General features: G+C 72.1%; 51 protein-coding genes (2 of these 51 running past the window's edge). 29 read left to right on the plus strand and 22 right to left on the minus strand.

Features of this window, described 5'->3' with window-relative positions; translation table 11 throughout:
• A protein-coding gene (locus AB0M82_RS27995) for a 3-deoxy-7-phosphoheptulonate synthase (RefSeq protein ID WP_364727765.1) crosses the window boundary here: on the minus strand, positions 1 to 608 show its 5' portion. Its footprint begins 475 nt before the window's first position; only the first 608 of its 1,083 coding nucleotides appear in the window; it begins with the start codon at positions 606 to 608; its stop codon lies beyond the left edge, outside the window.
• 279 nt (positions 609 to 887) lie between these two features.
• On the opposite strand from AB0M82_RS27995, the gene AB0M82_RS28000 reads away from it, so the two are divergent.
• Positions 888 to 1,913, plus strand: a complete 1,026-nt coding sequence (locus AB0M82_RS28000) for a 6-phosphofructokinase (RefSeq protein ID WP_364727767.1) — start codon at positions 888 to 890, stop codon at positions 1,911 to 1,913.
• A gap of 68 nt (positions 1,914 to 1,981) precedes the next feature.
• On the opposite strand, the gene AB0M82_RS28005 is transcribed toward AB0M82_RS28000, so the two are convergent.
• The 4 genes from AB0M82_RS28005 to AB0M82_RS28020 all read right to left on the minus strand — a co-directional run bounded on the left by AB0M82_RS28005 (position 1,982) and on the right by AB0M82_RS28020 (position 5,630).
• Positions 1,982 to 2,866 (minus strand): CU044_5270 family protein, encoded by an 885-nt coding sequence (locus AB0M82_RS28005; protein WP_364727769.1) that lies wholly within the window; start codon positions 2,864 to 2,866, stop codon positions 1,982 to 1,984.
• Positions 2,859 to 3,443, minus strand: coding sequence for an RNA polymerase sigma factor (locus AB0M82_RS28010; RefSeq protein ID WP_364727771.1), 585 nt, complete (start codon positions 3,441 to 3,443; stop codon positions 2,859 to 2,861). Before AB0M82_RS28010 ends, AB0M82_RS28005 begins: the two co-directional genes overlap by 8 nt.
• 68 nt (positions 3,444 to 3,511) lie before the next feature.
• Positions 3,512 to 4,948, minus strand: a complete 1,437-nt coding sequence (locus AB0M82_RS28015; protein ID WP_364727774.1) for an aromatic amino acid ammonia-lyase — start codon at positions 4,946 to 4,948, stop codon at positions 3,512 to 3,514.
• A gap of 34 nt (positions 4,949 to 4,982) precedes the next feature.
• Positions 4,983 to 5,630, minus strand: a complete 648-nt coding sequence (locus AB0M82_RS28020; RefSeq protein ID WP_364727777.1) for a group II truncated hemoglobin — start codon at positions 5,628 to 5,630, stop codon at positions 4,983 to 4,985.
• A 68-nt stretch (positions 5,631 to 5,698) separates the two neighbouring features.
• On the opposite strand from AB0M82_RS28020, the gene AB0M82_RS28025 reads away from it, so the two are divergent.
• Positions 5,699 to 6,043, plus strand: coding sequence for a helix-turn-helix domain-containing protein (locus tag AB0M82_RS28025; protein ID WP_364727779.1), 345 nt, complete (start codon positions 5,699 to 5,701; stop codon positions 6,041 to 6,043).
• A gap of 22 nt (positions 6,044 to 6,065) precedes the next feature.
• Here AB0M82_RS28025 and AB0M82_RS28030 read toward each other — a convergent pair whose 3' ends face one another.
• Positions 6,066 to 6,374 (minus strand): metalloregulator ArsR/SmtB family transcription factor, encoded by a 309-nt coding sequence (locus tag AB0M82_RS28030; protein ID WP_364727891.1) that lies wholly within the window; start codon positions 6,372 to 6,374, stop codon positions 6,066 to 6,068.
• A gap of 110 nt (positions 6,375 to 6,484) precedes the next feature.
• Between AB0M82_RS28030 and AB0M82_RS28035 the strand changes: the two genes are divergently transcribed.
• From AB0M82_RS28035 to AB0M82_RS28065, 7 genes are all read left to right on the plus strand, one after another.
• Positions 6,485 to 7,150: a DUF2461 domain-containing protein gene (locus AB0M82_RS28035; RefSeq protein WP_364727781.1), complete on the plus strand. Its 666-nt coding sequence runs from the start codon at positions 6,485 to 6,487 to the stop codon at positions 7,148 to 7,150.
• Positions 7,151 to 7,301: 151 nt separating this feature from the next.
• Entirely contained in the window at positions 7,302 to 8,726 is a 1,425-nt protein-coding gene (pyk, locus tag AB0M82_RS28040; protein WP_364727784.1) for a pyruvate kinase, read from the plus strand.
• Between the two features lie 36 nt (positions 8,727 to 8,762).
• On the plus strand, positions 8,763 to 9,659 hold the full coding sequence (locus tag AB0M82_RS28045) for an acyl-CoA thioesterase II (protein WP_364727787.1): 897 nt from the start codon (positions 8,763 to 8,765) through the stop codon (positions 9,657 to 9,659).
• A gap of 349 nt (positions 9,660 to 10,008) precedes the next feature.
• On the plus strand, positions 10,009 to 10,911 hold the full coding sequence (locus AB0M82_RS28050) for a helix-turn-helix transcriptional regulator (protein WP_364727789.1): 903 nt from the start codon (positions 10,009 to 10,011) through the stop codon (positions 10,909 to 10,911).
• A 15-nt stretch (positions 10,912 to 10,926) separates the two neighbouring features.
• The gene (locus AB0M82_RS28055; protein WP_364727792.1) at positions 10,927 to 11,130 is read left to right on the plus strand and encodes a DUF397 domain-containing protein; all 204 of its coding nucleotides are present in this window, start codon (positions 10,927 to 10,929) and stop codon (positions 11,128 to 11,130) included.
• Between the two features lie 159 nt (positions 11,131 to 11,289).
• On the plus strand, positions 11,290 to 11,499 hold the full coding sequence (locus AB0M82_RS28060) for a hypothetical protein (RefSeq protein WP_364727795.1): 210 nt from the start codon (positions 11,290 to 11,292) through the stop codon (positions 11,497 to 11,499).
• 60 nt (positions 11,500 to 11,559) lie between these two features.
• On the plus strand, positions 11,560 to 14,583 hold the full coding sequence (locus AB0M82_RS28065) for an AAA family ATPase (protein ID WP_364727797.1): 3,024 nt from the start codon (positions 11,560 to 11,562) through the stop codon (positions 14,581 to 14,583).
• 105 nt (positions 14,584 to 14,688) lie between these two features.
• Here the strand turns inward: AB0M82_RS28065 and AB0M82_RS28070 are convergent, their stop codons facing one another.
• The 3 genes from AB0M82_RS28070 to AB0M82_RS28080 all read right to left on the minus strand — a co-directional run bounded on the left by AB0M82_RS28070 (position 14,689) and on the right by AB0M82_RS28080 (position 18,065).
• Positions 14,689 to 16,299 carry a succinic semialdehyde dehydrogenase gene (locus AB0M82_RS28070; protein WP_364727800.1) on the minus strand — a complete coding sequence of 537 codons (1,611 nt, stop codon included), beginning with the start codon at positions 16,297 to 16,299 and terminating at the stop codon, positions 14,689 to 14,691.
• A gap of 109 nt (positions 16,300 to 16,408) precedes the next feature.
• The gene (locus AB0M82_RS28075; RefSeq protein ID WP_364727802.1) at positions 16,409 to 17,353 is read right to left on the minus strand and encodes a hypothetical protein; all 945 of its coding nucleotides are present in this window, start codon (positions 17,351 to 17,353) and stop codon (positions 16,409 to 16,411) included.
• 94 nt (positions 17,354 to 17,447) lie between these two features.
• A complete protein-coding gene (locus AB0M82_RS28080) occupies positions 17,448 to 18,065 on the minus strand; it encodes a TetR/AcrR family transcriptional regulator (RefSeq protein WP_364727805.1) in 618 nt (205 codons plus the stop codon).
• 93 nt (positions 18,066 to 18,158) lie between these two features.
• Here AB0M82_RS28080 and AB0M82_RS28085 point away from each other — a divergent pair, with 93 nt between their 5' ends.
• On the plus strand, positions 18,159 to 19,310 hold the full coding sequence (locus AB0M82_RS28085; RefSeq protein WP_364727807.1) for an acyl-CoA dehydrogenase family protein: 1,152 nt from the start codon (positions 18,159 to 18,161) through the stop codon (positions 19,308 to 19,310).
• Positions 19,311 to 19,321: 11 nt separating this feature from the next.
• Positions 19,322 to 20,458: a CaiB/BaiF CoA-transferase family protein gene (locus tag AB0M82_RS28090; protein ID WP_364727809.1), complete on the plus strand. Its 1,137-nt coding sequence runs from the start codon at positions 19,322 to 19,324 to the stop codon at positions 20,456 to 20,458.
• On the opposite strand, the gene AB0M82_RS28095 is transcribed toward AB0M82_RS28090, so the two are convergent.
• On the minus strand, positions 20,455 to 20,985 hold the full coding sequence (locus tag AB0M82_RS28095) for a GNAT family protein (protein ID WP_364727812.1): 531 nt from the start codon (positions 20,983 to 20,985) through the stop codon (positions 20,455 to 20,457). The genes AB0M82_RS28090 and AB0M82_RS28095 overlap by 4 nt on opposite strands.
• Before the next feature lie 187 nt (positions 20,986 to 21,172).
• Entirely contained in the window at positions 21,173 to 21,946 is a 774-nt protein-coding gene (locus AB0M82_RS28100) for a crotonase/enoyl-CoA hydratase family protein (protein ID WP_364727815.1), read from the minus strand.
• A 114-nt stretch (positions 21,947 to 22,060) separates the two neighbouring features.
• On the opposite strand from AB0M82_RS28100, the gene AB0M82_RS28105 reads away from it, so the two are divergent.
• From AB0M82_RS28105 to AB0M82_RS28125, 5 genes are all read left to right on the plus strand, one after another.
• Positions 22,061 to 22,216, plus strand: coding sequence for a hypothetical protein (locus AB0M82_RS28105; protein WP_364727899.1), 156 nt, complete (start codon positions 22,061 to 22,063; stop codon positions 22,214 to 22,216).
• 351 nt (positions 22,217 to 22,567) lie between these two features.
• Positions 22,568 to 23,053, plus strand: coding sequence for a helix-turn-helix transcriptional regulator (locus tag AB0M82_RS28110; RefSeq protein WP_364727818.1), 486 nt, complete (start codon positions 22,568 to 22,570; stop codon positions 23,051 to 23,053).
• 198 nt (positions 23,054 to 23,251) lie between these two features.
• On the plus strand, positions 23,252 to 24,169 hold the full coding sequence (locus tag AB0M82_RS28115; protein WP_364727821.1) for a lytic murein transglycosylase: 918 nt from the start codon (positions 23,252 to 23,254) through the stop codon (positions 24,167 to 24,169).
• 279 nt (positions 24,170 to 24,448) lie between these two features.
• A complete protein-coding gene (locus AB0M82_RS28120; RefSeq protein WP_364727893.1) occupies positions 24,449 to 24,802 on the plus strand; it encodes a hypothetical protein in 354 nt (117 codons plus the stop codon).
• Between the two features lie 10 nt (positions 24,803 to 24,812).
• On the plus strand, positions 24,813 to 25,157 hold the full coding sequence (locus AB0M82_RS28125) for a DUF3817 domain-containing protein (protein ID WP_364727823.1): 345 nt from the start codon (positions 24,813 to 24,815) through the stop codon (positions 25,155 to 25,157).
• On the opposite strand, the gene AB0M82_RS28130 is transcribed toward AB0M82_RS28125, so the two are convergent.
• Complete coding sequence (locus tag AB0M82_RS28130) at positions 25,135 to 26,589, minus strand: MFS transporter (protein ID WP_364727826.1); 1,455 nt, start codon at positions 26,587 to 26,589, stop codon at positions 25,135 to 25,137. The genes AB0M82_RS28125 and AB0M82_RS28130 overlap by 23 nt on opposite strands.
• A 134-nt stretch (positions 26,590 to 26,723) precedes the next feature.
• Here AB0M82_RS28130 and AB0M82_RS28135 point away from each other — a divergent pair, with 134 nt between their 5' ends.
• Positions 26,724 to 27,296, plus strand: a complete 573-nt coding sequence (locus tag AB0M82_RS28135) for a TetR/AcrR family transcriptional regulator (protein WP_364727828.1) — start codon at positions 26,724 to 26,726, stop codon at positions 27,294 to 27,296.
• 9 nt (positions 27,297 to 27,305) lie between these two features.
• Here the strand turns inward: AB0M82_RS28135 and AB0M82_RS28140 are convergent, their stop codons facing one another.
• Both AB0M82_RS28140 and AB0M82_RS28145 read right to left on the minus strand, forming a co-directional pair.
• Positions 27,306 to 28,898, minus strand: coding sequence for a cation acetate symporter (locus AB0M82_RS28140; RefSeq protein WP_364727831.1), 1,593 nt, complete (start codon positions 28,896 to 28,898; stop codon positions 27,306 to 27,308).
• Positions 28,895 to 29,332: a DUF485 domain-containing protein gene (locus AB0M82_RS28145; RefSeq protein ID WP_364727833.1), complete on the minus strand. Its 438-nt coding sequence runs from the start codon at positions 29,330 to 29,332 to the stop codon at positions 28,895 to 28,897. Before AB0M82_RS28145 ends, AB0M82_RS28140 begins: the two co-directional genes overlap by 4 nt.
• A 1,020-nt stretch (positions 29,333 to 30,352) precedes the next feature.
• Here AB0M82_RS28145 and AB0M82_RS28150 point away from each other — a divergent pair.
• From AB0M82_RS28150 to AB0M82_RS28165, 4 genes are read left to right on the plus strand one after another with little or no spacing between them, the layout of a single operon-like run.
• A complete protein-coding gene (locus AB0M82_RS28150; protein WP_364727835.1) occupies positions 30,353 to 34,201 on the plus strand; it encodes a nitrate- and nitrite sensing domain-containing protein in 3,849 nt (1,282 codons plus the stop codon).
• Entirely contained in the window at positions 34,198 to 34,650 is a 453-nt protein-coding gene (locus tag AB0M82_RS28155; RefSeq protein ID WP_364727837.1) for a roadblock/LC7 domain-containing protein, read from the plus strand. Before AB0M82_RS28150 ends, AB0M82_RS28155 begins: the two co-directional genes overlap by 4 nt.
• A 7-nt stretch (positions 34,651 to 34,657) precedes the next feature.
• Positions 34,658 to 35,380: a DUF742 domain-containing protein gene (locus AB0M82_RS28160; RefSeq protein WP_364727840.1), complete on the plus strand. Its 723-nt coding sequence runs from the start codon at positions 34,658 to 34,660 to the stop codon at positions 35,378 to 35,380.
• A 28-nt stretch (positions 35,381 to 35,408) separates the two neighbouring features.
• Positions 35,409 to 35,972, plus strand: a complete 564-nt coding sequence (locus AB0M82_RS28165) for an ATP/GTP-binding protein (RefSeq protein WP_364564949.1) — start codon at positions 35,409 to 35,411, stop codon at positions 35,970 to 35,972.
• 70 nt (positions 35,973 to 36,042) lie between these two features.
• Here AB0M82_RS28165 and AB0M82_RS28170 read toward each other — a convergent pair whose 3' ends face one another.
• The 4 genes from AB0M82_RS28170 to AB0M82_RS28185 all read right to left on the minus strand — a co-directional run bounded on the left by AB0M82_RS28170 (position 36,043) and on the right by AB0M82_RS28185 (position 38,101).
• Positions 36,043 to 36,603: a dihydrofolate reductase family protein gene (locus AB0M82_RS28170; RefSeq protein ID WP_364727842.1), complete on the minus strand. Its 561-nt coding sequence runs from the start codon at positions 36,601 to 36,603 to the stop codon at positions 36,043 to 36,045.
• A gap of 82 nt (positions 36,604 to 36,685) precedes the next feature.
• Positions 36,686 to 37,345 (minus strand): DUF899 domain-containing protein, encoded by a 660-nt coding sequence (locus AB0M82_RS28175; protein ID WP_364727844.1) that lies wholly within the window; start codon positions 37,343 to 37,345, stop codon positions 36,686 to 36,688.
• Entirely contained in the window at positions 37,342 to 37,782 is a 441-nt protein-coding gene (locus AB0M82_RS28180) for an SRPBCC domain-containing protein (RefSeq protein ID WP_364727846.1), read from the minus strand. Before AB0M82_RS28180 ends, AB0M82_RS28175 begins: the two co-directional genes overlap by 4 nt.
• Positions 37,775 to 38,101 (minus strand): metalloregulator ArsR/SmtB family transcription factor, encoded by a 327-nt coding sequence (locus tag AB0M82_RS28185; RefSeq protein WP_364727848.1) that lies wholly within the window; start codon positions 38,099 to 38,101, stop codon positions 37,775 to 37,777. The genes AB0M82_RS28180 and AB0M82_RS28185 overlap by 8 nt, the downstream gene beginning before the upstream one ends.
• 138 nt (positions 38,102 to 38,239) lie before the next feature.
• Here AB0M82_RS28185 and icmF point away from each other — a divergent pair, with 138 nt between their 5' ends.
• Positions 38,240 to 41,473, plus strand: a complete 3,234-nt coding sequence (gene icmF / locus AB0M82_RS28190; RefSeq protein ID WP_364727850.1) for a fused isobutyryl-CoA mutase/GTPase IcmF — start codon at positions 38,240 to 38,242, stop codon at positions 41,471 to 41,473.
• Here icmF and AB0M82_RS28195 read toward each other — a convergent pair.
• The gene (locus tag AB0M82_RS28195; RefSeq protein ID WP_364727853.1) at positions 41,470 to 42,153 is read right to left on the minus strand and encodes a class I SAM-dependent methyltransferase; all 684 of its coding nucleotides are present in this window, start codon (positions 42,151 to 42,153) and stop codon (positions 41,470 to 41,472) included. The genes icmF and AB0M82_RS28195 overlap by 4 nt on opposite strands.
• A gap of 76 nt (positions 42,154 to 42,229) precedes the next feature.
• On the opposite strand from AB0M82_RS28195, the gene AB0M82_RS28200 reads away from it, so the two are divergent.
• On the plus strand, positions 42,230 to 43,060 hold the full coding sequence (locus AB0M82_RS28200; protein WP_364727856.1) for an LLM class F420-dependent oxidoreductase: 831 nt from the start codon (positions 42,230 to 42,232) through the stop codon (positions 43,058 to 43,060).
• Positions 43,061 to 43,067: 7 nt separating this feature from the next.
• Here the strand turns inward: AB0M82_RS28200 and kstR are convergent, their stop codons facing one another.
• Positions 43,068 to 43,700, minus strand: coding sequence for a cholesterol catabolism transcriptional regulator KstR (gene kstR / locus AB0M82_RS28205; protein ID WP_364727859.1), 633 nt, complete (start codon positions 43,698 to 43,700; stop codon positions 43,068 to 43,070).
• 172 nt (positions 43,701 to 43,872) lie between these two features.
• Here kstR and AB0M82_RS28210 point away from each other — a divergent pair, with 172 nt between their 5' ends.
• The 3 genes from AB0M82_RS28210 to AB0M82_RS28220 all read left to right on the plus strand — a co-directional run bounded on the left by AB0M82_RS28210 (position 43,873) and on the right by AB0M82_RS28220 (position 50,008).
• Positions 43,873 to 45,945, plus strand: coding sequence for an acyl-CoA dehydrogenase (locus AB0M82_RS28210; protein WP_364727862.1), 2,073 nt, complete (start codon positions 43,873 to 43,875; stop codon positions 45,943 to 45,945).
• 164 nt (positions 45,946 to 46,109) lie between these two features.
• Complete coding sequence (locus AB0M82_RS28215; protein WP_364727865.1) at positions 46,110 to 48,848, plus strand: DEAD/DEAH box helicase; 2,739 nt, start codon at positions 46,110 to 46,112, stop codon at positions 48,846 to 48,848.
• Complete coding sequence (locus tag AB0M82_RS28220) at positions 48,848 to 50,008, plus strand: SWIM zinc finger family protein (protein ID WP_364727868.1); 1,161 nt, start codon at positions 48,848 to 48,850, stop codon at positions 50,006 to 50,008. The genes AB0M82_RS28215 and AB0M82_RS28220 overlap by 1 nt, the downstream gene beginning before the upstream one ends.
• A gap of 17 nt (positions 50,009 to 50,025) precedes the next feature.
• Here AB0M82_RS28220 and AB0M82_RS28225 read toward each other — a convergent pair whose 3' ends face one another.
• Positions 50,026 to 51,261, minus strand: coding sequence for an alpha/beta hydrolase (locus AB0M82_RS28225; RefSeq protein ID WP_364727871.1), 1,236 nt, complete (start codon positions 51,259 to 51,261; stop codon positions 50,026 to 50,028).
• A 63-nt stretch (positions 51,262 to 51,324) separates the two neighbouring features.
• On the opposite strand from AB0M82_RS28225, the gene AB0M82_RS28230 reads away from it, so the two are divergent.
• A complete protein-coding gene (locus AB0M82_RS28230) occupies positions 51,325 to 52,716 on the plus strand; it encodes a wax ester/triacylglycerol synthase family O-acyltransferase (protein ID WP_364727873.1) in 1,392 nt (463 codons plus the stop codon).
• On the opposite strand, the gene AB0M82_RS28235 is transcribed toward AB0M82_RS28230, so the two are convergent.
• Positions 52,713 to 53,576 carry an alpha/beta fold hydrolase gene (locus AB0M82_RS28235; RefSeq protein ID WP_364727876.1) on the minus strand — a complete coding sequence of 288 codons (864 nt, stop codon included), beginning with the start codon at positions 53,574 to 53,576 and terminating at the stop codon, positions 52,713 to 52,715. The two genes, AB0M82_RS28230 and AB0M82_RS28235, sit on opposite strands and share 4 nt — an antisense overlap.
• Positions 53,577 to 53,662: 86 nt before the next feature.
• On the opposite strand from AB0M82_RS28235, the gene AB0M82_RS28240 reads away from it, so the two are divergent.
• A complete protein-coding gene (locus AB0M82_RS28240) occupies positions 53,663 to 54,781 on the plus strand; it encodes an acyl-CoA dehydrogenase family protein (RefSeq protein WP_364727878.1) in 1,119 nt (372 codons plus the stop codon).
• Between the two features lie 4 nt (positions 54,782 to 54,785).
• Positions 54,786 to 55,696, plus strand: the 5' portion of a protein-coding gene (locus AB0M82_RS28245; RefSeq protein ID WP_364727881.1) for an acyl-CoA dehydrogenase family protein. 244 nt of this gene lie beyond the right edge of the window; only the first 911 of its 1,155 coding nucleotides appear in the window; the start codon lies at positions 54,786 to 54,788; its stop codon lies beyond the right edge, outside the window.

A 55,696-nucleotide genomic window follows, 5' to 3' on the forward strand; every position in this document is an offset into this window, starting at 1 on the left:
ACCTGGACGTCGCCCTCGGTGGAGTTCTTGATCCCCACCGGCATCGACAGCGCGCTGCACAGCTGGCGGTGCACCTGGCTGGCCGCGGTCCGGGCGCCGATCGATCCCCACGTGACGATGTCGGCGATGAACTGCGGCGTGATCGGGTCGAGGAACTCGCAACCCACCGGCAGGCCGAGCGCGGAGACGTCGAGCAGCAGCTTCCGCGCCAGCCGCAGGCCCTTGTTGACGGCGAAGGTGCCGTCGAGGTCGGGGTCGTTGATCAGGCCCTTCCAGCCCAGCGTGGTGCGCGGCTTCTCGAAGTACACGCGCATCACGACGTGCAGCTCGCCGCGCAGTTCCTCGGCCTTCGCCGCCAGCCGGCGGGCGTAGTCGAGGGCGGCTTCGGGGTCGTGCACCGAGCACGGGCCGACCACGACGAGCAGCCGGTCGTCGCGGCCTTCGAGGATGTCGACGGTTTCGGCGCGGCCCTGCCGCACGACTTTGGCGACGGCGGCGTCGACCGGATGATCCTCGCGCAGCAGCGCGGGCGAAATGAGCGGACTGATCGACGTGGTGCGCGCGGCGTCGAGGTCACCGATGGTGGCGGGGCCGGCGGAGAGCGTCATGGCGGGGGTGGTCCTTCCTGGTGGACACCGACCCGCGGGAACTCGCCGAGCCGGTTGGAAATCCGGCTCGGGGTGGTGTCAGCGCAGGTTCACGCCGCCGTGCCCACCCGGGGCCGGCTTCGTAAACCAGTAATAGCGCTGCACGGCGCCAAGGTAGCACACGCCGGCCGCCCGCCGATTCGCAGGTGGTACGGGCTGCACCGATCCAGACGATTGGCGCTACGCTGGCCCTTGGCAAATGTGACTGTCATCTCCAGAAAACACAGACGGAGGCTTCTCATGCGTGTCGGTGTGCTGACCGGCGGCGGCGACTGCCCGGGGCTCAACGCGGTGATCCGCGCGGTGGTGCGTAAGGGCATCGAGGTGCACGGCTGGGACTTCGTGGGCTTCCGCAACGGCTGGAACGGCCCGCTCACCGGCGACAGCCGCCCGCTCGGCCTGAACGACGTCGAGGACATCCTCACCCGCGGCGGCACGATCCTGCGGTCCTCGCGCACCAACCCGTACAAGGTCGAGGGTGGCGTCGACAAGATCAAGAGCGTGCTGGCCGACCAGGGCGTCGACGCGCTGATCGCGATCGGCGGCGAGGACACCCTGGGCGTCGCGAAGCGGCTCACCGACGACGGCGTCGGCGTCGTCGGTGTACCCAAGACCATCGACAACGACCTCGGCGCCACCGACTACACCTTCGGCTTCGACACCGCGGTCTCCATCGCGACCGAGGCGATCGACCGGCTGCACACCACCGCCGAGTCGCACCACCGCGCGCTGGTCGTCGAGGTCATGGGCCGCCACGCCGGCTGGATCGCGCTGCACTCCGGCCTCGCCGGTGGCGCGAGCGTGATCCTGGTGCCGGAGCGGCACTTCAGCGTCGACCAGGTCGTGTCGTGGGTCGAGCGCCGGTTCGAGAAGGAGTTCGCGCCGATCATCGTCGTCGCCGAGGGCGCCCTGCCCGAGGGCGGCGAAGAGCGGCTGCTCACCGGCGAGAAGGACGCCTTCGGGCACGTCCGCCTCGGCGGCATCGGCACCTGGCTCGCCGACGAGATCGCGTCCCGCACCGGCAAGGAGTCCCGCGCGGTGGTCCTGGGCCACGTCCAGCGCGGCGGCACCCCGACGGCGTACGACCGCGTCCTGGCCACCCGCTTCGGCCTCCACGCGGTCGACGCGGTGGCCGACGGCGACTTCGGCGTCATGGTCGCCCTCAAGGGCACGGACATCGTCCGCGTGAAGCTGTCCGAAGCGACGGCCGAGCTGAAGACGGTGCCGGTCGAGCGCTACCAGGAAGCCGAAGTCTTCTTCGGCTGAGCCAAGATCCGTGAATGGCACATTGAGGGACTTCAAGTCCCTCAATGTGCCATTCACGGCTTTCCGGGTCAGGGCCGCTGCCGCACGGCGTCGACGATCCCCTGGCTCACGACCAAGCCGGTCGTTCCGTTGCCGAGGTAGGCGAAGGTCACCGGATCGAACAGGAACTCGTCCTGGTTGCCGATCCCGTGCTCGGTGGTGCTGTTCCAGGTGATCCCGAGCACCGGCCGGCCGGTGGCGTCCTTCGCGTCCGGCCGGGCGACCAGCCCGGGCACCTTCGCCACGGCCTCGTAGAGCGCGGCTCGCGCCGCCGGGCGCAGGTAACCCCCGGCCAGATCGACGACCTCGTTGCCGAGGTCGTGCCGGGTGTCCCCTTCGCCGTAGGTGCTCCGGTGCAGGTAGGCGAGCATGGCGTCGGCGTCGGCCGGCAGGTCGGGGTGGGCCGCCGGGCGGGGCGTGCACCGGCTCGTCGCCGTCCTCCCGCGGCCTTCCCTCTGCACGCGCTTCCCGTCGCGGCAGCCCGCGACCTCGGTTTCGTGGCCGAAGAGGAACTCCAGCCCGTCGTGGGTGCCGTCCGCCGACGCCCACGTCTCGTTCTCCCGGCCGTCCGCGAGGCGCGTCCGGGTGTAGACGAACTGGTCCGGCCGCGGTTCGACGTCCGGCAGGGCGCGGGCCCGCGCGGCGGCGGTGTGCAGGATCCACACCGGATCGGTCGACGGCCGGGGTTCCGGGCCCGGCGAGACCGCGGTGTCGGCCGGAGCGAGGACGACGACGGCGGCGGCCGCCGCGGCGAGCCCGGCCGCGGTGAGGCCGCCCCACATGGCGGGCCGGCGGCGAGCCGGCCGCCGCGCGGTCGTGGCGGCGACCAGTTCGGCCCGCTTCCGGGCCAGGTCGTCGCGGGCGGGGAGCCCGGCCGGTCCGGCGAATTCGCGCAGCAGCTGCATCTCATCCATGGTTCGAGACCTCCTCGGCGAGGGCGTGGCCCAGCTTCGCGCGGACTTTCTTGCGGGCCCGGTTCAAGCGCGACCGGACGGTGCCGACGGGGATGCCCAGCGCCGACGCGACCTCTTCGTAGGCGAGGCCTTCCCACGCGATCAGCAGGAGCACGTCGCGATCTCCCCGGGCGAGTCCGGCCAGCGCGGTGGCGAGCCGGTCGTTCATCGCCTGGGCGGTCACCTGCTCGGCGACGCGCTCCGCGTGACAATCCTGGTCGGCGGGCGGCCCGAGAGCGGCCCGCAGCCGGTACTCGCGCGCCTCCTCGCGCCGTCGCTGCCCGGCGAGGTTGGTGGCGATGCCGTAGAGCCACGGCCGCGCGCTGGGGAACGCCGGGTCGTAGCGATCGCGTCCGCCGAACGCGATCAGGAACGTCTCGCCCATCAGGTCGTCGGCGATCTGGCCGCCGAGCCGCCGGGCGAGGTAGCGATGGATGTGCGGCGCGTGGCGGTCGAAGACCGCGGCGAACCGCTCGGGTTGCCGGAGCGACGCGGTGATGATCTCCGCGTCGTCCCCGCCTGGACCTGGTGAACTCATGAACCGCCTGCCCGTCGTGAGGCCATCTGCTCCTTTGATTGGCGAACCGGGCGATTCGGGTTCACGGGTCAGATGCGGGCCAGCCGGTCCAGGACGCCGACCGCGGCGGCGATGTCGCCGGTGAGGGGACGGTCGTCGACGCTTTCGTCCAGCACCGCCGACGCCGCTTCGAAGGCGTCGCGGACCGGGAGGTCCACCAGGTCCGCCTTCCGCATCCGCAGCGCGCGGACCGCCGCCACCAGCTCGCACCCCAGCACCTGCTGGTAGGCCGCGCACGCCGCCGTCGCCGCGCGGGCCGCCTGCGTCGAGAAGCTCGCGTGGTCTTCGATGCCGCGTGACACCACCGCCGTGCCGAGCGTCGCCGGGAGCGCGGCCTGCCGCAGCTCCGTCAGCGCGTCGTGCGCGACGTACTCCAGGATCATCACCCCGGAGCTGCCCGCCGGGCCCGCCGCGAGGAACGGCCGCAGCCCGGTGAACTCCGGCTCCACGAGGTCGCCCAGCCGCGCCACCGACAGCTCCGCCACCTGGTGCACGGTCGCCCGTGCCTGGTCCAGCGCCGTCGACACGTACGCGGTGTGGAAGTGCGCGTGGTGGTACGCGTCGTTGTGCACGGTCGAGATCATCGGGTTCTCCGTGCTCGCGTTGATCTCCACGGCCAGCACGTCCCGCAGGTAGTGGATCGCGTCCAGCGCCGGGCCCTGGACCTGCGGGAACGCGCGCAACCCGAACGGGTCCTGGATCCGCCGTCCCGGCTTCGGCGTCTGGTGCATGCCCAGCAGCCGCCGCATCTCGGCCGCGCACGCGACCTGGCCCGCGTGCGGGCGCGCTTCGTGCACCGGAGTCGCGTACGCCTCGGGGTTGCCCTCGAGCGCGACGTACGTCAGCGCCGCGACGGCGTGGCTCGCCCGGGTCAGCGTGTCGAGCCGCATCGCCGCGAGGGTCGCTTCGGCGAGCGTCGCGGCATTGCTGCTCATGAAGGCCAGCGCGTCGCCCGCGCGCACTTCCACCGCCGGCACGTGGCCGGTTTCCCACGGCCGCTCGCCGGTGAGCGCCAACGCGGTTTCGGCCAGCGGCGCGAGGTCGCCGGTGCCGATCGCGCCGAGGCGGTGCACCAGCGGCACCGCGCCGGTGCGGACCGCGTCGGCCAGCGCGCCGATCAGCTCGGGACCGATCCCCGACCGGCCGGTCAGGAGCTGGTTGAGCCGGATCAGCATCATCGCCCGCACCTGGCCGGCCGGCATCGGGTCGCCGCTGCCGCCGGCGTGGCTGCGCAGGAGCCGCCGCCCGTGCTCCTTCGAGCTCTCGACGGGGTCGTCCTTGTTGGCCCCGACGCCCGTCGTCCGGCCGTAGACCACCCGTCGCGTGCTCAGTTCTTCGGCGAGCTTCCACGCGTGCTCGGCCGCGCGCGACGCGGCGATCGAGACGTCGATATCCAGCGGTCCCTCGGTGCGGGCCGCGGTCACGACGTCCGCGCACCTGAGGGTTCGACCGTCGACCCGGATCAAGGGCGGCCTCCTTTCGGCTGCCCTCACTATGCGGCTAGGGCGCCGGCGGCTGCCAGGGAGGCATCGGCCAGTCCCAGCGCGGGACGGGTTCGTGCGGGTTCGGCCGGGCGCCCGGCGCCGAGAACACGACGGCCAGCCGGCTGCCCCACTCGACGTAGCCGGCGAAGGCGGCCCGGAACTCCGGGTCGCCGGGCAGGCCGGCCTCGTCGGCGGCGTCGAGCAGCAGGCTCACCCACCGGCGCCGCTGCCGCTCGGTGATGCCGCGGCCGAGGTGGCGGCCGATCATGTGGGCGTGCCCGCCGTGGCTCGCGGAATAGTCGGCCGGCCCGCCGAAGACCTCGCCGAGCCAGACCGCGACGTGCTCGGCGTGGTGCGGGTCCATGCCGCGGAACACGGGCTCGAGCAGCGGGTCGTCGAGGACGTGCCGGTAGAAGATCGTCAGCAGGTTCACCAGCGCGTCGCGGCCGCCGGCCCAGTCGTACAGCGTGGGCGTGGTGGTTTCGTAGCGCTCGGGTTCGCCGTCGGGCGTGAAGCCCTCGACGCCGGCGAAGGGGGCCGGGGCTTTCAGCAGGTACCGGCCGGGGTCGCCCGCGGCGCGCTCGAGCGCGTGCCCGGCGGCGGCCTTCTCGAAGTCCGCTCTCGCGGTTTCTGGCACCGTGTACCGGAGGTATTCGACGATCACCCGGTTCAGGCAACCAGCGGCGGCCCGCCGGGGCAACCACGTACTTTCCGGTGCGTAGGGAGAGCGGGATGAAGCGGTACCACTGCGCGGTCGAGCTGGCCGTCGACCTGATCGGCGGCAAGTGGAAGCCGGTGATCCTGGCCCACCTCAAGGAGGGCGCCCACCGCTACGGCGAGCTGCGGCGCCGGATGCCGGGGGTGAGCGAGAAGATGCTGACCCAGCAGCTGCGCGAGCTGGCGGCGGACGGCGTCGTCCGCCGCGAGGAGTTCGACGGCCGGGTACCGCACGTGGAGTACCACCTGACGGCGGCGGGGGAGGAGCTCCGCCCGGCGCTGACGGCGCTGTACGAGTGGGGCGAGCGCCGCGCGGCCGCCGCGGGCATCACCTTCGAAGCGCCGGCGCCGCCGCGGTGACCGGAGCGCGGCGGCGGGCCCCTCAGGCCGGGTCGGTGGCGTCCAGGCGGCGTTCCAGCGCGTCGAGGCGGTCCGACCAGAACCGGCGGTAGGGGGCGAGCCAGGCGTCGATCTCGACCAGGGGCTCCGGGCGCAGGGCGTAGCAGCGCCGCTGGGCCGCGACGCGCACCGTCACCAGCCCCGCTTCGCGCAGCACCCGGAGGTGCTTGGACACCGCGGGCTGGCTGAGCTCCAGCTCGTCGACGAGCTCGCCGACGGAGCGTTCGCCGTCCCGGAGCAGGTCGAGGATGGTGCGGCGGCGCGGTTCGGCGAGGACGTCGAAGGTCTGCATCACCCTTGAAATGTGCTCCGCTGGGCATATTCCTGTCAAGGAATGTGCCCGCGAACGGCGAGTGGGGCACCGCCGGTGCCCCGCCGGTGCCCCGGATTATCGTCCTTGCCGTGAAGTTCAGCGGATTCGGCGAGTACGCCGTCGACTTCTTCGACGGCCTCGTGGAGGACAACTCCAAGCCCTACTGGGACGACCACCTCGACGTCTACAAGAGCGACGTCCGGGCGCCGATGGAGGCGCTGCTGGCCGAGCTGCTCCCCGAATTCGGCGACGGCTTCGGCGAGGGCAAGGTGTTCCGCCCCTACCGCGACGTCCGGTTCGCCAAGGACAAGACGCCGTACAAGACGCACTGCGGCGCGGTCATCGAGCAGGGCCGCGGCGGCGGCGCCTACTACGTCGAGGTCGGCCCGGACGGCCTGCGCGTCGGCGGCGGCTGCTTCCACCTGGCGTCCGACCAGATCGCCCGGTTCCGGCAGGCCGTCGACACCGAGGTGCACGGCGAGGCGCTGGGCAAGATCCTCGCGAAGCTCGAGCGCGCCGGCTGGGAACTCAAGGGCGACCGGCTGAAGTCGAAGCCGCGCGGCTTCGCCGACGACCACCCGCGCCTCGAGCTGCTGCGCTACCGCTCGGTGTACGCGGTGCGCGGCTGGGAGCCGGACGACGTCCTGCACGAGCGGGGCGCCCTCGACCGGGTGCGGAAGGCGTGGCGGCAGCTGCGCGAGTTCAACGAGTGGGCCCGCGACCGCGTCGGCCCGAGTGACCGGCCGCGTCGTTAGCGTGACGGCGACATCCGGGGCTTCGCCCCGGTCGGGGGCTCCGCCACCCGGACCCCCCGAGGGAACCTGATCGAAGAGGTTCTGAACACTTTTCTTGAACATTCGGGATCGGTACAGACGAACGCGCGGAGAGGGACTACGCTGTGCGAACGTGAGCCGACGCGCGAAGATTGTTTGTACCCTGGGCCCCGCCACTGCCACGCCGGAGAAGATGCGGGCTCTCGTCGACGCCGGAATGGACGTCGCGAGAATGAACTTCAGCCACGGGAGCCACGGCGACCACAAGCAGGTCTACGACCTGATCCGGGCCGCGGCCGCCGAGAGTGGACGTGCGGTCGGCATCCTCGCCGACCTGCAGGGCCCGAAGATCCGCCTGGGCACCTTCGCCGGCGGGCCGGTCGAGTGGCACAACGGCGACATCGTCCGCATCACGGTCGAGGACGTCGCCGGCACCCACGACCGGGTCTCGACCACGTACAAGGGCCTGGCGAAGGACGCCAAGCCCGGCGACCGGCTGCTCGTCGACGACGGCAAGGTCGGCCTGGTCGTGCAGAAGGTCGAAGGCCAGGACGTGGTCTGCGAGGTGACCGAGGGCGGCCCGGTCAGCAACAACAAGGGCGTTTCCCTGCCCGGCATGGACGTCTCGGTGCCCGCGATGTCCGAGAAGGACATCGAAGACCTCGAGTTCGCGCTCGAGCTGGGCGTCGACTTCATCGCCCTGTCGTTCGTGCGCTCGCCGGCCGACATCGACCTGGTCCACCAGGTGATGGACCGGGTCGGCAAGGGCAGGCTGCCGGTCGTCGCCAAGATCGAGAAGCCCGAGGCCGTCTACAACCTCGAGGCCATCGTGCTGGCCTTCGACGCGGTCATGGTCGCCCGCGGCGACCTCGGCGTCGAGCTGCCGCTGGAGCAGGTCCCGCTGGTCCAGAAGCGCGCCATCCAGATCTGCCGCGAGAACGCGAAGCCGGTCATCGTCGCGACGCAGATGCTCGAGTCGATGATCAACAACTCCCGGCCGACCCGCGCCGAGGCCTCCGACGTCGCCAACGCGGTGCTCGACGGCGCCGACGCGCTGATGCTGTCCGGCGAGACCTCGGTCGGCCGGTACGCGATCGAGGTCGTCGAGACGATGGGCCGGATCATCGAGGCGGTCGAGACCGACTCGCCGGTCGTCCCGCCGCTGTCGCACGTCCCGCGCACCAAGCGCGGGGTGATCTCCTACGCCGCCCGCGACATCGGCGAGCGGCTCAACGCGAAGGCCCTGGTCGCCTTCACGCAGTCCGGTGACACCGTGCGCCGCCTGGCCCGGCTGCACACCCGGCTGCCGCTGCTGGCGTTCACCCCCGAGGAGAACGTCCGCAGCCAGCTCTCGATGACCTGGGGCACCACGACCCGGATCGTGCCGAAGGTCGACTCGACCGACCAGATGATCCAGCAGGTCGACCACGCGATGCTCGAGATGGGCAAGTACCAGAAGGGCGATCTCGTCGTCATCGTGGCCGGCTCGCCGCCGGGGACCGTCGGGTCGACCAACCTGATCCGCGTTCACCGGCTCGGTGAAGACGACCACGCTTGAGAGACCGACCGCTTGGTATGGGCATAAGGTCCGGGCATGACTGAATTGGCCAGGACGGCCGCCACCGAACTGGAGATCCCGGGTGGCGGCCAGCCCGTGCTGGACCGACTGATCGCGCTGCTCGACCTGGAGAAGATCGAAGAGAACATCTTCCGCGGCGTCTCGCCCGCCCACTCGCCGGTGCGGGTGTTCGGCGGCCAGGTCGCCGGCCAGGCGCTGGTCGCGGCCGGGCGTACGGTCCCCGAGGAACGCCGGGTCCACTCGCTGCACGCGTACTTCATCCGCGGCGGCGACCCCAGCGTGCCGATCATCTACGAGGTCGACCGGATCCGGGACGGCCGTTCGTTCACCACCCGGCGGGTCGTCGCGATCCAGCACGGCAAGGCGATCTTCTCGCTCTCGGCGTCGTTCCAGACGGACGAACCGGGCATCGAGCACGCCGAAGCGATGCCTGAGGGCGTCCCGGCGCCGGAGACGCTGCCCACGCTCATGGAACGCGCCGACGGCTACGCGATCGGCGCGCACGGCCGGCCGCGGCCGATCGACCTGCGGTACGTCAACGAGCCGCCGTGGATCACCCGCGAAACCGGCGAGCGGCCCGCGCGCAACCAGGTGTGGATGCGCGCCGACGGGAAGCTCCCCGACCAGCAGCTGCTGCACGTCTGCGTGTTGACCTACGCCTCGGACATGACCCTGCTGGACTCGGTGCTCGCGCGCCACGGCGTCTACTGGGACACCGACAAGGTGCTCGGCGCGAGCCTCGACCACGCGCTGTGGTTCCACCGGCCGTTCCGCGCGGACGAGTGGTTCCTCTACGACAGCGCCTCGCCGACCGCGTCCGGCGCCCGCGGCCTGGCCACGGGCCGGTTCTTCGCCGCGGACGGCACGCTCATCGCGACGGTCGTCCAAGAAGGACTCCTGCGCGTCCTCTGACCCGCATCGCGCGCCCGCCGGAAAAATCACCCTCGCGGGCGATGAATAGGCAGAATATCCCTGACCGGAATAGGGCATCCGGGCCGTGAAGAGGCCCGGGACCGATCGGGGGACAGCCCCGGACCTCGTCGTCGAATGACCGGACAGCACACCACGCGATCATCGTCTACCCTGCTCAGAAGCCGGTCGTGGCGCCCGGCGGGTGTGACGATACAAGAGCATTTTGCAAATTGCAGGCCGGCGCCGGAAATCGACGCCTCGTTAATGCCCCACCAGCTCCGCGCCCGGCTGGTTGGATGCTGGAAGCACGCGAACGGCCACGACGCCGTCGACATCCGGAGGTGACGCGATGGCAAGGGGACAGAGCCCCACGGTTCGCCGCCGGAGGCTTTCCGGAGAGCTGCGCCGGCTTCGCGAAGCCGCGGACCTCACCATCGACGAGGTGGGCGAGAAGCTCGAGTGCTCCGCCTCGAAGATCAGCCGCATCGAGACCGGCCACGTCGGGGTCACCCCGCGCGACGCCCGGGACATGCTGGCCCTCTACGGGATCACCGGCGACGAGCAGGAGGCGCTCGTCCAGCTGGCCAGGGAGGCCCGCAAGCGCGGCTGGTGGCACGCCTACAACGAGGTCTTCACCGGCACGTTCGTCGGGCTCGAGGCCGACGCCAGCTCGCTGCGCGCGTTCCAGGCGCTGCTGGTGCCCGGGCTGCTGCAGACCGAGCGGTACGCCCGCGCGGTGATCCGCGCCCTGCGGCCGGACGCCGAGGACGCCGAGATCCGCCGCCGCGTCGCCGCCCGGATGGCCCGGCAGGAGCTCCTGTCCGACACACCGCCACCGGAGTACTGGGCGGTGATGGACGAAGCCGTGCTGCGCCGCGTGGTCGACAGCCCCGAGGTGATGGCCGAGCAGCTCTACCGCATGATCACGGTCGCCGAGAAGCCGAACGTGACCGTCCAGGTCGTGCCGTTCGGCGCCGGCGCGCACCCCGGCATGGAGGGCCCCTTCCTGATCATGGGCTTCCCCGAGCAGGCCGACCCGGACGTCGTCTACGTCGACGACAGCACGTCCAGCGGCCTCTACCTGGAGGAACCCACAGACGTCCGGCGCTACGGGTTGATGTTCGACCATCTGCGCGCGGCCGCACTGAAACCGGACGACTCGGTGAGCCTGATCGCCGAGGCGGCCGGACGGTTCGCCGAGCAGGCGGCCGTACCGGCTCCAGTGCACCATCGGGAACCGAGAACACAGTAAGGAGTGGTGGGGACCATGGAAGACGGACTGTCCGGGGCGCGGTGGCGCAAGAGCAGCCACAGCGGTGGCGGGAACGACTGCGTGGAGGTCGCGTTCGTCGACGGCGGGGCCGCGCTGCGCGACTCGAAGGACCCCGAAGGTGGTGCGTTCCGCCTGCCCGCAGCGGGTTGGCGGGGGCTGCTGGCCGCGGTGCGGACCGGCGGCCCAGCACCCGACTGAGGCGGTTTCGAAGACCCCTTACCCCCGCCGAGCTGGGCTCGGCCGGGAGTAAGGGGTCTTTTCGCGGTCAGGGCCACGTGATCACCCGATGCCTGAGGCACTCCCTCAGGACGAACCTGAGTCTCACCAAACCGGAAGATTCAGGGACAGGGGAACACGATGCACAGCGATCTGCTGCTCGACGCGGTCCGGGCCGAAGCGGCTTACCGGGCCGAGGAACTGCACAAGGCCGGGCGCAGCGCCTGGGCCGGCCGCGCCCGCCGCGCGGCCCGGCACATCCGGGCCTCACGGACCGGCGTCGACGTCCCGGCGCAGGAGCGCCGCGAGGCCGTGCGGGAAACCGCCGGTGTCGGCGAAACCGCCCGGTAGGGCGGGGTGATGGTGGTCATGGCGATAAGCAGTCGGAAACTGTCGGTGGGGTAGGCGAGAATGCTCCTCGTGCCCCGACTCGGCTCCGGAATCCCGCTCGTCGCCCGTACCCACGAGATGCGACGGCTCCGCGCCGCCTTCGCCCGGGCAGAACGGGGCGAGGCCGGCGCGGTGCTGCTTTCGGGGGACGCCGGGGTCGGCAAGACCCGGCTGCTGACCGCGCTCGGCGAGCACGTCGAAAGGTGCGGTGCGCTCGTGCTCACCGGCCGCTGCATCGACGTCCGCGAGGGCGGCCTTCCTTATCTTCCGTTCGCCGAGGCGCTCGCCCCGCTGGGCAGCGCGACGGACCCGGCGGTCGCCGCCGCGGTGCGGGCGCGGCCCGCTCTCGGGCGGCTGCTGCCGCAGGGGCAGGGCTTCGAGGAGCCCCGGACGGCCGAACACCCGCCGATGACCTCGAACGACCGGGAAACCATGGTGCGTCCCCGGCCGGAGCAGGATCTCGGTCAGCTGCAGTTGTTCGACGCGGTACTGGGGGTGCTGACCGAGATCGCCGAGTCGCGGCCCGTGGTGCTCCTGCTGGAGGACCTCCACTGGGCCGACGCCTCGACCCGCAACCTGCTGTCCTTCCTGCTCAGCAGGCTGCGGGCGCAGCGGCTCCTGGTCGTGGGCAGCTACCGGGAGGAGGACGTGCACCGGCGCCACCCGCTGCGCGCCCTGCTCTCGGAGCTGGTCCGGCTGGCCACCGTCGAGCGCGTCGACCTGCTCCCCTTCGGCACCGCCGACGCCCGCAGGTTCGTCGAAGCGCTGGCCGACGAGCCGCTCGCGGCGGACGTCGTGGCGGACATCGTCGCCCGCTCCGAGGGCAACCCGTTCTTCGCCGAGGAACTGCTCGCCACCAAGACCGAGTGCAACGACCTGCCCGCCGGGCTGGCCGAGGTGCTGCTGTCCCGGCTCGAGCGGCTCTCGCCGGACGCCCGCCGGGCGGTCCGGGTGATCTCCGTCGCCAACGAGCCGGTGATGCACGCCGCGCTGGCCGAGATCTCCGGGCTGGGGGAGCTGGAGCTCGACGAGGCCCTGCGCGAAGCCGTCCAGCACCACGTCCTGGTGGTGCTTTCGGACGGCTCGTACACGTTCCGGCACGCGTTGCTGCAGGAAGCGGTGTACGGCGACCTGCTGCCGGGGGAGCGGTCGCGCACGCACGCCGCGTACGCCTCGCGGATCCAGGCGCGGCCGCAGGGCCGCGGCCACGACGCGAAGCTGGCCTACCACTCGATGCAGAGCAGCGACCTGGTCACTGCGCTGCCGGCGCTGCTGCGCGCGATGGACGAGGCCGAGAAGCTCGGTGCGCCCGGGTCGGCGTTGCAGCACGTCGAGCAGGCCATGTCCATCTGGGACGCCGTCCCGGCGGCGGACCGGCCCGAAGGTTTCGACGAACTGCGGCTGCTGCACGAGGCGTCGTACTTCGCCGGCACGTCCGGCGAACCCGAGCGGGCGGCCGCGTTCGCCCGCTCGGCCACCCAGGCGCTCTCCCCGGACATCCCGAACGACCGTGCGGCGAAGGTGTGGCGGCGGCTGGCCGAAGCGCTGCTGGCCCTCGAAGGCACCCTCGACGAAGCGGTCGCGGCCATCGACCGGGCCTGGGACCTGGTCAAGGACACCGAACCCAGCTCGCCGCGCGCGTGGGTGCTGGCCAGCCGGGCCGGCTTCCTCCGGCTGCTCGACCAACCCGAAGCGGCGCTGGACAGCGCGCTCACCGCGGTCGCCGACGCGCAGGCGGTCGGCGCGGCGGGCGCGGAGGCGTCGGCGCTGGTCACCCTGGGCACGCTGGCCGATTCGCGCGGCGACGCGGCCGAGGCGCGCGAGTGGCTGCGCAAGGCCGAGCGGAAGGCACGGGACTCCGGGGCGCTCAACACCGAGATCCGCGCGACCTACTTCCTCGCGTTGAGCTACCACGACCAGGCCGAGTTCACCGAAGCGCTGGAGCACTCTTCGCGCGGCGTCGCGCGGGCGGAAGAAGCCGGGCTGAGCTGGAGCACCTTCGGGCTCGAGCTGCGGGCGGGGCAGCTGGTCCTGCGGTACGTCGCGGGCGACTGGCCGGACGAGAGCGCCGGCCGGGCCGGGCGCGGGGTGTCCAGTGCGGTCGCCGCGCGGATCCAGGCCATCTGGGCGCAGTTCGTCGTGGCCCGTGGCCGGTTCGACGAGGCAGCGAAGCTGATCGCCGGGCTGCGGCAGCACTGGACCGCGGACATGCAGATCCCGCTGTCGGCTGGCGGCGCCGGGATCGAACTGGCGTATTGGCGCGGCGACCACGCCGAGGCGATGCGCCGGGCCGAGGACGCCATCGGCTGGCTGGAGCGGATCGAACCCGGCCTGCTCGCCGGCATCCGGATGGCCGCGCTCGGCGTGTCGGCCGCGGCCGCGCTGGCCGCCGACGCCCGGGGCCGCGGCGACCAGGCCGCGGCCGGCGTCGCGGTGGCGGCGGGCGAGCGGATGCTGGCGCACGGCCGGATGTGCTCGGTCGTCGGGCAGCCGCGATCGGGAGAGCTGGGGCCGGAAGGCCGGGCGTGGCTGCTCCGCCTGGAAGCGGCGGCGTCCTGCCTGTCCGGCCGGGGCGACGCCGGGAAGTGGGCGGCCGCGGCGGAGGCGTTCGGCTACGGCGCCGTGTACGAGCAGGCGATCTGCCGCTGGCACCAAGCCGAAGCCTTGCTGGCCGTGGACGGCGACGCGGGCTCGGCCCTCGAAGCGGCCCACGCGGTGGCGGTCCGGCTCGGCGCGGTCCCGCTGCGCGATGCTGTCCGCGACCTGGCGCACCGCGCCCGGGTCGAGCTGGCGGGCGTGGAACCGGCGGCCCCGGCTCGTGCGGTCGTCGACCCGCTGACCGACCGTGAGCGCGACGTCCTCGAGCGCGTCGCCCTCGGCCGCACGAACCGCCAGGTCGGCGAGGAGCTGTACATCAGCGAGAAGACGGTCAGCGTCCACCTCTCCCGCGTGATGGCGAAACTCGGCGCGAGCCGCCGCGCGGAAGCGGTAGCGATCGCCTACGACCGCGGCCTCCTCACGACCCCCACGGCCGAACACGCGTGATTGGAACCGTAACTCGCGTGATTGAAGCCGTAACTCGCGTGATTGGGGCCGTCACGGCTTCAATCACGCGAGATCCGGCCCGGATCACGCGAGTTACGGGTTCCGTCAGCGGGGGAGGCGGCGGAGGGCCTTGAGGCCGAACGTCATGCCGCGCGCCCACAGCGAGCCCGAGATTCCGCGCGGTGGCCGCAGAGCCAGGCCGCGCTGCAGCGCGATCGACTGGGACTCCGTGTACTTCAGCAGGCCCTCGGCGCCGTTGCGGCGGCCGACGCCGGAGTCCTTCATCCCGCCCATCGGCACGCCGACGCTGCCGAACGTCGCCGCGTAGCCCTCGTTGACGTTGACCGTCCCGGCCTTCAGCCGCGCCGCGACCTCCCAGCCCGCGCGGCCGTTGCGGGACCAGACGCTGGCGTTGAGCCCGAACGGCGTGTCGTTGGCGCGGTCGATGGCCTCGGTGACGTCGGTGTAGCCGTAGATCGACACCACCGGCCCGAACGTCTCTTCCGCGAACGGCACCATGTCCGGGGTGACGCCGGAAAGCACCGTCGGCTCGTAGAAGAGCGGGCCGAGGTCGGGCCGGGCGCGGCCGCCGGTGAGCACCGAGGCGCCCTTCGCGCGGGCGTCCTCCACGTGCGCCGACACCGTGGCGAGCTGCTCCTCCGACGTCAGCGAGCCCATCTGGGCGTGGTAGTCCAGGGCGCCGCCGAGCTTCAAGGCGGCGGTGCGAGCCACGAACGCCCGGGTGAACTCGTCGCGGATGTCCTCGTGGACGTAGATCCGCTCGACCGACACGCACAGCTGCCCGGCCGAGGAGAAGCACGCCGTCACCGCGCCGGTCGCGGCCTTCGCGACGTCGGCGTCGGGCAGCACGATCATCGGGTTCTTGCCGCCGAGTTCGAGGGAGTACGACGTCAGCCGCTTCGCCACCTGCCCGGCCAGTTCCTTGCCGGTCGGCGTGGAGCCGGTGAAGCAGAGGTAGTCGGACTCCTCGACCAGCGCGGTGCCGATCTTCGAGCCGCGGCCGAGCACGATCTGCCAGGTCCCGGCCGGGAGCCCGGCCTCCTCGGCGAGTTCGTGCAGCCACAGCGCGGAGAGCGCGGTCTGGTTGTCCGGCTTCTGCACCACGGCGTTGCCGGCCGCCAGCGCCGGGAAGACGTCCATCGCGGTGAGCGCCAGCGGGTAGTTCCACGGCGAGATGATGCCGACGACGCCCTTGGGGTGCCGGATCTCGCCGGCCCGGGTGAGGCCGGGGATGACGCCGGCGACGCGCCGCGGCGCGAGGACCTTCGCGGCGTGCTTGCCGTAGTAGGCCGCGACCAGTGCGGTGGCGCTGACTTCGTCGAACGCGTCGAGCCGCGCCTTGCCCGCCTCGACCTGGACCAGGTCGAGCACCTCCTGTTGCCGGGCGAGGACCAGGTCGTGCAGGCGGGTGAGGACGCGGGCGCGCTCGGCGGGGGAGCGGTCCGCCCAGGCCCGCTGGGCCGTGCGCGCGCTCGCGAACACCGCGCGGACGTCGGCGTCGGTGGCCTGGGGCAGGATCGCGATCGGCTGTCCGGTGAAGGGGGCGCGCATCCGGATCGGCGCCGAGTCCGCGCCACCCGTCACGCGGGCGACGAGTTGGGCCGCCCGCGCCGAGCCGGGCGCCCCGGCGACGCCGCCGACGGTCGGCGGCAGGGGAGTGGCTTCGACCGTGTTCGCGGGGGTCGTGCTGGTCATGACGTCTCCGTTCCGCGGCGTCCGGAGTCCGCGCGACGCCGCGCAGGGGTTACCGACGAGTACACCATACCGTCGGTACGTCAGATGTCCAGCCTGATGTGAAAATGATTCATGTCTTGGGTGGGTTCAACGGCGGGAGCTGGTAGTTCGGTTCGGTCGGTGACGCCGGTTCCTGTGGCGCCGGAGGCGGCTGGGCCTGCGTCGCGCCGCCGTACGGGTCGGCGGGCTGCTGCGTCGGGAACGGCTGCGATGCCGGGCCGCCGTACGGCTGGGCGGGGAACGGCTGCGACTGCGGCGCCCCGGGCTGGGCCGGGAACGGCTGCGACGGCGGATATTGCTGTGACGGCGGATACTGCTGCGACGCCGGGTACTGCTGTGGCGGAACCGGGTACGGCCGCGACGGCTGCTGGTACGGCCCGCCGTACGGACCCGGCGGCGCCCCGGCCGGGGCGGCCGCCGGCGCCCGACGTCCGGCGAGCACCGCGAACACCAGCGTCACCAGCGCGACGACCCCGCCGCCGAGCAGCACCCAGAACCCCGTCCCGGTCGCGTAGTGCGACTTGAACGTCCCCTCGTCGGACTCGTAGCTCAAGGTCGCCGAGACGTCCATGCCGAGCATCCACACCGCCGCCGTCACGCCGGCCGCGCCGGCCACCAGCGCCGTCCGGGCGCCGGTGCGCACCCGGGCCTTCGCCGAGCGCCGCGTGCCGGCGAACGCCAGCCCGGCCCCGGCCAGCAGCACGACCGAGCCGGCGGCGAGCGGGATCCCGTAGCGGGCGACGTGGGTGTGCTCGTAGAACTTCTTCGCCTCGTCGCCCGGCTCGACGGCAAACGAGCGCGACCAGGCGCTGATCGTCTGGCTGCTTTCCGTCTTGCCGTCCACCACCTGCTCGTACGACGTCTGGGGCAGGAACGACCCGGCCACCACGAGCACCGCGGCGACGGCGCCGAGCATCCCGGCGAGCAGCCGGAAGAGCGCGCCCGGGTCGGCGGGTGGCTGCGTAGGTGGCGGGTTGTAGGCATACGGATACGGGGCTGGTGCGCCGGTGGTCATCGAGGCTCCCCTCTTTCCGGGGGATTGGACCACGAATCCGCCTGCGGGATAAGGGGCAGCGCAGCTCTGGTGCGGACTTCGCCCGGTGTGGTAGTCAGCTCGGCGCGGCGGTGGCGTCCTGGTAGAGCAGGACGGCGATCCGCTTCCACTCCTCCAGGAGCAGCCGGCGCCGGTTCGGGTCGCCGCCGAGTTCGGCGTCCAGCGCCAGCCCGCGGGTGAGGTTCACGGTGAGCCAGAACAGCATCTCGGCGCGCTCGGGGGGCAGTTCCCCGGCGACCTGGGTGACGTGCTCGAGCGTCGCGCGGCCGAGCGCGCGGTCGACCGGGCGGATGGCCGCGCGCAGCTCGGGGTCGGTCCGGGCGGCGACCCACAGCTCGGTGACGGCGGTCGAGAGGGTGCCGGAGTAGCCGGCCCACAGCAGGTCGATCGCCGCGGCGACGCCCGTGCCGCCGCCGGGCAGCTCGTCGAGCGACGTCGCGAGCTGGAGACGCAGCTTCGTCGTCAGGTGCTCGACCGCGGCGGCCATCAGCTCGGCCTTCGCGGTGAAGTGGTGCTGCACCGCGCCCTTCGACACGCCCGCGCGGGCGCAGATCTCCTGCACCGAGGTGCGGGCGTAGCCGACATCCACCAGGCAGTCGATGGTGGCGTCGAGCAGCGCCGTGCGGGTCTGTTCGCGCCGCTGCGCCTGGGTCCGGTGCGTCGTCTCGGTCACCGCGGCCTCCCTGCTTTACCTACAGGCCGGTACGGAGGTACATTCCGGAGAGAACTTACATGCCGAGCGTCATGTTTTCCAGCGGGAGGTCCTGTGCCACTGCGACTGCCGAAGAGCTCGTGGAGCACGACCGAGCTCGAAGACCTCCGCGAGCTCTCGCGGTCGTTCCTGCAGAAGGAGGCCGTCCCGCACCAGGAACGCTGGGCGGCGGAGAAGAAGGTCGACCGCGAACTGTGGACCAAGGCCGGCGACGTCGGCCTGCTCTGTCTCTCGATCCCCGAGGAGTACGGCGGGGGCGGCGGCACGTTCGCCCACGAGGCCGTGCTCTACGAAGAGCAGGCCCGCGCCGGCGACAGCGCGTGGGGCGTCACCGTCCACAACGGAATCGTCGCGCACTACCTGCTCGCCTACGCCTCGGAAGAGAAGAAGCGAGAGTGGCTGCCTAAGCTGGCCAGCGGCGAGCTGGTCGGCGCGATCGCGATGACCGAACCCGGCACCGGATCCGACCTCCAGGGGATCAAGACCCGGGCGGTGCTCGACGGCGACCACTACGTGCTCAACGGCGCGAAGACGTTCATCACCAACGGGTTCCACGCCGGCCTCGTGATCGTCGCGTGCAAGACCGACCCGGACGCGGGCGCCCAGGGCGTCTCGCTGATCGTGGTGGAGACCGACAGCCCGGGCTTCCGCCGCGGCCGTGTGCTCGACAAGGTCGGGATGAAGGGCCAGGACACCGCGGAGCTGTTCTTCGACGACGTGCGCGTGCCCGCCGCCAACCTGCTCGGCGACACCGAAGGCCAGGGCTTCGTCCAGCTGATGCTCCAGCTGCCCCAGGAACGGCTGATCATCGCCGTGACCGCGGTGGCCGGGCTGGAGGCGGCGGTCGACCTCACCCTCGAATACACGAAGGAGCGCACGGCGTTCGGCCGGCCGATCTTCTCCTTCCAGAACACCAAGTTCACCCTCGCCGAGGCGGCCACGGAAGCCGCCGTCGCGCGGGCGTTCCTCGACCAGTGCATCGAACGGCACCTCAAGGGCGAGCTCGACGTGCAGGGCGCGGCGATGGCGAAGCTGTGGACCACCGAGCGGGTCAACAAGGTGATCGACGACTGCGTGCAGCTCTTCGGCGGCTACGGCTACATGACCGAGTACCCGATCGCGCGTGCCTGGGCCGACGTCCGGATTTCCCGGATCTTCGGCGGCACCAGCGAGATCATGAAGGAAATCATCTCCCGCTCGCTCTGAAAGGACCGATCATGAAGGCAGGTCCGCTCAGCGGCCTGAAGGTGGTGGAGCTCGCGGGTCTCGCGCCCGGGCCGTTCGCCGCGATGATCCTCGCCGACCTCGGCGCCGACGTCGTCCGCGTCGATCGCGCGACGCCGGGGAAGGACGTGCTCGGCATCCAGACCGACCCCCTCGCCCGCGGCCGCCGGTCCGTCGGCATCAACACCAAGACGCCCGAAGGCGTCGAACTGGTGCTGAAGCTGTGCGACACCGCCGACGTGCTCATCGAAGGCTTCCGCCCGGGCGTCGCCGAGCGGACCGGGCTCGGCCCGGACGTCGTGCACGCCCGCAACCCGCGGCTGGTCTACGGCCGGATGACCGGCTGGGGCCAGGACGGCCCGCTCGCGCCGGCCGCCGGGCACGACATCAACTACATCGGCATCGCCGGCGCCCTCGAACCGATCGGGCGCGCGGGCGAGCGGCCGGTGCCGCCGCTCAACCTCGTCGGCGACTTCGGCGGCGGCGGGCTCCTGCTCGCCATGGGCATCCTCGCCGCCCTGTACGAACGGAACACCTCGGGTCGCGGTCAGGTCGTCGACGCGTCGATGGTCGACGGCGCCGCACTGCTCACCACGAGCCTGCACGGCATCAAGGCGGCCGGCCTCTGGTCCGGCGAGCGCGGCGAAAACATGCTCGACGGCGGCGCGCCGTTCTACGACACCTACGAGACCGCCGACGGCAAGTACGTCGCGGTAGGCGCGATCGAGCTGCGGTTCTGGGGCGACCTGGTCAAGGTCCTCGAGCTGGATCCGGCCGAGCTGCCACCGCACATCGACAAGACGCAGTGGCCGAGGCTGCGGGAGATCGTGGCGGGGGCGATCGCGAAGCACACCCGCGACGAGCTCGTCGCCCGCGCCGACGGCACCGACGCGTGCCTGACGCCGGTGCTGTCGCCCGCGGAAGCGGCGTCCCACCCGCACAACGCGGCACGCGGCACGTTCGTCGAGATCGGCGGCATGGTCCAGCCCGCGCCGGCCCCGCGGTTCGACCGGACTCCGCCGGAGACCCCGGAAGCCCCGCACGCCAAGGGATCCGACACCGAAGCCGTGCTCGCCGAACTGGGCGTCACGGACCTCGGCGCCCTGCGTTCGGCGGGCGTGATCGGCTAGCTCTTCGCCAGGTCGGAGCGCACGACCGAGTAGCCGACGTGGTCGCGCCACTCGCCGTCACGGAAGCCGTAGCCGCGCAGGACTCCTTCGCGCGTGAACCCGGCCTTCTCGAGCGAGCGCTGTTCGGCGCGGTTGCCGACCTCGGTCGTTGCTTCGACGCGGTTGAGCTGCGTGTGTGCGAAGAGGTATTCGACGAGCAGGCGCTGGGCCTCGGTGCCGTAGCCGTGTCCACGGGCTTCGGGGACCAGCACCAGACCCAGGTTCCAGCAGAAGGACGTGGGCCCGGTGCGGCTGCGGTGCCAGGAAACCAGGCCGAGCACGCGGCCGCCCAGCGTCGGCACCAGCATGCCGTTGTCGGTGGTGAGCATCCCGGTCTCCTGCCAGCGGCGGCGCAGGTAACCGGGGTCGTGCCAGCCGAACCACTGGTGCTCGCCCGTCGCGACGGGGTCGTTGGTCAGCTCCTCCAGCAGCGCGAGATCGGCCTCGGCCACCGGCCGGAGCATGACGCTGGAGACGTCGTCGTCCATCCGGAGACCTTATCGGCCGCTTGACCGGAATCGCGGCGGCCACACGGGTAACCAGAACGGCATCACGTGTGCTTGAGCGGGCATCACGCGTGATTGGGCGGGCATCGGCGCGATACCCTTCGGATCACACGTGATGCCTCGCTGGTCACGGCTGATGCCCGTCGGATCACGCGTGCTGCCCCGCTGGTCACGAGAAACTGCCGTGGCGACCCGCGCCGCCGGCGAACCGGGCCGCGCCGTCGACCGCCTCCGCCGCCAGCGCGCCCGTCCCCATCGCCGCGCCGAACTCGGCCGTCAGCGCGTCTTCTTCGGACTTTCCCCACTGGCCGAGCGCCGAAAGCCGGTCACCCCGCAGGCACACCTGCGGGAACGCCGCGATCTCCCGTGCCAGCGCCTGTGCCGCCGCGACCGCCTCGCCCGCCGGGACCAGGCGGTTGGCCAAGCCGATGTCGAACGCTTCGGCGGCGGCCACCGGCCGTCCGGTCAGGATCAGGTCCATCGCCCGGGACTGGCCGATCAGGCGTGGCAGCCGCACGGTGCCGCCGTCGATCAGCGGCACGCCCCAGCGGCGGCAGAACACGCCGAACACCGCCGTGGCGTCCGCGACCCGCAGATCGCACCACAGGGCCAGCTCGAGCCCGCCCGCGACGGCGTGGCCGTGCACCGCCGCGATCACCGGCTTGCCGAGCGCCATCCGGGTCGGTCCCATCGGGCCGTCCCCGTCCGGGTGAGTCCGGTTCATCCGGTCGGTGCCGATCGCCTTGAGGTCCGCGCCGGCGCAGAACGCGTCACCGGCTCCGGTCAGCACCGCGACGGCGGCGGCGGGGTCGGCGTCGAAGGCGCGGAAGGCGTCGGACAGTTCGGCGGCGGTCGGGCCGTCGACCGCGTTGCGGGCGGACGGCCGGTCGATGGTGACCGTCGTCACCGCGCCGTCCCGCTCGACCAGCACGTTCCGGGTCATCGCCACTCCCTGGGTCGCTCGAGGTGTTTTCCAGCCGGGCCTTCCCTAGAGTATTGGCGTGGCCACTCCCGGGACGGGGGCGGCGAGCAGGGGAGGAAGCACATGTCGGGCGGCATGAAGAAGGTTCTCATCGTGGGGGTGGTGGCACTCGTGCTGTTCCTGCTGATCACCCAGCCCACCCAGTCCGCCGACTTCGTGCACCGCGTGCTCGGCTGGCTCAAGGACGGCGCCGAAGCGATCGTCACGTTCTTCCGGACGCTTTTCTCCTGAATCGGCGATTCCGGACACCGTGCACGGGCGCCGCATCGGTTACTGTGAGTGTTAACGGACGGTAAATCACTGCGTGTCACCAATCCCGGAATTCGGACCGAAGACTCGACCATCCGGGTGGATTGCGGTCGAAAACGCGCAGGTCGGCGAATTCGTGGCAGCCGGGGTCTGGCGAAGAAGACCATCTCGGCCCTACGGTGCTCACATTGCGTGATCGGGTGGTTCACCACCCCCCTGGAGAGCACCGGTACGCAGGCATTTTCCACTCAGCAAGGTGCAGGTTGGTGCGTGCGGCACCGCCGCGTGGGACAGGCGTCAAGTCCTGTCCGTCGGGGACCTAAGGAGGCAGGGATGACCGGAGATCCCGGAGTGGACGCGTTGATCCGGCAGTGGGCCGCCGAGCGCGAGCAGACCCCCGAGGAGCAGGAGGTCGACCGGATCGCGTCCGAGTGGCTGGCCGACGCCCCGCCGCAGGCCGCCCCGGGCATCCCCGGCCAGCGTGCCCGGTCCGGACCGTCCCGGTTCGTCCCGGTCGAGTCGGCCGATCCCGGCTACCTCGACGCGATGCGCCGCCGGCTGCCGGAGGTGCCCGAAGAACTCCTCACCGCCGCCGCGGGCTGGTGGCAGATGGTCGGCGGCGTCGCCGAGGCCGAGGAGTGGTGGGACGCCGGCCTCAGCCCGCTCGACCAGCGGGCCCTCGACTACCGGGCGGCCGGGCTCGCGCCGTCCGACCTGAGCCGCCGGCTCGGGCCGATGACCGTCCTGCAGCACCTGCGCCGCGGCAGTGCCCCGGCCTGGTGCGTGGCGCGGCTCGCGCGCCAGCAGAAGTCCGCTTGACGAGGCACTGAGGCTTTATTCAGCCGTCGGCCGTCGCATGACTTCTGCGCTGATCAGCGGCGGCCTGACCAGAACAAGCTTCACTTTTGCCCGGCCGGGTGAACCGGCGTGGTGAGACGATGACGACGACCCGCGTAACGCTAACCTGCGCGGGCTCGTTGACAGTTCGTCGACACCACGCTGGAGGACCGGAGTTTCGTGCGCAAAAGGACCGGAAAGACCGAGGACGACCGGATCGACGCCGTCGACCAAGCCGCCCCCGCCGTCCCGGCACCGGCGTCGCGCTCCGCGGGGGTGGCCGTGCTCACCCGGCTGATCGTGGTCCTCGCCGTGCTGGCGGTCGCCGGCGGCGGCATCTGGCTCGTCACCCGCGCGTCGACGCCCGAAGCGAGCCCGCTCACCACCGAGATCCCCGCCCTGCAGGTCAAGGCGGCCGACGTCCGCCCAGGCTCGGTCGCCCCGGCCGGCGGCGCCGTGGTGGGCGGCGCCGACCAGCAGACGACACCGCAGCAGGCCCACCCGCGCAGCACCGGCCCGGCGACCCTCTCGCAGTGGGCGAGCCAGGTCGCCGCGGTCACGACCGTGCCGGCGCGGGCGCTGGCGGCCTACGGCAACGCCGAGCTGGCGATGCGCGCGGACCAGCCGAAGTGCCGGATCTCGTGGGCGACGCTCGCCGGCATCGGCCGGATCGAGTCCAACCACGGCCAGTACGCCGGCGCCGTGCTCGGCGCGGACGGGCGGCCGTCCAAGCCGATCGTCGGCGTCCCGCTCGACGGCTCCGCCGGAGTCCAGGCGATCGGCGACACGGACGGCGGCCGCTACGACGGCGACGCGGGGGTGGACCGGGCGGTCGGGCCGATGCAGTTCATCCCGGGAACGTGGCGCAAGTGGGCCTCCGACGGCAACGGCGACGGCCTCGGCGACCCCCAGCAGATCGACGACGCGGCATTGGCGGCGGCGCGGTACCTGTGCGCGGGTGGGCGGGACATGGCGAGCCCGTCGGGCTGGTGGGCGGGGATCCTGTCGTACAACAACTCGACCGAGTACGCGCAGAAGGTGTTCGGGCTGGCGGACGGGTACGCGAAGGCGGCCCAGTCGGTGCGCAAGCAAGGCTGAAGCCCGGCCCCCCGCCCTTCCCTTGGGGGGCGTCCCCGAGTCCAGTCTATCGGCGGCCACTGACGACAAGTCCGATTGCGGAGCAGGGTGGCCGAGTTGTCCACAATCGGCCAGGGCTGTGGACAACCGGCCGATCGCCACGGTGAACGCAACGCCGAACCCGGGCTGAGAGCCGGGCCACCTCGATCACAGTCGGGCGTTCTCCCTCAGCCGTCCAGTGCTAGCGTCGATCCCGTGCCAGCTTCCCCACCACCGGCCGCTTCCCCCTGGGGGCGGCGGATCGCGATCTTCGCGACCTGCCTGGTGAGCCTGCTTGTCTGCTGCGGGCTCGCCTGGTGGCAGTGGGACCGCTTCACCTCGGCGAACGGCACCTTCCAGAACCTCGGCTACGTCCTGCAGTGGCCGCTGTTCGGGCTGTTCCCGGCCTTCATGTTCTGGCGGATCCGCCAGCTCCGGCAGAAGGCCGAGGCCGGCGGAGCGGCGGACGAGAAGCCGGCCCCCGTCGCCGAGGTGCCCGCTCCCCGCCCCCGTCCCGACGCGGAGGCGCCGGTGGATGACGAGGACGAGGAGCTGGCCGCGTACAACCGTTACCTGCGCGAGCTGAACGCCCGCGACCAGCAGGCCGCAGAGTGAGGACGACCCGATGACCACCAGCACCGAAGGTGCCCCGCAGACCGCGGTGCCGCTCGCCGGCCCCCTGGTCCGGTTCCGGACCGCCGCCTACGTCACCGGCGTCGGCCTGCTCGGCCTGTGCTTCGTGATGGTGCTGCGGTACGGCTTCGACAACCCGACGCCGTCGGCGGTCTACTCGCCGATCCACGGCGTGCTGTACATGATCTACCTGGTGCTGACCATCGACCTGGCGATCAAGGCCCGCTGGTCGATCAAGGGCACCGTGCTCGTGCTGCTGGCCGGCTGTGTCCCGTTCGTCTCGTTCCTCGTCGAGCGCCGGGTGACGCACCGGGTCAAGGCCGGGCGGAAGCTGTAGCCGTCACCTGGCGGCGGAAGGTCAGCGCCACCAGGAACGTGCAGGCCGCGAACAGCGCGGCCGTGCCGAACGCGGCGGTCATGCCGTCGACGGTGAGCTGTGGCCCGGTCGTGCCGGCCGCGGCCGCCGAGCGGGTCGTCGAGCCGAACACCGTGACCAGGATGCCGAGCCCGAGCGTGCTGCCGACCTGCTGCATGGTCTGCAGCACGCCGCCCGCGGCGCCCGCGTCCTCGGTGGGCACGGTGGCCATGACGATCACGTTGAGCGGCGCGAACGCCAGCCCGCCGCCGAGTCCCATCAGCAGCAGCGGCCCGAGCAACGCCGGGAAGTACGTGCTCTCGGTGGTGAGCAGGGCGAGCCAGCCGACGCCGGCGACCATCAGCACCGAGCCGGTGACGGCGAGCGGCTTCGGCCCGTAGCGGGGGAGCAGCCGCGGCACGAGCCGGCTCATGGTGAAGATCAGCGCCGCCATCGGGAGGAACGCGAACCCGGTGGCCAGCGCGGCGAAGTGCCGGATGTCCTGCATGAACTGGGTGAGGAAGAAGAACATCGACATCATCGCCATCGGGCCGAGGAAGAAGTTGACGTAGGCCGCGCTGCGGTTGCGTTCGGCGAACAGCCGCAGCGGGACCAGTGGCAGGGCGGTGCGGGCTTCGATGGCGACGAACCCGGCCAGCAGGGCCAGGCCGCCGGCGAGCGAGCCGAGCGTCACGGCATTGCCCCAGCCGTCGGACGCGGCGTGCGTGAAGGCGAACACCAGCGCGCCGACGCCGAGGGTGCCGGTGACCGCGCCGGGCAGGTCGAGGTGCGCGGACCGGCGCCGCGGCTCGGGCACGAACCGCGGGGCGAGCAGGACGATCGCCAGCCCGAACGGGACGTTGATGAACAGCGCGGCGCGCCACGAGATCCACTCGGTGAGCAGGCCGCCCACGATCAGGCCGATCGCGAACCCGCCGCTGGACATCGCGGAGAACAGCGACAGCGCCCGGACGCGGGCCTTGGCCTCGGTGTACGTGGTCGTGACCAGCGCCAGGGTGCTCGGGCCCGCCATCGCGGCGCCGACGCCCTGCAGGACGCGGGCGGCGATGAGCAGCGTGGCCGATTCGGCGAGGCCGCCGGCCAGCGACGCGATGGTGAACACGGCGGTGCCCGCGACGAACATGCGGCGCCGCCCGAACAGGTCGCCCGCCCGGCCGCCGAGCAGCAGCAGGCCGCCGAAGACGAGGCTGTAGGCCGTCATCACCCAGGACAGGCCGGTGGCGGTGAAGCCGAGGTCGGCCTGGATGCGCGGGAGCGCGACGTTCATCACGGTCGCGTCGAGGATGAGCATGAGCTGGCAGGTCAGGATGATCGCGAGGACCAGCCCACTGCGGCGGGGCGGTCCGGCCGCGTCCTCGGCCGTGGGCTCACGGTGGACGGTTTGCTGGGTCAAGGGATACTCCCCCAAGGAGCAGGAAGGTAAGTGGAGAGCTTCTCCACTTGGGTGCGATGCGATAATATGGAGATAGTCTCCGGATGCGCAAGTGAATTCGGAGAATCTCTCCGGTTAGTGGCGAGGAGGCCGGGATGCCGGGCGGGGACACGGCGCGTCCGATGCGGGCGGACGCGCGGCGCAACTACGAGCGCATCGTCGCGACGGCGAAGGACCTCTTCACCGCGCACGGTGCCGAGGTGCCGCTGGACGACATCGCCAAGACGGCGGGCGTCGGCGCGGGCACCCTCTACCGGCACTTCCCGACGCGGGAGAAACTGTTCGAAGCGGTCTACCGCGACGAGATCGAGATGCTCGCCGACCGCGCGTTCGTCCTGCACGACGAGCTGCCGCCGTGGGAGGCCCTGGAGGCGTGGCTGCTCGCCCAGGTCAGCTGGGTGGTCGAGCGGTACAAGCTGGCGGCGATCCTCAAGGAGTCCGTCGACGCCGGCTCCGAGACCTTCCAGTACTGCCAGAAGCGCCTCCGCGAGGCGACGGGCGTGCTGGTGGAGACGGCCCAGGACGCCGGCCTGGTCCGCGCGGACGTCGTCGGCGCGGACATCCTGCGGCTGGGCCACGGCGCGGGCATGGCGGTCCGCAACTGCACCCCGGAGGACGGGAAGCGCGTCTTGAGCGTGATCTTCGACGGCCTCCGCGTGACCCCCTAGGTCAGTACTTCAGGAGCCGATGCCGGTCAGCGACCGGACCTCCATCTCGGCCTGCTTCTCCGGATCCGCCTTCGACCTGCCCACCAGTGTTCCGACGAACCCGCACAGGAACGAGAACGGGATCGACGCCAGGCCCGGGTTCTTCAGCGGGAACCAGGCGAAGTCGACGCTCTTGAAGATCGCGTCCGGGGCGCCGGAGACGACCGGCGAGAAGAGCACCAGCACCAGGGACGCGATCAGGCCGCCGTAGATGCCCCACAGCGTGCCCGTCGTGTTGAACCGCTTCCAGAACAGCGAGTACAGCAGCGTCGACAGGTTCGCCGACGCCGCCACCGCGAACGCCAGCGCGACCAGGAACGCGATGTTCTGCCCGTTCGCCAGCACCCCGCCGGCGATGGCCAGCACCCCGACCACGATCGCGGTCAGCCGCGCCATCCGGACCTCGTCCGCCGGTTCCGCCTTGCCGCGCTTGAAGATGTTCGCGTACACGTCGTGGGCGAACGAGGCCGACGCGGTGATCGTCAGCCCGGCCACCACCGCGAGGATCGTCGCGAACGCCACCGCGGCGATGATGCCCAGCAGCAGCGTCCCGCCCACGTGCAGGGCCAGCAGCGGGGCCGCCGAGTTCTCCCCGCCCGGCGCGCTCTTGATCTCGTCCGCGCCGACCAGCGCGGCCGCGCCGAAGCCGATCACCAGCGTGCACAGGTAGAACACGAACATGCACGCCGTCGCCCACACCACCGACCGGCGGGCCTCCCGGGAGTCCGGCACCGTGTAGAAGCGCATCAGCACGTGCGGCAGCGCCGCCGCGCCGAGCACCAGGGCCAGCGCCAGCGACACGAAGTCGAGCTTGGTGGTGTCGTTCTTGCCGTACGAGCCGCCCGGTTCGAGGAGCTTGTCGCCGAGAGGGCTGTTTTCGGCCGCCGAGGAGAGCAGGTTCGAGATCGAGAAGCCGAATTTGCCGAACAGGAACACCGTGAGCAGCGCGCCGCACAGCAGCAGGATCGTCGCCTTGATGATCTGCACCCACGTGGTGCCCTTCATGCCGCCGACCAGCACGTACAGCACCATGACCAGCCCGACGACGCCGATCACCAGCGCCTGGCCGAGCCGGGAGTGCACGTTGAGCAGCAAGGCGACCAGGCCGCCGGCGCCCGCCATCTGCGCCAGCATGTAGAAGAACGAGATCACCAGCGTCGACGTCGCCGCCGCCGCGCGGACCGGGCGCTGCCGCATCCGGAAGCTCAGCACGTCGCCCATCGTGAAGCGGCCGGTGTTGCGCAGCAGTTCGGCGATCAGCAGCAGGTCGACCAGCCAGGCGACGAGGAAGCCGATCGAGTAGAGGAAGCCGTCGTACCCGTGGATGGCGATCGCGCCGGCGATGCCGAGGAACGACGCCGCCGACAGGAAGTCGCCGGAGAGCGCGATGCCGTTCTGGCGGCCGGTGAACGCGCTGCCCGCGGCGTAGTAGTCGGCCGTCGACGAGTTCCGGGCGCCGGCCCGGTAGACGACGTACAGCGTGATCGCCACGAACAGGGCGAACACGGCCGTGTTGACGACCGGGTCGCTGACGGGCACCCCGCCCGCCGCGAGGGCGGTCACCGGCGCGTCCTGTCCGGCAGGCCCGCCTGGGCGCGCAGCGCGTCGACCCGCGGGTCGATCCGGCGGCGGGCGTAGCGCAGGTAGAGCCAGGTCACCAGCGCGGTGCTGGCGAACTGCCCGATGCCGAGCAGGAGGCCGACGTTGACCTGGCCGAACACCTTGCGGCTCATGAAGTCGTGGGCGTAGGCGGCCAGCAGCACGTATGTCATGTACCAGGCGAAGAACGCGAAGCTCATCGGGAAGACGAACGCCCGGAACCGGCGGCGCAGCGCGACGAACTCGGGGCCGGCCTGGATCCCGGCGTAGTCGGGACCCGGGCGGGGAGCCGACCGGCGGTGCTCGGTGCCGGGCGGGCGGCCCCCGGGGGGCACGACCGGCAGCCGGCCGGTCTCATCCAGGGCGTTGCCCGTCGCGGGGCGCGCGACGTCGTACATGGTGCCTCCGGCAGGTTGCCTCCGTGGCGGCGGCTCCGGACGCCCGCGGGCGGGGCGCCGGGCCGCCCTTGCGGACCGCGAGACGGACATCGTAACTACGCCATCCGGTGGATGCCGAAGGCGGGCTGGGCCGTTCGGGTGCCGAACGGGACGGGATTCGTTTTCCGGTCGAAAAACCCCGAATGCGCGATCGTGCCGGGGATCGCGGACGGACCACCCGTATTGATGAAAAGAATTGTGACAGGACGTTGTCGCGTCCGGCGCCCGCTGCGGCGAACGGGGCAACGGTGCCAGAGGTCGGCCAAGTCGGTCACGTGGGGTAGTCAAAAAGGGTCTCTGTGGCGCTGGAGAGTTACCCCTGGTGCGCGCCTCGCGGTGAAGGTCCACTGGTCAGCGCGGTACCCCGGAAGAAAACACCAGGTCGGGACGTGGGTGCGCGGAACGCCACAACATCGGGCACACCTTGGGACTTGACCCACCCGTTGGGGGTACGCAGTGTAGATCGGCAGAGGGACGCCGCTGCCCTGGGTGGGCTAACCGGGTGACGCCCGGATGCTCGCGGACGGAGCTTCCGGTAACCGGGATTCCCTCTTCGGGGCGGTGGCGGGCAATGCCGTGGCCCGCTCTCGGCCGGAAAAGCACTTTTCGCAGGTCAACGACCGAACGGGGAACGAAATTGACTGGCGGGGCTTCGGGGGTACGATTCTTTGGCCCAGCTGACCGCGGCGATCGATTGGCACCGATAAAGTTGATCTCGACTACCGTGCAGAACGCAACTTGCGCCGTGCACGTGCAGAGTCCCGGGCACGGGACGCCCGGGCGGTGCCGGCCCGGCGACGGGTGGGCGGTCCGTGCGGTTGTCGGGGCAGCCGGGGATGAGCGAGGACGCCCGGGAAGCGGCAGGGTGGGGACGGCACGGCCGTCCGACGGCCCGCCGCGAGCCGGGACGCCGCGCCGCCGACGCGGATCCATGACGCCGGACAGGGAGTCACTTACGTGACCGTTGCAGGAGAAGGTCAGGTGCCCGTCGGAGAACTGCTCGGCCGAGCGCCCCGCCGGTCGAAGGGGCAGGCCGCGTGGCGCGCGCTGGTGCAATGGCGCGACTGGAGCCTGCCCGTCAAGCTGTCGGCCGTCACCGTCGTGCCGATCGTCATCGCGCTGGTGCTCGGCGTCGCGACGATCGCCGCCCAGGTCGGCCGCTCGGACGAGTACCAGCGGCTCGACCGGCTCGTCGCGCTCGGCGGCCAGGTGCGCGCGCTCACCGCCGCGCTGCAGCAGGAGCGCACGGTCACCACGGCGATGCTGACCCAGGGCACCGTCGGCGGCACCCCCGAGCTGGCCGCGGCCCGGAAGGCCACGGACGCCGCGACCGGCCCGTTCACCGCGGCGCAGGCCCGCGCGGTCACCGTCGAACCCGGCGTGGCCGGCGCCGCCGGCGCCGCCACCGCGCAGGTCGGCAACCTCGGCTTCCTCCGCCGTCAGGTCGACGCCGGCCAGCTCGACCAGGCGCAGGCCGTCACCGGGTACTCCGGGGTCACGGGATCGCTGATCAGCCTCGACACCGCCGCCACCGCGGGCGCGGGCGACGGCACCCTCGGCGGCACGCCCGCCGGGTTGCACGAGCTCCTCGTCGCGGGTGAGCAGGTTTCGCTCAGCCAGGCGCTGGTCTCCTACGGCATCTCCCGCGCCGCCCTGACGCCGAGCGAGCTGGCCACCCTCCGCGCCGCCGAACTCCGGCTCACCGACCGGCTCGTCGACTTCCGGTCCGCGGCGGGCGACGGGCTGCAGCGCGACTTCTCGGCGATCGCCGAGGGCACGCAGGCGCAGAGCCGGGCCCGGATGGTCGAGGCCGTGCTGAACGCGCAGGGCGACACGGTGGACGACGCCTTCCGCGGGCTGTCGGCGCCCGACTGGAACGCCGCCTCCGCCGCGATGCGCACGCAGATCGGCCAGGTCGCCGACCGGCTCGGCGCGTCGGCGTCGGCGAGGTCGGCGGAGCTGGTCGACGAGTCCAGCACCGGCGCCGGCCTGCTCGCGGTGCTGCTGTTCAGCGCGATGGTGCTCGCCGTCGCGGTCGTCTTCCTCATCACCCGCCAGCTGCTGCGTTCGCTGAAGGTGCTGCGGCGCAGCGCGCTCGACGTCGCCGAGACCGCGCTGCCGGAGGCGGTCCGCAACATCCAGGAGGGCCGCGCGCAGAGCATCGACGTCCGGCCGGTCCCGGTGCTGACCGACGACGAGGTCGGCGAGGTGGCGCGGGCCTTCGACAAGGTGCACCACGAGGCGCTGCGGCTGGCGACCGAGCAGGCCGCGATGCGCACCGGCTACGGCAGCGTCTTCGTCAACCTCTCGCGGCGCAGCCAGAGCCTGGTGCAGCGGCAGCTGCAGCTGATCGAGCAGCTCGAGCGTGACGAAGAGGACGCCGACCAGCTGGCGACGCTGTTCCAGCTCGACCACCTCGCCACCCGGATGCGGCGCAACAACGAGAACCTGATGGTGCTGTCGGGCGCCGAGCCGGGCCGCCGGTCCGGGAAGCCGGTCGGCACCACCGACATGCTCCGCGCCGCGGTGTCGGAGATCGAGCAGTACCAGCGGGTCCAGGTGCAGCCGCCGCCCCCGGCCCGGATCGTCGGGTACGCCGCGAGCGACCTGATGCGCCTGGTCGCCGAGCTGCTGGACAACGCCACCGCGTTCTCCGCGCCCGAGACGTCGGTGACCGTGGCGTCGCGGCTGGGCGAGGACGGCTCGCTCAACATCGACATCCTCGACAAGGGCATCGGCATGAACCAGGTCGAGGTCGTCGAGGCGAACACCCGGCTGACCGAGGCTTGGTCGATCGACCTGGCCACCTCGCGCCGGATGGGCCTGTTCGTGGTCGGCAGGCTGGCCGGCAGGCACCGGATCGGAGTGTCGCTGCACGGAGGCCGGGACATCGTCGGCGTCCGCGCCACCGTCGTGGTCCCGGCCGAGCTGGTGCTGCCGCTGACCGACGGCCCGGTGACCGGCCCGATCGGCGCCCTGCAGCAGCACCCCACCAGCCCCGCGGCGGGCAACCCGCTGCCGCGTCGCCAGGTCAACGGCAGCTCCCGCCCGCGGCCGGTGGTGCCCCGGCAGCCGACGACGGGGGAGGAGTGGTGGCCGTCGGCGGGCGACCTCGCCGGGCTGTCCGACGAGCACGGCCCCGCCGCCACGCGCCCGCCGTCCGACCTGGAGATCTCCGGGACGGAGCTGTTCACCCCGATCCCGAAGGACGACGAGACCCCGCCGCCGCGCCCGGCCCTGCCGCCGGTGCCCGCGGCGCAACCGCGGCAGCCGCCCCGGGCCGGCGACCTGCCCGCGGGCAAGGACCTGTTCTCCGCCAACGCGACCACGCTCAGCGACTGGTGGCAGCAGGCGGCCGCGACGCCGGCGCCCGCCCCGGCCCCGGTGCCCGACCGCTCGGAGACGACGCCGATCTTCGACGAGATGCTGTCCGTGTGGTTCCGCGACGACAAGCCCGCCGAGAAGCCGGCCTCCGAGGACTCGGCCGCGTCGGGAGAAGCGGCGGAGAAGCCGGCCGCCGAGCCGGCGGAGCGTCGCAGCTGGGACTTCGCGAGCGACGAGAACTGGCGCACGGTCCAGGCGGTGACGCAGGCCGAGCCGACGGCGTTCACCGAGGCCGGGCTGCCGCGCCGCCGCCGGGGCGAGCAGCTCATGCCGGGCAGCGCGGTCCCGGCGGCCCCCACCCCGGCCCCGGCCCCGGCCCGTGCCGAGCTGCCGGTCCGCGACCCGGCGGACGTGCGCGGGCGGCTCAGCAGCTTCCAGCAGGGAGTGACGCGCGGCCGCAGGCAGGCTCGCCAAGCGGCGGCGAACCCGCAGGCCTTCGGGCAACCGGAGGCTTCGCCGGGCCCGGCGCCTGGTTCGACCGCACAGGCCGCCGCCGCAGCCCCGCACCAGCCGGAACAGCAAGGTGCCGGGGCCGCGCCGCAGCCGGAAGCCGCGACGGGCTTCCAGCCGAAGGACTTCCCCCAGTCGGGACAGCAGCCGCCGGCGCCCGCATCGCAGCCGAACGGCCTGCCACAGCCGAGACGGCGAGGGCCGGTCCCGGAGGCCGGTTCCCGGCGGAACGGTCTGTCGCAGCCGGGCGAGAAGGCTCCCGCGGGCGGTTCGCGGCCGAGTGGCCTGCCGAAGCGGGTTCAGCAGGCCCGCGCGGCCGGTTCGCAGCCGGGTGATCTGCCGCAGCCAGGTGGACAGACGCCCGCGGCCGGTTCGCAGTCGAACGTGGTGCGTCAGTCGGGTGTGCTGGGGGCGGGAGTGTCGCAGGGCGCCGAATCCGGGCAGCAGCGGAACGGTGTGCCGCAGTCGCCGGCTGCCGGTTCGCAGCTGAACGCGCTGCGTCAGCCGGGTGTGCAGGCGTCGCAGCAGGGCACCGTGACCGGGCAGCTGCCGAGCGTCCACCCCCCGCACGTCGCTCAGCCGGGCTCGTCGGAGCCCGGTGACCCGGCGACCGGCCGTCCGGCCGTCCCGCCGTCGACACTGCCGAACCGCAGGGCCGCGGCCCCGGAAACCCGTGCGCCGCGCCAGGAAGAGGCCGCTGTCGAGCCCACGTCGGAGTGGAACTTCGACACGGACGACGGCTGGCGCGCGGTGCAAGCGGTGTCCCAGTCGACACCCTCCACTTTCACTTCGGCAGGATTGCCCCGGCGCCGTCGCGGGGAGCAGTTGCTCCCGGGCGGCGCGGTACCGTCCACCGGGGCCCCGGCCCCCCGACCACAACGGGACGCACACGACGTGCGTGGCCGCCTGCGGAGCTTCCAGCAGGGCATCGAGCGCGGACGCAACCGCACCGCACAGGCGGCCGAGACCAACCACGAGACCTTGGAGGGTGAATGACCTCGCCGAGTAGCGCTCAGCCGACGCACAACCAGTTCGGCTGGCTGGTGAACGACTTCGCGGAGCGGGTGCCCGGCGTGGCGCACGCCGTGGTCGTCTCGGCGGACGGGCTGCTGCTGACCGCGTCGAACCGGCTCCCCCTCGACCGAGCCGACCAGCTCGCCGCGGTCGCTTCGGGCCTGGTCAGCCTCACCCAGGGCGCCGCCCGGTGCTTCGAGGCCGGTGCGGTCAACGAGACCGTCGTCGAGATGGAGCTGGGGATCATGGTGCTGATGTCGATCAGCGACGGCTCCTGCCTCGCCGTGCTCGCCGCTCCCAACTGCGACATCGGCCAGGTCGCCTACGAGATGACGATGCTCGTCGACCGGGTCGGTCAGATCCTCACCCCGGAGCTGCGCGCCCAGCTCCAGGGCTCGAGTGGGTCGCTGATCGGCGAACCGGTGGGATGATGGCGCGATGAGCACGGGGTCCGGATCTCACGGTGAGCCACCGGAGGCGGCGGGACACGCCGCGTCCGACGCACGGGGCGACGGCACGTTCGCCGATGTCCTCAACGGGTTCACCCTGGATTCCGCCCGTGCCCGCCGGAAGCGCGGAAAGAGCAAGAAGTCCCCACCACCCCCGTCCGCCGGTGCACACGCGGCCGCGGAACCGACGGCGTCCGCGCCGCCGGCCGACCAAGGAGATCGTGTGACCTCGTTAGTCTCCCCACCCGGCAGCACCGATGGGGACAGCCCCAGATCGGGCGGGCTCTTCGACCCGGGCCCGCCCAGCGGCGAGTTCGTCATGCCCGCGGTGTTCGAGCAGCCGCCCGTGCCCGAGGAGCTGACGGCGATCGTCCGGCCCTACGCGCTGACCGGCGGGCGCACCCGCGCGAACTACGCCCTGGAGCTGGAGACACTGATCTCCGCGAAGGACTACGCTGCCACCGGTGACTTCCCCGAAGTGGCCGCGGAGCAGATCGAGTGCATCTCGATCATGGAAGAGTGCCGGACCCCCCGTTCGGTCGCCGAGATCGTGTCGGCGCTGCGGGTGCCTCTGGGCGTGGCCCGGGTGCTGATCAGCGACGCGGCGGACGCGGGGCTGGTCACAGTGCACAAGACGATTACGGGTAATGACGGCGCCGAGGCACATCTGGTGTTGATGGAAAGGGTTTTGAGTGGACTCCGTCGGCTTTAAGGCACCGCGGGACACCGCGCCCCCGACCATGACATCCGCCAAGATCGTGGTGGCTGGCGGTTTCGGTGCGGGGAAGACGACGTTCGTCGGGTCGGTGTCGGAGATCGTGCCGCTCACCACCGAGGCGATGATGACCGACGCGAGCGTCGGCGTCGACAACCTCGACCACACCCCGAACAAGTCGACGACCACGGTGGCGATGGACTTCGGCCGGGTGTCGCTGGACGCGGACCTGATCCTCTACCTGTTCGGCACGCCCGGGCAGCAGCGGTTCTGGTTCATGTGGGACGACCTGGTCCGCGGCGCGATCGGCGCCGTCGTGCTGGCCGACACGCGCCGGCTGGCCGACTCGTTCGCGCCGATCGACTTCTTCGAGGACCGGGGCCTGCCCTACATCGTCGGCGTCAACACGTTCGACGGCGTGCTGGAGCACGACATCAACGACGTCCGCGAGGCGCTGTCGATCGACCCGAACATCCCGATCGTCCGCTGCGACGCCCGCGACCGCGAGTCGACGAAGCAGACGCTGATCACGCTGGTCGAGTACGCCATGCGGCAGTGGATCGCGCTTCGGGCGGCCAAGGCGCGGTAACGAGGCCGCAAAGCCTCCGACGGCCACCATCATCAGGGCAGATGTCGGCCGTCAGAGGCTCTGCGTTCCTTCACGCGCGCCGGAAGCGCAGCAGGACGACCCGGCCGTCGAAGGTGCGCGACTCGACCAGCTCGAGGCCGAGCCGCGCGGTGCCCTCGGCGAACGGGCGCTTGCCGCCGCCGAGGACGACCGGATGGACGACCACCAGGTACTCGTCGATCAGGCCACGCGCGGTGAGCTCGGCGGCCAGCTCCGCGCCGCCCATGAGCAGCACGTCCTTCCCCGGCTCCGCCTTGAGCGCGGCGACCGTCTCGCGCAGGTCGCCACCGACCACGCGGGTGTTCCAGCCGGCCTGCTCCAGCGTCCGCGAGAACACGATCTTCGGCGTCTCGCGCCAGACGGGCGCGAACGCGACGTCGTGCGGGTCGTCGGAGACCGACTCGGCGGTCGGCCAGAACCCGGACATCATGTCCCAGACCCGCCGCCCGTAGGCGAACTCGCCGTGGCGCGCGGTCAGTTCCCGCGAGTAGCCGGACAGCTCGGGGCCCATGACGGGCCAGTCGAACTCGCCGTCCGGGCCCTCCACACAGCCGTCGAGCGAAGTGTGGACAAAGTAGGTGATCTCGCGCATTTCCGTCTCCTCCTGCCGGGGTGCTTACGCGAGAGGGTCGGAGCCGCGGCCGCCGACCGGACACGTCCGCCGGAGAAAGTTTTCAGTACTCGTCGTGGCGGCGCCACCAGGAGCTGGGAGCGTCGTCACCGCGGCTTTCCTCTTCCCATGCCTCCTGACGGCCCAGCGGTGTGACGTCGAGGTACCGGTGCGACGCGAGGAACATCTCCCCGCCGCGGCCGGAGGTGAAGTAGGTCCGGAAGACCTCGTCGCCGTCCCGCAGGAACACGCTCACGCCGAACCCCATACCCACGCCGCAGTCGTCGGTGAACCCGGTGCCGTGCGCGGAAACCCAAGGGACGTCCCAGCCCATCCGCGCCCGGTACCGCTCGATCTCCGGCAGGGTCGCCGGCGCGACGACCTTGAGCGTGACGTCGCGGGCGTGCAGGTGCGCCAGGTGCGGCATGTTGTCGACGAGCAGGGAACAGCCGGGGCAGCCCGCCTCGTCGCCGGGGTGCAGCATGAAGTGGTAGACGATCAGCTGACGGCGGCCCTCGAACAGGTCGAGCAGGCTGACCTGCCCGTCCGCGCTGTCGAACGGGTACTTCGCGTCGAAGCGGACCATCGGCAGCCGGCGGCGCTCGGCGGCGAGGTGGTCGGCCGCCTTCATGTGCTCCTTCTCCTTGACGAGCAGCGCGTCGCGCGCGGCCTGCCATTCCTCCGGCGAGACGATCTCGGGCAGGGCGTGCTGGGTGGCGGTCATCGGGCGTCCTTTCCTCGGATGAAGCCGGTCAGGTCGTCGAAGCTGGAGGTCCAGCCATCGTGGTGGCCGTCGCGCTCGGCGTCGGTCGGGAAGCCGGTCTGGGTGAAGGTCATCTCGGTCTTGCCGTCGAGGTCGGCGAAGCCGATCGTCACGAGCGTCTCGGTCCGCAGGTCGCCCTCGGTGTCCCAGGCGAAGGTGAACACCAGCCGTTCGGGGGCGCTGACCTCGCGGTAGACGCCGTGCATCCAGTGCTCTTCGCCTTCGGCGGAGCGGATGCAGGCCCGCCAGTGGCCGCCGGGACGCGGGTCGAGGGTGACGGCGGACCCGGTGAAGCCGTGCGGACCCAGCCAGCTCGCCAGCCGGCCGGGCTCGCTCCAGGCGGCGAACACGAGCTCACGGGGCGCGTCGAACACGCGCGTGATCTCCAGGTCAGGCATCGCCGGTCAGGCTCCTCAGGTGCTCCTCGAGTCGGTCGAACCCGTCGTCCCAGAACCGGCGGTAGGCGGCCACCCACCCGGCGACGTCCTCCAGGGGTTTCGCCTCCAGCCGGCAGGGCCGCCACTGGCGGCTGCGGCCGCGGGTGATCAGCCCGGCCTGTTCCAGGACCTTCAGGTGCCGGGAAACCGCGGGGAGGCTCATCGGGAACGGCTCGGCGAGCTCGTTCACCGTCGCCTCGCCGGTGGACAGCCGGGCGAGGATGGCGCGCCGGGTGGGGTCGGCGAGAGCCGAGAACGTCCGGCTCAGCGTGTCCGTCATTTCGCCGGCCTGTTAATTAACATAGTCGTTAAATATAGCCTTGAGCTGCGCGCTGTCAAGGTTTCTCCCCGGCGGCCTGAGACCCGCGTCACCGAACCTCGGGTTTCCAATAGTAGGAAGTCAAAGTATTTTGGAGGGATGAGCAGTGAGCTGTACCGCCCCGCGCACCCCGTCCGGTTCGTCACCGCGTCGAGCTTGTTCGACGGCCACGACGCGTCGATCAACATCATGCGGCGGATCCTGCAGTCACAGGGCGCGGAGGTCGTCCACCTCGGCCACAACCGGTCGGTCGACGAGGTGGCCACCGCGGCCATCGCCGAGGATGTCCAGGGTGTCGCCATCTCGGCTTACCAGGGCGGGCACGTCGAGTACTTCTCCTATCTGGTCGAGCTGCTCCGTGAGCGCGGCGCCGGCCACATCAAGGTCTTCGGCGGCGGGGGCGGGGTGATCGTGCGTGAGGAGATCGAGCTGCTGCACTCGCGCGGCGTCACCCGCATCTTCTCGCCCGAGGACGGCTACGAGATGGGCTTGCCGGGCATGATCAACCTGATGATCAAGGCCTGCGACGTCGACCTCGCGGCCGACGGCCCGGCACTGGACAAGGTGCTCTCCGGCGACGTCGCCGCGCTCTCGCGGGTCATCACCCAGCTGCAGGCGGAGCGGCTGTCCGGGGACCTGCTGGGCGGTATCACCGAGGCCGCGGGCAAACGGGAGGTGCCGGTCCTCGGCATCACCGGCACCGGCGGCTCGGGCAAGTCGTCGCTCACCGACGAGCTGATCCGCCGCTTCCGCCTCGACCAGGAGGACAAGCTGCGGATCGCGGTGCTCGCGGTCGACCCGTCGCGGCGCAAGGGCGGCGGCGCGCTGCTCGGCGACCGCATCCGGATGAACTGCCTCGACGGCTCTCCGGTGTACTTCCGCTCGCTGGCGACCCGCACGACGTCCGGCGAGATCCCGGCCGGGCTGCGCGAGTCGATCCTGGCCTGCAAGGCGGCCGGGTTCGACCTGGTGATCGTCGAGACGCCGGGCATCGGCCAGGGCGACGCCGGGATCGTCGACTTCGTGGACGAGTCGCTGTACGTGATGACGCCGGAGTTCGGCGCCGCGTCGCAGCTGGAAAAGATCGACATGCTCGACTTCGCCGACGTCGTCGCGATCAACAAGTTCGAGCGCCGCGGCGCGGAGGACGCGCGCCGGGACGTCGCCCGCCAGCTGGTGCGCAACCGTGAGGCCTTCTCGGAAGGTCCCGAGGACATGCCGGTGTACGGCACGAGCGCGGCGAAGTTCAACGACGACGGAGTCACCGCGCTGTACCAGCACCTGCGCGGCCTGCTAGCCGAGCGCGGCCTCGGCGTGTCCGCGGGGGCCCTGCCGCGGGTCGAAGGCAAGGTGTCCACGGACGCCTCGACGATCATCCCCGGCAACCGCTCACGCTACCTGGCCGAGATCGCCGAGACCGTCCGCGGCTACCACGCCAAGACCGGGCAGCAGGTCGCCGCGATCCGCAAGCGCGACGCTTTGGCGACGGCGCGCGCCGAGCTGGCCAAGGTGGACGCCTCGACCGACGCGCTGGACGGCCTGCTCGCCGCGGCCGAGTCCGATGTGGACGGCGAATCGACCAAGCTCCTCTCGCGGTTCCGTGAGCTGGCCGAGGAGTACCGCCAGGACGAGCTCGTCGTGAAGATCCGCGACAAGGAACTGCGCACGCAGCTGTGGCGCGACACGCTGTCCGGCAACCGGATCCCGCGCGTCGCCCTGCCTCGGTACGCCGAGGCCGGCGAGCTGCTGTCGTTCCTGCGCCGCGAGAACCTGCCCGGCTACTTCCCGTACACCGCGGGCGTCTTCCCCTTCAAGCGCGAGGGCGAGGACCCGGCGCGGATGTTCGCCGGCGAGGGCGACGCGTTCCGCACCAACCGCCGCTTCAAGCTGCTGTCGGCCGACTCGGAGGCGAAGCGGCTCTCGACCGCGTTCGACTCGGTGACGCTCTACGGCCACGACCCCGACACCCGCCCCGACATCTACGGCAAGGTCGGCACGTCGGGCGTGTCCATCGCGACGCTCGAGGACATGAAGGTTCTCTACGACGGCTTCGACCTGACCGCGCCGAACACGTCTGTGTCGATGACCATCAACGGTCCGGCGCCGACGATCCTGGCCTTCTTCCTCAACACCGCGATCGACCAGAAGCTCACGGAGTTCCGGGCCGAGCACGGCCGCGAGCCGTCCGACGACGAGGCCGTCGAGCTGCGCGAGTGGGCGCTCCGCAACGTCCGGGGCACCGTGCAGGCCGACATCCTCAAGGAGGACCAGGGCCAGAACACCTGCATCTTCTCCACCGAGTTCAGCCTCCGGATGATGGCCGACATCCAGGAGTGGTTCATCGAGCACGGGGTGCGGAACTTCTACTCGGTGTCGATCTCCGGCTACCACATCGCCGAGGCCGGGGCGAACCCGATCTCGCAGCTGGCCTTCACGCTGTCCAACGGGTTCACCTACGTCGAGTCGTACCTCGCCCGCGGCATGGACATCGACGACTTCGCGCCGAACCTGTCGTTCTTCTTCTCCAACGGGATGGACGCGGAGTACTCGGTGCTCGGCCGGGTGGCGCGGCGGATCTGGGCGGTGGCGATGCGCGAGCGCTACGGCGCGAACGAGCGCTCGCAGAAGCTCAAGTACCACGTGCAGACGTCCGGGCGGTCGCTGCACGCGCAGGAGATGAGCTTCAACGACATCCGCACCACGCTGCAAGCCCTCTGTGCGTTGTACGACAACGCGAACTCCTTGCACACCAACGCGTTCGACGAGGCGATCACGACGCCGTCGGAGTCGTCGGTGCGCCGCGCGATGGCCATCCAGATGATCATCAACAAGGAGTGGGGCCTGTCGAAGAACGAGAACCCGCTGCAGGGCTCGTTCGTCATCGACGAGCTGACCGACCTGGTCGAGGAGGCCGTGCTGACCGAGTTCGACCGGATCTCCGAGCGCGGCGGCGTGCTCGGCGCGATGGAGACCGGCTACCAGCGCGGCAAGATCCAGGACGAGTCGATCCTGTACGAGCGCAAGAAGCACGACGGCTCGCTGCCGATCATCGGCGTCAACACCTTCCGCAACCCCCGCGAAGGCGAGGCCGACGTCGAGGTCGAGCTGGCGCGGGCGACGGAGGCCGAGAAGCGGTCCCAGCTGGACCGGCTCGCGGACTTCCAGCACCGCCACCACGAGGAGGCCGAGCAGGCGCTGAAGGTGCTGCGCGAAGCGGCCACCCGCAGCGGCAACCTGTTCGGGGTGCTGATGGATGCCGCGCGGGTGTGCTCGCTGGGGCAGATCACGGAGGCGTTCTTCGAGGTCGGGGGCCAGTACCGGCGCAACGTCTAGCGGCGGACCGCTTTCAGCCGCCAGACCGGGACCAGCACGCGGCCGTCCGCGTCGGTGGCCATCCCGGTCAGGCCGTCCGCGTCGGCGTCCAGCACCTCCCGGATACTCTGCCGCAGCTCGTCCGGGGTCATCGACGTCGTGTAGACGGTCGGTTCGAGCTTCTCGATCGTCCAGTCCTTCCCGACCGTTTCGCGCAGGTTGGCCTCGCTGATCAGGTAGGGCGCCGGGAACGCGTCCGGCACCTGCGGCGAAAAGGCGAACAGGTGCAGCCGCGCGCCAGGCCGTGTCGCGCGGGTCAGGGCAGCGAGGTACGCGCGCCGTTCGTCCTCGCTCAGGCAGTGGTAGAGCGCGCTGTCGAGCACGGTGTCGAAGCGTCCTTCGTAGCCTTCGAGCTTCGTCGCGTCGGCGACCGCGAAGGTGACGTCGGGCGTGCGGGCGCGGGCCTGCTCGATCGCCGACGGCGCGCCGTCCAGACCGGTGACGCGCAGGCTGCGGGAAGCGAGGAACGCCGAGTTGTCGCCGAGGCCACAGCCGATGTCGAGCACTTCGCCGGTGAACTCGCCGGCGTCGGCCAGTGCGACGACGGCGGGCTGCGGCGCCCCGATGTCCCACGGCATCTTCCGGCCCATCGGCGTGCCACCCCGGTACAGCTCTTCGAAGTCGACGTCCTGTACGTCCATCGCTGCCCCCTTATTCAACGAATGATGAGATCGTTCCATCATGCACGCTCCGTCGGCCTGGTGGTAGTGGTGGAGTATGAAATTCGGGATCTCGACGTTCGTGACCGACGAGGGCATCCGGCCGGACGTGCTGGGCGCGGCGCTGGAGGAACGCGGCTTCGACTCGCTGTTCCTGGCCGAGCACTCGCACATCCCGGCGAGCCGCGAATCGCCTTACCCCGGCGGCGGTGACCTGCCCCGCGTGTACTACCGCACGCTGGACCCGTTCGTGGCGCTCGCCGCCGCGGCCACCGCGACGTCGGAACTGCTGCTCGGCACCGGCATCGCGCTGCTGATCCAGCGCGACCTGATCCACACGGCGAAGGAGGTCGCGTCGCTGGACCTGATCTCCGACGGCCGCGCGCTGTTCGGCGTCGGCGTCGGCTGGAACCGCGAGGAGATGCGCAACCACGGCACCGACCCGAAGACGCGCGGCGCGCTGATCGACGAGCAGCTGGCCGCGCTCAAGGAGATCTGGACCAAGGACGAGGCCGAGTTCCACGGCGAGCACATCGACCTCGACCCGATCTACAGCTGGCCGAAGCCGGTGCAGAAGCCGCACGTCCCGATCTACATCGGCGGCGAGAGCGAAGCGGCGCTGAACCGTCTCGCCCGCTACGGCGACGGCTGGCTGCTTCGCGGGTTCACGCGGTTCGAAGAGGCGCAACGCGTGCGTCGCTGGCTGGCCGACCAGGGCCGCGAGGACGTGCAGTTCGCCGTCTTCGGCGGGCCGACGAAGCCGCAGGTGATCGACGGCTTCCGCGAGGCGGGCGTCGAGCGCTACACGTTCCTGCTGGAGACGCTGCCGGAGGCCGAGACGCTCAAGGCCCTCGACGAGCTGGCCGAGGTGGCCGCCGCGCACCGCTGACCGGCGGCTACTTGTCCAGCAGCAGGTGCACCGACAGCTCGAGGCGGTTGGCGACGTCGGCGGCGGAGGCGCGGCGGGTCACCCAGGCCACCAGGTTGGCCATCCAGACGTCCGCGATCACGTGGAAGATGTCGCGGTCGGCCTCGGTCGGCTCGGCGATGCCCATCGCCTTGGCGAACATGTTCTCCATCAGCAGGCCGACCTGCTCGACCTCGGCGGCGGCGGAGGTGTCGGCGAACATGAACGCGCGCACCATCGCCTCGGTGAGGTGCGGGTCGCGCTGCATCAGGCGGGTGTTGCGGCCGAGCACGAACATCAGCCGCTCGGCCGGCGTCTCGCCGGGGATGGCCTGGCGCTCCAGCTTCTCCTGCGCGCGTTCGAACTCGCGCGCCAGCCCGGAGACGAGCAGGTGGATCTTCGAGGGGAAGTACCGGTACAGCGTGCCGAGGGCGACGTCGGCCTTCTCCGCGACCGCGCGCATCTGCACGGCGTCGTAGCCGCCCTTCGCGGCCAGGGCGAGCGTGGCGTCGATGATCCGGCGCCGCCGGTCGCGCTGGGCGGCCGAGCCGAGTTCGTCGGCGCCGATCGCGCTGAGTCCGTTACCGCGTGCCTTCGCCGGCGCTTTGGCTTTGCCGGGCATCGGCGTCCCCCGTCCTTCGGAACTTGTTCCAGTTCACGACGTAGAGTACCTGTCCTGGCGAAACGTTCAACAACCGACCCGCTGGCCGAAAAACTATAACACGTTCTACACTCGCGAGTAGGATGGCCCGATCGGCAACCGCCGACACGATCCCGCGCCGCGAGGAGGCCCCATGCCGGTCGCGCTCACCGAGGAACAGGCCGCGCTGGCCGAGGCGATCCACGCCTGGTCCACCGCGCACCGCCCGCGAGAGGCGGTGCGGGCGGCGGAAACCGGGACCGGCGCGGCGATCCCCGCGGGCTTCGCCGAGCTCGGCCTGTTCGGCGTCGCCCTGCCCGCCGCGGCCGGCGGAGCCGACGGCAGTATCGCCGATCTCGCCGCCGGGCTCGCCGCCGCGGCGGAGGAACTCGTTCCGGGCCCGGTCCTCGGTACCGCTTTGGGTGGCCTCCTGCTCGCGGAGGTCCTCGAAGCGAAGGAGCTGCTCCCGGCACTCGCCGAAGGGGAGGCCACGGTCGCGGTGCTGCTGGACGCGCCGTCGCTCGACGACGGCGTCACCGGGCCGGTGCCGGGCGCCGATCCCGGAGCCTGGCTGCTGGTGCCGGTCGACGGCGGGCACGTGCTGCTCGCGCCGGGAACTCCCGGCGTGACCGTCGAGCCGCTGCCGCCGTTCGACTTCTCGCGCCCGTCGGCGCGGATCCGGTTCTCCGGCGTCCATGTCGACGACGTGCTGACGCTGCCGCCCGTGGCGGAACTGGCCGCGACGTTGGCCGCCGCCGAAGCCGCCGGGGTGGCGCGGCGGTGCCTGACCGTCGCCGTCGAGTACGCCAAGGTGCGCGAGCAGTTCGGCAAACCGATCGGCGCGTTCCAGGCGATCAAGCACCTCTGCGCGGAGATGCTCTGCCGCGCCGAAGCGGCCGAAGCGCTGGCCTGGGACGCGGCGAGCGGGCAGCACCCGCTTTCGGTGACGAGCGCGGCCGTCGTCGCCCTCGACGCGGCCGTCGCCAACGCCAAGGACTGCGTCCAGGTCCTGGGTGGCATCGGGTTCACCTGGGAGCACGACGCGCACCTCTACCTGCGCCGGGCCGTGGCCCTGCGGCAGTGGCTCGGTGGTTCCGCCCGATGGCGCCGTCAGGCGGCGTCGCTGACCCTCGCCGGAACCGAGCGCACCCTGGGTATCGACGTCGGGGACGATCCGGCGTTGCGGGACGAGGTCGCGCGGATCGCCGCGCTGCCTGCAGCTGACCAGCGGGTCGCGCTGGCCGATGCCGGGTTGCTGGCCCCGCACTGGCCGGCGCCGTTCGGCCGCGGCGCCGATGCCGCCGGGCAGCTGCGGATCGACGCCGCGCTGCGGTCCGTCGGTGTCCGCCGTCCGGACCTGGTGATCGGCGCGTGGGCGGTGCCGACGATCCTCGAGCACGGCGACGACGAGCAACGCCTTCGGTTCGTCCGGCCCACCCTGCGGGGGGAAATCACCTGGTGCCAGCTGTTCAGCGAGCCCGGTGCCGGCTCCGACCTGGCGTCGCTGCGGACGACGGCCCGGCGCGTCGACGGCGGCTGGCGGCTGTCCGGGCAGAAGGTGTGGACGTCGCTCGCCCGCGAAGCCGACTGGGGGATCTGCCTGGCCCGCACCGACCCGGACGTGCCCAAGCACAAGGGCATCACCTACTTCCTGGTCGACATGCGCGCCGAGGGCATCACCACGCGGCCGCTGCGGGAGATCACCGGCGATGCCGTGTTCAACGAGGTGTTCCTCGACGACGTGTTCGTGCCGGACGCCGACGTCGTCGGCTCGCCGGGGGGCGGCTGGCGGCTGGCGCGCACGACACTGGCCAACGAGCGGGTGGCCATCGGCGGCGGGTCCGCGGTCGGCGAGAGCGTGCAGTCGCTGGTGTCCACAGTGGACGCCTCGGTGCTGGACGACGTCGCCTTGGACCGGCTCGGCGGGCTGGTGGCGTTCGGGGTCGCGGGTTCGGTGCTGGATCTGCGGGCCGCGCTGCGGCGGCTCGGCGGGCAGGACCCGGGCGCGGAGTCGAGCGTGCGGAAACTGCTCGGGGTGCGGCACCGGCAGGAGGTCGCCGAGTTCGCGTTGGAGCTGGCGGGGACGGGCGCGCTGGCCGCGGACGGCCCGGCGTCGGCGGTCCAGCACGAGTTCCTGCTGACGCGCTGCCTGTCGATCGCGGGCGGCACGACGCAGGTGCTGCGGTCCTTGACCGCGGAACGGCTGTTGGGGCTGCCGCGCGGCTGATGCCCCGCCAATCACGCGAGATACGCGCCCAATCACGCGAGTTCCGGTTCTGATCACGCGAGTTACGGCTCGGATCACGGGGTCCGCGGTGTCCGGGCGGCGCGAAAGGACCGTTCGCGCCGCCCGGCCCGAAACTGTCGGGGACGTGTTCTAGCGTTGCGGTCGTGGAGTTCAGCGCAGACACCCAGGCCACCTACCTTCCCGCGGATCCCCCGCGGGACGGCGTGCTGGCCCTGTGGGGCGACGACGTCGCCGGCGGGACCACGATCGAGCTCGTCCTGCCCCGGGGGGCGAAGTTCGCGCGGACGAAGGTCGACGCGGAGCTCGTCCCGCTGGAACGCGCGCTGCCGCGCCTGCTCGCGGTGGGGGAGGAGGCCAGCCCGGCCGTCGCGGCGTGGTCGGCCGCCGTCAACGCCGGCGTGAACCTCGTCGCGCGGGGGCGGTTGCGGCCCGCCGCCTCGCCGTCCGGGGCGGCGGCCTGGCGGATCGGCCCGCTCGACGCCGCCGACGAGGAGCTGCTGCGTGGCCTGGCCGGCGCCCTGCCGCCGGAGGCCTACGCGCTGCCGCTGACAGGGCTGAAACGCATCCGCCTGCACTCGCCGGACTCCCTGGTGCGCGCGCTCTGGGACGCGACCGCCGACCTGCTGGTGCGCAGCCCGGCGGCGCCGGTCGGGGCCGGTGATCCCGCGTTCGCGGCGCGCGAACCGGCGCTGCTCGGCCCCGACGCCGCCGCCTGGCTGGCCGAGCTGGAGGCCAGGGAACCCCGGGGTGTGCAAGTGCTCCTTCGGGTCGAGGGCCGGGCCGACGACGCGTTCGCCGGGGTGCTGGCGGTGCGCAGCATCGCCGAGCCCAGCCTCGTGGTGGAGGCGGCCACGCTGTGGGACGCGCCGGACGCGGTGCTGAACCGGCTCGGCGACCAGGTGGAGACGCAGCTGCTGCTCGGCTTGCGCCGCGGTGCGCGGGCCTGGCCGCCGCTGAGCCGGGTGCTGGCCGAGCCGGCGCCCGCGGAGCTGCCGCTGTCGGACGACGAGGTCGTCGACCTGCTCACCGACGGCAGCCGCGAGCTCGGCGGCGCCGGCATCGAGGTGCTCTGGGCGAAGGGGCTGTTCGGCGGCGAGGTGAAGGCGAGGGCGAGCGCCACGCAGGCCCCGGCGAGCGTCACGGAGGCGGAGTTCGCGCTGAAGAGCCTCCTCGAGTTCCGCTGGCAGCTCAGCCTGGGCGGCGAGCAGCTGACGGAGGCGGAGGTCGCCGCGCTCGCCGAGGCGAAACGCCCGCTGGTCCGGCTGCGCGGCCAGTGGGTGCGCGTCGACCCGCGGCTGCTCGCCCGGGTGCGGGGCCGCACCCGCACGCTCGACGCGGGCGAGGCGCTGGCCGCCGCGCTCACCGGCGAACTGGAACTGGACGGCGAACGCGTCGAGTTCGCGGCGCCGCCGGTGCTGGGTGGGCTGGCCGAGCGGATCCGCGACCGCGCCGCCGCCGAGGTGGCCACGCCGCCGGGCCTGCACGCGACGCTGCGGCCCTACCAGCGGGCGGGGCTGGCTTGGCTGGCCACGATGACCGGGCTGGGGCTGGGCGCCTGCCTGGCCGACGACATGGGCCTGGGCAAGACCATCCAGCTGATCGCCCTCCACCTGCACCGCCGGACGTTCGCGGCGGGCCCGACACTCGTCCTGTGCCCGACCTCGCTGCTGGGCAACTGGGAGCGCGAGTTCGCCCGCTTCGCTCCCGGCATCCCGGTCCGCCGGTTCCACGGCGGCGGCCGCCACCTCGACGACCTGGCACCCGACGAGGTCGTCCTCGCCACCTACGGCGTCCTGCGCCGCGACCGCGAGACGCTGTCCGACGTGGACTGGGGGCTGATCGCCGCGGACGAGGCGCAGCACGTGAAGAACCCGTTGTCGGCCACCGCGAAAGAACTGCGCAAGATCCCCGCGCAAGCGAAAGTCGCCCTCACCGGCACCCCGGTGGAGAACCGGCTCACCGAACTGTGGTCCATTGTGGACTGGACGACGCCCGGCCTGCTCGGCCCGCTCGACCGCTTCCGCCGCACGGTGGCGCGGCCCATCGAGCGTGACCGCGACAAGGTGGTGACCGAGCGGCTGGCCGCCACCGTCCGGCCGTTCCTGCTGCGGCGCCGCAAGTCCGACCCGGACATCGCCCCGGAGCTGCCGCCCAAGACCGAGACCGATCGGTTCGTCCCGCTGACCGGCGAGCAGACCACCCTGTACGAGGCGGTGGTGCGGGAGAACCTGGCCGAGATCCGCGAGACGCAGGGGATCAAGCGGCGCGGGCAGGTGCTGCAGCTGCTCACCGAGCTCAAGCAGATCTGCAACCACCCGGCGCAGTTCCTCAAGGAACCGCACGGCGCGCTCACCGGCCGCTCCGGCAAGCTCGCCGCCTTCGAGGAACTCCTCGACGTCATCCTCGACGAGGGCGAGAGCGTGCTCGTGTTCAGCCAATACGTCCAGCTCTGCCGGCTGCTCGAACGACGGCTGACCGAACGCGGGCTGCCCACCGAACTGCTCTCCGGGGACAGCTCGCCGTCGAAGCGCCAGGACATGGTCGACCGGTTCCAGGCCGGCGAGATCCCGGTGTTCCTGCTGTCGCTCAAGGCGGGCGGGGTCGGGCTCAACCTGACGCGCGCGACCCACGTGATCCACTACGACCGCTGGTGGAACCCCGCGGTGGAGGACCAGGCCACCGACCGCGCGTACCGGATCGGCCAGGACCGGCCCGTCCAGGTGCACCGGCTGATCGCCGAGGGCACGCTGGAGGAGCGGATCGCGCAGGTGCTCGAGAAGAAGCGCGGGCTCGCCGAGTCGATCGTCGGCGCGGGGGAGGACTGGATCACCGAACTGTCCGACGACGCGCTCGCCGACCTGGTCCGGCTCGGGGGCGGATGATGCCACCCCGGCGGAACTTCGGCACGACCTGGTGGGGCCGCGCCTGGGTCGACGCGCTGGAGCAGCGCGCGAAGCTCGACCCGAATCGGCTGCCTCGCGGGCGGACGTACGCGCGCAAGGGCACGGTCAGCGAGCTGCACGTCGGCGCCGGGGCGGTGCGCGCCCGGGTGCGCGGCAGCCGTCCGCAGCCGTACAAGGTGACGATCACCATGCGCACCTTCACCGGCGGCGAGTGGGACACGCTGCTGGGCGTGGTCGGCACGCAGCTCGGGCACGCGGCGGCGTTGCTCGACGGCGAGCTGCCGGGCGCGCTCGCCGAGCAGGCCCGCGAGGCGGGCGCCGACCTGCTGCCGGGGCCGGGTGACCTGCGGCCGCGGTGCTCGTGCCCGGACTCGGCGAACCCGTGCAAGCACGTCGCCGCGGTGTACTACCTGGTCGCCGACGAGGTGGACCGCGACCCGTTCACGCTGTTCCTGTTGCGTGGGCGCCCGCGTGGGGACGTGCTGACCGAGCTGCGGGCCCGCCGGGCGCCGGCGCGCGGGGAGAAACCGACACTGCCGAAGCCGGTGGACGAAGGATTGACGCCGCGCGCCGCCTACGCGCGGCGGCCGGGCGCGATCCCGGTCCTGCCCCCGCCGCCGCGGGCCGCCGGGCCACCGGCCGTTCTGGACCTCGACCCGCCGTCGAGCACCGGCTGGACGGCGGCGGCATTGTCCGGGCTCGCCGCGGATGCCGCGTCACTGGCGCGCGACCTGCTGGTCGGCGGGGCCGCGGCCGCGGAGCTGACTTTCGAGGAGGACCTCGCGCGACGTGCGGCAGGCCGCTCCGGCCCGGAGGTCACCGCCCTCGCCACGGCGGCCGGGATACCCCCGCGTGACCTGAGCCGCTGGGCGGCGGCCTGGCGCGAAGCCGGTCGCGGCGGCCTCGCGGCGGTGCGCGACACCTGGCAGCCGGGCCCCGGCCCGCTCGCCGAGGCGCAGGCGGTCCTGGCCGACGCGGCCATCCCCGGGACGCCCCGAATCTGGCGCAACCGCCTGACGCAGGGCGAACTGCAGCTGCGCTACGGCCGCGACGCCCGCTGGTACCGCTTCGTGCGCTCCGGCACGGAGTGGCGCCTCGACGGGCCGCCGTCCACGAGCCCGGTGGACCTCGCCTATTGACGAACGAACCGTGACACCTACCGGGTTTCGGCCTTCCAGGCGTTGTACGTGTGGTCGAGGAACCGCGCCACCCCGCGCACCACGTGCGCGCTCCGCACGGACGTGAACACGTCGAACGCGTGCTGCGCGCCGGCCAGCTCCGCGTACGCCACGGGATGCTGGGACTTCTCCCGCAGCCGCCGGACGAACTCGCGGGCTTCGCGCACCGGCACGAGCGAGTCGTCGCGGCCGTGGATCACGAAGAACGGGGGCGCGTCCGAACTGATCCGGTCCAGCGGGGAGGCCGCGACGTAGTCGTCGAGGTGGTCGACCGGGTCGCGGTCGGCGGCGAACACCCGGCGCGCGATCAGGCTCTCCAGCCGGTCCTTGCTGGCCTTCGAGCCGCTGGTCGCCGCGAAGTCGTAGACGCCGTAGTGCGGCACGCACGCCTGCACGCTCGTGTCGGCGTCCTCGAAGTCCGGCTGCAGCGCCGGGTCGTTCTGCGAAAGGGCCAGCAGCGCCGACAGGTGCCCGCCCGCCGAGCCGCCGGTCACCGCGACGAACCGGGGATCGCCGCCGTACGAAGCGATCTGCGAGCGGATCCACGCCAGCGACCGCTTCGCCGCTACGATGTGCGCGGGCCAGCGGTGGGTGGGGGAGAGCGGGTAGTTGATCGCGACGCACACCCAGCCGCGCCGGGCCAGGTAGCGCATCAGCGGCCGGCCCTGCTCCTCCTTGTTGCCGATCACCCACGCGCCACCGTGCACCTGCAACAGCACCGGGGCGCCGGAAACCGGCTCCAGGGGCCGGTACACATCCAGGAGGAACCGCTTGCCGCCCGGGGCGTAGGCGATGTTCCGGTCGACCCGGACGTCCGGCGCGCCCATCCGGAACGGCAGCGCGAGTTCGCCCCACGGCAGCCCGAGGTCAGAGCGGCCCAGCTCCGACGCGTAGTCGTCGCCGAGGGCTTCGGTCAGCGCCTTTTCGATCTCGTCGCGGGCGCCGTGCCCGGTCCGGATCAGCGCGCCGAGCCCGGCGGCGGACGCGGCGGCCAGCGTGAGGCCCGCCTTCGTGGACCGGTCGCGGACACCGTGGCGCGCCAGGTGCACGGCCGTGTCGGCGACGGTGAGGGCGAGGAACTGGGGCGCGAGCTCCCCGGTCAGCCACCCGGCGAAGAACACCGGGATCGTCGTGGACCGGGCCCGCGAGGGGCGGAGCGCGTTCGCGGTGAGGCCGAGCTGGACCGCGCGACGGATCAGGAAATTCGGCTGCACCAGCGTGATGATACCGGCGAGTAGGGTGACGTGCCGCCCGCCGGAAGTGTTTAGGCTGGCGCCATGCAGAGACTGAGCGGCCTCGACGCGAGCTTCCTCTACCTCGAGACGTCGTCCCAGGTTCTGCACGTCTGCGGGCTGCTCACCCTCGACGGCTCCACCGTTCCCGGCGGCTACACCTTCGCCAAGCTCAAGCAGCGGCTCGACGAACGGGTCCGGGTGATCCCGGCGTTCCGCCGCAAACTGCACAATCCACTCTGGAACCTCGGTCATCCGGTGTGGATCGAGGACGAGGACTTCGACCTCGATCACCACGTGCACCGCATCGGCGTGCCGGCTCCCGGCGACCGCGCCGAGCTGGCCGAGCTGTGCGCGCACATCGCCGGGCAGCAGCTCGACCGCGCGCACCCGCTGTGGCAGCTCTACGTCATCGAAGGCCTGGCCGACGGCCAGATCGCCGTGCTGCTGAAGATGCACCACGCGAGCGTCGACGGCGTGAGCGGCGCCAGCCTGATCACCTACCTGGCCGGCCTGGCGCCGGACGCGCCGATGCCGCAGGTCGAGGAGCCCCGCAACTCCGCGATCCCGTCGCCGCTGAACCTGCTCCGCTCCGGCGTCGAGAGCTTCGTGAAACGTCCCGCCGAAGTCGCGCGGCTGCTGCCGGACCTGCTGGAGCTCGTCCCGCGCTGGCTGGGGAAGGCCGTGCGCGGCAAGGGGATGCCGGTCCCGTTCACCGCGCCGAGGACGTCGCTGAACGGCACGATCACCGGGCACCGCAGCGTCGCGTTCGCCCAGCTCGGCCTCGACGAGATCAAGGACGTCAAGAACGCCTTCGGGGTCACGGTGAACGACGTCGTGCTCGCGCTCGTCGCCGGCGCGCTGCGGGACTTCCTGGCCGCGCGGGGAGAACTGCCCGCGGACCCGCTGGTGGCGACCGTCCCGGTCTCGGTGCGCGACCGGACCGAACGCGAGCACGGCGGCAACAAGGTCTCGGCGTTCTTCGCGTCCCTGCCGACGCACCTGGCCGACCCGGCCGCGCGGGTGTTCTTCCTTGCCGAGGCCAACCGGCTGTCGAAGGACCACCACTACGACATCCACGCCGACATGCTGCAGGACTGGGCGCAGTTCTCCGCCGCGACGGCGTTCGGCCTCGCGGTGCGCGCGTACTCGGCGCTGCGTCTGGCGGAGAAGCACCCGGTGGTGCACAACCTGGTCGTCTCCAACGTGCCCGGCCCGCCGATGCCGCTGTACCTGCTCGGCGCGCGGGTCACCGGCTTCTACCCGCTCGGCCCGGTCTTCCACGGCGCCGGGCTGAACGTCACGGTGCTGTCCAACGCGGGCAAGGTGCACGTCGGCCTGCTCGGCGCGCGGGAGCTGGTCAAGGACCTGTGGCCGCTCGCCGACGCGCTCCCGGAAGCCCTCGCCGAGCTGCTGAAGGCGGCGCCCGCCGCTTAGCGGGCGCGCACCGACGCGACGGCGGCGAGCAGGGCGGGCACCCACCGGTCGGCGGCGAGCACGCACGCCGCGTGCCCGGCCGCGACCTCGTAGGTCGCCGCGCCCGGGATCCGCTGGGCGAGGGATCGCTGGTGGCCGGGGGCGATGAACCGGTCCCGGGTGGTCACGACGACCGCGGCCGGCAGCCGGAGGGTGTGCAGCCACGGCCGGGAGTCGAACCGGCCGATCTCGTCGACGGCGACCGCGATCTCCCACGGCGTGGTCGACCGGAACTCGCGCAGCCCCCACCGGTGGTCCTCGACGCGCCGGCTCGGGGCCGCGGGCGCGACGGGCGGCCGCGCGCGCTCACTCAGCCGCCGCAGCGTCCGGCCGAAGACGTCGAGGGCGACGCGCTGGCGCAGCCCGCGGCCGAAGTGGCCGGCGGTCGAGCACAGCACCAGTCCGGTAACACGTTCTGGTTCGGCGTGCGCGACCAGCTGGCCGACCAGGCCGCCCATCGAGTACCCGGCGAGGGCGAACCGGTCGATGCCGAGCGCGTCCGCGACCGCGGTGACGTCGGCGGCGCAGTCGGCCAGCCGGAAGTCCGGGGAGCGGATGCCCCGGCCGTGCCACCGCTGGTCGAACACGACGACGCGGTGGTGCCGCGCCAGCCGTTCCAGCGCCGGATACCAGGTCAGCAAGCCGGTGCAGGCCACCGAATGCAGGAGGACGAGCGCGGGCGCGTCCCGCGGGCCGGCGTCGGTGACCACGGTCCGGCCGCGGCCGGGCAGCTCGAGCGGGACCGGGTCGGGCACGCCGGCGGTCGGCGGCACGGTGATCAACCGGCGCCGGCCAGGGCCGGGCGGGTCGGTGGCCGCCATCCACTCCTCCGCGGGGGTTGCCGTGCTGGCCTTTTCCGGTTAAGACTAGAACAGGTTTCAGTATTGCGCCGACTCGGAGGACGGGCGTGGACTTCACCCTTGACGATACGCAGACCGAGATCGCCGCCCTCGCCGCGAAAGTTCTCGGTGATTTCGGGGGTGCCACCCCCGAGCCCCGCCCGGGGGGCTTCGCCCCCACGGACCCCCCAAAGCGAGTGGTAGACGACGATCCTTGGCGCGCCCTGGCGTCGTCGGGTCTGCTGGCGCTCGCGCTGCCCCCGGACCTGGAGGGCGACGGCCTGGGCATCGCCGAGGTCGCGCAGGTCCTCACCGAGGCCGGGCGGGCCGCCGCGCCGGTGCCGGCCTACGCCGCGCTGGCCCTGGGCGTCCTGCCCGTCGAGACGCTCGGGAGCCCGGCGCAGCGCGCGGACCTGCTGCCACCGGTCGCGGCCGGGGAGGCACTCCTCACCGCGGCCCTGCACGAGCCGTCGGCGCCACTGCCCGCCCAGCCCGCCGCGACCGCCCGGGCCGCCGACGGTCATTGGCTGCTCGACGGCGTCAAGACCGCGGTGCCGTACGCCCGCGAAGCCACCCGGATCCTGACGCCCGTCTCCACTCCGGACGGGACCGCGGTGTTCCTGGTCGACCCGCACGCCGACGGCGTCACCCTGGTCCCGACGCGCAACTCCGCGGGGACACCCGAGTGCACCGTGCGGCTCGAGGACGTCGCCGTCGAAGAGACCGGCCTGCTCGCCGGCCACGGCGCCGTCGCGACGCTGCACCGGTTCGCGCTGGCCGGGGCACTGGCCCTGGGGGACGGCCTCCTGGCCGGAGCGCTGGCGCTGACCGTGAAGCACGTCGGCGAGCGGACCCAGTTCGGCCGTCCGCTGGCGACGTTCCAGGCGGTCGCGGGCCAGATCGCCGACGTCTACGTCGCCGCGCGGACCGTGCACCTGGCCGTGACGTCCGCGGTGTGGCGGCTGGCCGCCGGGCTCGACGCGGACGCCGAGCTGGACGTCGCCGCCTACTGGCTCGCCTCGCGGGCCCCGGAAGCGCTGGCGACGTGCCACCACCTGCACGGCGGGGTCGGCGTCGACGAAACCTATCCGCTGCACCGGTATTCGTCGGCGGCGAAGGATCTCGGCCGGGTGCTCGGCGGCGCCGCGCACCGGCTCGGCAGGCTCGGCGAACGAGTGGCGGGGTGAGCGGATGCACGTCGAACTGACCGCGGCGCAACGGGAACTGCGCGCCGAGCTCCGCGCGTACTTCGCCGGGCTGATCAGCCCGGAGGAGCGGCGCGCGATGCGGCGCGAACGGCACGGGCCGGTGTTCCGCGAGATCGTCCGCCGGATGGGCCGCGACGGCCGGCTCGGCGTCGGCTGGCCGGTCGAGTACGGCGGGCAGGGCTTCGGCGGGATCGAGCAGCACTTGTTCGTCGACGAGGCCGCGCGCGCCGACGTCCAGCTGCCGTCGGTGACGCTGCAGACGGTCGGGCCGACGCTGCAGGAGTTCGGCACGGACCAGCAGAAGTCCTTCTTCCTGCCCAAGATCCTGGCCGGCGAGATCCACTTCGCGATCGGGTACACCGAGCCGGAGGCGGGCACCGACCTCGCTTCGCTGCGGACGACGGCCGTGCGCGACGGCGACGAATACGTCGTCAACGGCCAGAAGATCTTCACCACCGGCGGGCACGACGCCGACTACGTCTGGCTCGCCGTGCGGACCGCGCCGGACGCGCCGAAGCACAAGGGCATCTCGATCCTGATCGTGGACACGCGCGACCCCGGTTACTCGTGGACGCCGATCATCACCTGCGACGGCGCCCACCACGTCAACGCGACGTACTACTCGGACGTCCGGGTGCCGGTGAACCGCCTGGTGGGCCAGGAGAACGCGGGCTGGCGGCTGATCACGACGCAGCTCAACCACGAGCGCGTCATGCTCGGCCCCGCCGGCCGGATCGGCGGGCTCTACGACCGCGTGCGCGCCTGGGCGGCCGCGCACGACCTGCTGGACCGGCCGGACGTGCGGGCGGTACTGGCCGAGGCCATGGCGGTGACCCGGGTGAACGAACTGCTGAACTGGCAGGTCGCGGTGTCGTCGGCGAGCGCGCCGGTGGG

This window comes from Amycolatopsis sp. NPDC051128, from assembly GCF_040682715.1.
Taxonomy (GTDB): domain Bacteria; phylum Actinomycetota; class Actinomycetes; order Mycobacteriales; family Pseudonocardiaceae; genus Amycolatopsis.

Excerpts from the sequence above, each read along its gene's own strand:
- AB0M82_RS28000 (WP_364727767.1), top strand. The coding sequence starts at position 888 with ATGCGTGTCGGTGTGCTGACCGGCGGCGGCGACTGCCCGGGGCTCAAC.
- AB0M82_RS28005 (WP_364727769.1), bottom strand. The coding sequence starts at position 2,866 with ATGGATGAGATGCAGCTGCTGCGCGAATTCGCCGGACCGGCCGGGCTC.
- AB0M82_RS28010 (WP_364727771.1), bottom strand. The coding sequence starts at position 3,443 with ATGAGTTCACCAGGTCCAGGCGGGGACGACGCGGAGATCATCACCGCG.
- AB0M82_RS28025 (WP_364727779.1), top strand. The coding sequence starts at position 5,699 with ATGAAGCGGTACCACTGCGCGGTCGAGCTGGCCGTCGACCTGATCGGC.
- AB0M82_RS28030 (WP_364727891.1), bottom strand. The coding sequence starts at position 6,374 with ATGCAGACCTTCGACGTCCTCGCCGAACCGCGCCGCCGCACCATCCTC.
- AB0M82_RS28045 (WP_364727787.1), top strand. The coding sequence starts at position 8,763 with ATGACTGAATTGGCCAGGACGGCCGCCACCGAACTGGAGATCCCGGGT.
- AB0M82_RS28050 (WP_364727789.1), top strand. The coding sequence starts at position 10,009 with ATGGCAAGGGGACAGAGCCCCACGGTTCGCCGCCGGAGGCTTTCCGGA.
- AB0M82_RS28055 (WP_364727792.1), top strand. The coding sequence starts at position 10,927 with ATGGAAGACGGACTGTCCGGGGCGCGGTGGCGCAAGAGCAGCCACAGC.
- AB0M82_RS28060 (WP_364727795.1), top strand. The coding sequence starts at position 11,290 with ATGCACAGCGATCTGCTGCTCGACGCGGTCCGGGCCGAAGCGGCTTAC.
- AB0M82_RS28065 (WP_364727797.1), top strand. The coding sequence starts at position 11,560 with ATGCTCCTCGTGCCCCGACTCGGCTCCGGAATCCCGCTCGTCGCCCGT.
- AB0M82_RS28070 (WP_364727800.1), bottom strand. The coding sequence starts at position 16,299 with ATGACCAGCACGACCCCCGCGAACACGGTCGAAGCCACTCCCCTGCCG.
- AB0M82_RS28075 (WP_364727802.1), bottom strand. The coding sequence starts at position 17,353 with ATGACCACCGGCGCACCAGCCCCGTATCCGTATGCCTACAACCCGCCA.
- AB0M82_RS28090 (WP_364727809.1), top strand. The coding sequence starts at position 19,322 with ATGAAGGCAGGTCCGCTCAGCGGCCTGAAGGTGGTGGAGCTCGCGGGT.
- AB0M82_RS28095 (WP_364727812.1), bottom strand. The coding sequence starts at position 20,985 with ATGGACGACGACGTCTCCAGCGTCATGCTCCGGCCGGTGGCCGAGGCC.
- AB0M82_RS28100 (WP_364727815.1), bottom strand. The coding sequence starts at position 21,946 with ATGACCCGGAACGTGCTGGTCGAGCGGGACGGCGCGGTGACGACGGTC.
- AB0M82_RS28105 (WP_364727899.1), top strand. The coding sequence starts at position 22,061 with ATGAAGAAGGTTCTCATCGTGGGGGTGGTGGCACTCGTGCTGTTCCTG.
- AB0M82_RS28110 (WP_364727818.1), top strand. The coding sequence starts at position 22,568 with ATGACCGGAGATCCCGGAGTGGACGCGTTGATCCGGCAGTGGGCCGCC.
- AB0M82_RS28125 (WP_364727823.1), top strand. The coding sequence starts at position 24,813 with ATGACCACCAGCACCGAAGGTGCCCCGCAGACCGCGGTGCCGCTCGCC.
- AB0M82_RS28135 (WP_364727828.1), top strand. The coding sequence starts at position 26,724 with ATGCCGGGCGGGGACACGGCGCGTCCGATGCGGGCGGACGCGCGGCGC.
- AB0M82_RS28145 (WP_364727833.1), bottom strand. The coding sequence starts at position 29,332 with ATGTACGACGTCGCGCGCCCCGCGACGGGCAACGCCCTGGATGAGACC.
- AB0M82_RS28155 (WP_364727837.1), top strand. The coding sequence starts at position 34,198 with ATGACCTCGCCGAGTAGCGCTCAGCCGACGCACAACCAGTTCGGCTGG.
- AB0M82_RS28160 (WP_364727840.1), top strand. The coding sequence starts at position 34,658 with ATGAGCACGGGGTCCGGATCTCACGGTGAGCCACCGGAGGCGGCGGGA.
- AB0M82_RS28165 (WP_364564949.1), top strand. The coding sequence starts at position 35,409 with ATGACATCCGCCAAGATCGTGGTGGCTGGCGGTTTCGGTGCGGGGAAG.
- AB0M82_RS28170 (WP_364727842.1), bottom strand. The coding sequence starts at position 36,603 with ATGCGCGAGATCACCTACTTTGTCCACACTTCGCTCGACGGCTGTGTG.
- AB0M82_RS28175 (WP_364727844.1), bottom strand. The coding sequence starts at position 37,345 with ATGACCGCCACCCAGCACGCCCTGCCCGAGATCGTCTCGCCGGAGGAA.
- AB0M82_RS28180 (WP_364727846.1), bottom strand. The coding sequence starts at position 37,782 with ATGCCTGACCTGGAGATCACGCGCGTGTTCGACGCGCCCCGTGAGCTC.
- AB0M82_RS28185 (WP_364727848.1), bottom strand. The coding sequence starts at position 38,101 with ATGACGGACACGCTGAGCCGGACGTTCTCGGCTCTCGCCGACCCCACC.
- icmF (WP_364727850.1), top strand. The coding sequence starts at position 38,240 with ATGAGCAGTGAGCTGTACCGCCCCGCGCACCCCGTCCGGTTCGTCACC.
- AB0M82_RS28195 (WP_364727853.1), bottom strand. The coding sequence starts at position 42,153 with ATGGACGTACAGGACGTCGACTTCGAAGAGCTGTACCGGGGTGGCACG.
- AB0M82_RS28200 (WP_364727856.1), top strand. The coding sequence starts at position 42,230 with ATGAAATTCGGGATCTCGACGTTCGTGACCGACGAGGGCATCCGGCCG.
- kstR (WP_364727859.1), bottom strand. The coding sequence starts at position 43,700 with ATGCCCGGCAAAGCCAAAGCGCCGGCGAAGGCACGCGGTAACGGACTC.
- AB0M82_RS28210 (WP_364727862.1), top strand. The coding sequence starts at position 43,873 with ATGCCGGTCGCGCTCACCGAGGAACAGGCCGCGCTGGCCGAGGCGATC.
- AB0M82_RS28220 (WP_364727868.1), top strand. The coding sequence starts at position 48,848 with ATGCCACCCCGGCGGAACTTCGGCACGACCTGGTGGGGCCGCGCCTGG.
- AB0M82_RS28230 (WP_364727873.1), top strand. The coding sequence starts at position 51,325 with ATGCAGAGACTGAGCGGCCTCGACGCGAGCTTCCTCTACCTCGAGACG.
- AB0M82_RS28235 (WP_364727876.1), bottom strand. The coding sequence starts at position 53,576 with ATGGCGGCCACCGACCCGCCCGGCCCTGGCCGGCGCCGGTTGATCACC.